The sequence below is a fragment of the Delftia sp. K82 genome (genome assembly GCF_002193035.1).
GTDB classification, from domain to species: Bacteria; Pseudomonadota; Gammaproteobacteria; order Burkholderiales; family Burkholderiaceae_C; genus Comamonas; species Comamonas acidovorans.
Map to the genome: position 1 here is coordinate 56,078 of NZ_MYFL01000005.1, position 55,319 is coordinate 111,396.

The 55,319-nt window shown below is 65.3% G+C and carries 58 protein-coding genes (2 of these 58 running past the window's edge); 45 read left to right on the forward strand and 13 right to left on the reverse strand.

Going from position 1 to position 55,319, the window contains the following annotated elements:
- From arsC to merR, 6 genes are all read right to left on the reverse strand, one after another.
- Positions 1 to 84 carry the 5' portion of an arsenate reductase (glutaredoxin) gene (gene arsC / locus KDK82_RS27050; protein ID WP_012202423.1) on the reverse strand. Its footprint begins 339 nt before the window's first position, so the window shows 84 of its 423 coding nt (coding positions 1–84); it begins with the start codon at positions 82 to 84; its stop codon lies off the left edge, out of view.
- A 14-nt stretch (positions 85 to 98) separates the two neighbouring features.
- On the reverse strand, positions 99 to 1,184 hold the full coding sequence (gene arsB, locus KDK82_RS27055; protein ID WP_012202422.1) for an ACR3 family arsenite efflux transporter: 1,086 nt from the start codon (positions 1,182 to 1,184) through the stop codon (positions 99 to 101).
- 10 nt (positions 1,185 to 1,194) lie between these two features.
- A complete protein-coding gene (locus tag KDK82_RS27060) occupies positions 1,195 to 1,692 on the reverse strand; it encodes an arsenate reductase ArsC (RefSeq protein WP_012202421.1) in 498 nt (165 codons plus the stop codon).
- Positions 1,693 to 1,704: 12 nt separating this feature from the next.
- The gene (locus tag KDK82_RS27065) at positions 1,705 to 2,175 is read right to left on the reverse strand and encodes an ArsI/CadI family heavy metal resistance metalloenzyme (RefSeq protein WP_012202420.1); all 471 of its coding nucleotides are present in this window, start codon (positions 2,173 to 2,175) and stop codon (positions 1,705 to 1,707) included.
- 12 nt (positions 2,176 to 2,187) lie between these two features.
- Complete coding sequence (locus KDK82_RS27070; RefSeq protein WP_016451582.1) at positions 2,188 to 2,517, reverse strand: helix-turn-helix transcriptional regulator; 330 nt, start codon at positions 2,515 to 2,517, stop codon at positions 2,188 to 2,190.
- A gap of 175 nt (positions 2,518 to 2,692) precedes the next feature.
- Positions 2,693 to 3,100, reverse strand: coding sequence for an Hg(II)-responsive transcriptional regulator (gene merR / locus KDK82_RS27075; RefSeq protein ID WP_012202418.1), 408 nt, complete (start codon positions 3,098 to 3,100; stop codon positions 2,693 to 2,695).
- Positions 3,101 to 3,171: 71 nt separating this feature from the next.
- Between merR and merT the strand changes: the two genes are divergently transcribed.
- Genes merT through merA form a run of 3 tightly spaced genes read left to right on the forward strand, consistent with a single transcriptional unit; the run spans position 3,172 to position 5,513 of the window.
- Entirely contained in the window at positions 3,172 to 3,522 is a 351-nt protein-coding gene (merT, locus tag KDK82_RS27080) for a mercuric ion transporter MerT (RefSeq protein WP_046239654.1), read from the forward strand.
- Between the two features lie 12 nt (positions 3,523 to 3,534).
- Positions 3,535 to 3,813 carry a mercury resistance system periplasmic binding protein MerP gene (merP, locus tag KDK82_RS27085; RefSeq protein ID WP_012202416.1) on the forward strand — a complete coding sequence of 93 codons (279 nt, stop codon included), beginning with the start codon at positions 3,535 to 3,537 and terminating at the stop codon, positions 3,811 to 3,813.
- 11 nt (positions 3,814 to 3,824) lie between these two features.
- Entirely contained in the window at positions 3,825 to 5,513 is a 1,689-nt protein-coding gene (merA, locus tag KDK82_RS27090; protein ID WP_047219395.1) for a mercury(II) reductase, read from the forward strand.
- 63 nt (positions 5,514 to 5,576) lie between these two features.
- Here the strand turns inward: merA and KDK82_RS27095 are convergent, their stop codons facing one another.
- From KDK82_RS27095 to KDK82_RS27110, 4 genes are all read right to left on the reverse strand, one after another.
- Positions 5,577 to 7,526, reverse strand: a complete 1,950-nt coding sequence (locus KDK82_RS27095; protein WP_012202414.1) for a cytochrome c/FTR1 family iron permease — start codon at positions 7,524 to 7,526, stop codon at positions 5,577 to 5,579.
- 231 nt (positions 7,527 to 7,757) lie between these two features.
- Positions 7,758 to 8,561, reverse strand: coding sequence for an undecaprenyl-diphosphate phosphatase (locus KDK82_RS27100; RefSeq protein WP_012202413.1), 804 nt, complete (start codon positions 8,559 to 8,561; stop codon positions 7,758 to 7,760).
- A gap of 87 nt (positions 8,562 to 8,648) precedes the next feature.
- Positions 8,649 to 9,155 (reverse strand): signal peptidase II, encoded by a 507-nt coding sequence (gene lspA, locus KDK82_RS27105; RefSeq protein WP_016451581.1) that lies wholly within the window; start codon positions 9,153 to 9,155, stop codon positions 8,649 to 8,651.
- Complete coding sequence (locus KDK82_RS27110; protein WP_174484806.1) at positions 9,145 to 12,018, reverse strand: heavy metal translocating P-type ATPase; 2,874 nt, start codon at positions 12,016 to 12,018, stop codon at positions 9,145 to 9,147. The genes lspA and KDK82_RS27110 overlap by 11 nt, the downstream gene beginning before the upstream one ends.
- Positions 12,019 to 12,283: 265 nt before the next feature.
- Here KDK82_RS27110 and cadR point away from each other — a divergent pair, with 265 nt between their 5' ends.
- The 17 genes from cadR (at position 12,284) to KDK82_RS27210 (ending at position 29,511) form a co-directional block, all read left to right on the forward strand.
- The gene (gene cadR / locus KDK82_RS27120; RefSeq protein WP_016451579.1) at positions 12,284 to 12,691 is read left to right on the forward strand and encodes a Cd(II)/Pb(II)-responsive transcriptional regulator; all 408 of its coding nucleotides are present in this window, start codon (positions 12,284 to 12,286) and stop codon (positions 12,689 to 12,691) included.
- A 163-nt stretch (positions 12,692 to 12,854) separates the two neighbouring features.
- On the forward strand, positions 12,855 to 13,376 hold the full coding sequence (locus KDK82_RS27125) for a MerR family transcriptional regulator (protein ID WP_012202409.1): 522 nt from the start codon (positions 12,855 to 12,857) through the stop codon (positions 13,374 to 13,376).
- Positions 13,373 to 13,846: a hypothetical protein gene (locus KDK82_RS27130; protein WP_012202408.1), complete on the forward strand. Its 474-nt coding sequence runs from the start codon at positions 13,373 to 13,375 to the stop codon at positions 13,844 to 13,846. Before KDK82_RS27125 ends, KDK82_RS27130 begins: the two co-directional genes overlap by 4 nt.
- A gap of 134 nt (positions 13,847 to 13,980) precedes the next feature.
- The gene (locus KDK82_RS27135) at positions 13,981 to 15,294 is read left to right on the forward strand and encodes a TolC family protein (protein WP_016451578.1); all 1,314 of its coding nucleotides are present in this window, start codon (positions 13,981 to 13,983) and stop codon (positions 15,292 to 15,294) included.
- Positions 15,295 to 15,314: 20 nt separating this feature from the next.
- Positions 15,315 to 16,952 (forward strand): efflux RND transporter periplasmic adaptor subunit, encoded by a 1,638-nt coding sequence (locus tag KDK82_RS27140; RefSeq protein ID WP_016451577.1) that lies wholly within the window; start codon positions 15,315 to 15,317, stop codon positions 16,950 to 16,952.
- Positions 16,949 to 20,119 (forward strand): efflux RND transporter permease subunit, encoded by a 3,171-nt coding sequence (locus KDK82_RS27145; protein ID WP_016451576.1) that lies wholly within the window; start codon positions 16,949 to 16,951, stop codon positions 20,117 to 20,119. The genes KDK82_RS27140 and KDK82_RS27145 overlap by 4 nt, the downstream gene beginning before the upstream one ends.
- A 417-nt stretch (positions 20,120 to 20,536) precedes the next feature.
- Positions 20,537 to 20,842 (forward strand): hypothetical protein, encoded by a 306-nt coding sequence (locus KDK82_RS27150; RefSeq protein WP_016451575.1) that lies wholly within the window; start codon positions 20,537 to 20,539, stop codon positions 20,840 to 20,842.
- A 108-nt stretch (positions 20,843 to 20,950) separates the two neighbouring features.
- Positions 20,951 to 21,388: a copper-binding protein gene (locus KDK82_RS27155; RefSeq protein ID WP_016451574.1), complete on the forward strand. Its 438-nt coding sequence runs from the start codon at positions 20,951 to 20,953 to the stop codon at positions 21,386 to 21,388.
- A gap of 465 nt (positions 21,389 to 21,853) precedes the next feature.
- Positions 21,854 to 22,204: a DUF2958 domain-containing protein gene (locus KDK82_RS27160; protein ID WP_012202402.1), complete on the forward strand. Its 351-nt coding sequence runs from the start codon at positions 21,854 to 21,856 to the stop codon at positions 22,202 to 22,204.
- Positions 22,205 to 22,269: 65 nt separating this feature from the next.
- Positions 22,270 to 22,548: a hypothetical protein gene (locus KDK82_RS27165; RefSeq protein WP_012202401.1), complete on the forward strand. Its 279-nt coding sequence runs from the start codon at positions 22,270 to 22,272 to the stop codon at positions 22,546 to 22,548.
- A 710-nt stretch (positions 22,549 to 23,258) separates the two neighbouring features.
- Positions 23,259 to 24,083 (forward strand): DUF932 domain-containing protein, encoded by an 825-nt coding sequence (locus tag KDK82_RS27175; protein WP_012202400.1) that lies wholly within the window; start codon positions 23,259 to 23,261, stop codon positions 24,081 to 24,083.
- Positions 24,084 to 24,147: 64 nt separating this feature from the next.
- Positions 24,148 to 26,211, forward strand: a complete 2,064-nt coding sequence (locus KDK82_RS27180; protein ID WP_016451573.1) for a ParB/RepB/Spo0J family partition protein — start codon at positions 24,148 to 24,150, stop codon at positions 26,209 to 26,211.
- Between the two features lie 63 nt (positions 26,212 to 26,274).
- Entirely contained in the window at positions 26,275 to 26,484 is a 210-nt protein-coding gene (locus KDK82_RS27185) for a hypothetical protein (protein WP_012202398.1), read from the forward strand.
- Between the two features lie 260 nt (positions 26,485 to 26,744).
- Positions 26,745 to 27,017 (forward strand): metal/formaldehyde-sensitive transcriptional repressor, encoded by a 273-nt coding sequence (locus KDK82_RS27190; RefSeq protein WP_012202397.1) that lies wholly within the window; start codon positions 26,745 to 26,747, stop codon positions 27,015 to 27,017.
- Positions 27,018 to 27,063: 46 nt separating this feature from the next.
- A complete protein-coding gene (gene dmeF, locus KDK82_RS27195) occupies positions 27,064 to 28,017 on the forward strand; it encodes a CDF family Co(II)/Ni(II) efflux transporter DmeF (protein ID WP_012202396.1) in 954 nt (317 codons plus the stop codon).
- Positions 28,014 to 28,406, forward strand: a complete 393-nt coding sequence (locus tag KDK82_RS27200; RefSeq protein WP_012202395.1) for a YkvA family protein — start codon at positions 28,014 to 28,016, stop codon at positions 28,404 to 28,406. The genes dmeF and KDK82_RS27200 overlap by 4 nt, the downstream gene beginning before the upstream one ends.
- Positions 28,407 to 29,196: 790 nt before the next feature.
- Positions 29,197 to 29,511 (forward strand): DUF736 domain-containing protein, encoded by a 315-nt coding sequence (locus KDK82_RS27210; RefSeq protein WP_016451571.1) that lies wholly within the window; start codon positions 29,197 to 29,199, stop codon positions 29,509 to 29,511.
- 364 nt (positions 29,512 to 29,875) lie between these two features.
- Here the strand turns inward: KDK82_RS27210 and KDK82_RS27215 are convergent, their stop codons facing one another.
- Complete coding sequence (locus KDK82_RS27215) at positions 29,876 to 30,169, reverse strand: helix-turn-helix domain-containing protein (protein ID WP_012202393.1); 294 nt, start codon at positions 30,167 to 30,169, stop codon at positions 29,876 to 29,878.
- Positions 30,170 to 30,385: 216 nt separating this feature from the next.
- On the opposite strand from KDK82_RS27215, the gene KDK82_RS27220 reads away from it, so the two are divergent.
- The 9 genes from KDK82_RS27220 (at position 30,386) to KDK82_RS27270 (ending at position 37,844) form a co-directional block, all read left to right on the forward strand.
- Positions 30,386 to 30,733 carry a DUF2958 domain-containing protein gene (locus tag KDK82_RS27220; RefSeq protein ID WP_012202392.1) on the forward strand — a complete coding sequence of 116 codons (348 nt, stop codon included), beginning with the start codon at positions 30,386 to 30,388 and terminating at the stop codon, positions 30,731 to 30,733.
- A 343-nt stretch (positions 30,734 to 31,076) separates the two neighbouring features.
- On the forward strand, positions 31,077 to 31,850 hold the full coding sequence (locus KDK82_RS27225) for a DUF2285 domain-containing protein (protein WP_016451570.1): 774 nt from the start codon (positions 31,077 to 31,079) through the stop codon (positions 31,848 to 31,850).
- A gap of 83 nt (positions 31,851 to 31,933) precedes the next feature.
- Entirely contained in the window at positions 31,934 to 32,224 is a 291-nt protein-coding gene (locus KDK82_RS27230; RefSeq protein ID WP_016451569.1) for an AlpA family transcriptional regulator, read from the forward strand.
- A 26-nt stretch (positions 32,225 to 32,250) separates the two neighbouring features.
- The gene (locus KDK82_RS27235; RefSeq protein WP_012202390.1) at positions 32,251 to 33,108 is read left to right on the forward strand and encodes a replication initiator protein A; all 858 of its coding nucleotides are present in this window, start codon (positions 32,251 to 32,253) and stop codon (positions 33,106 to 33,108) included.
- A gap of 253 nt (positions 33,109 to 33,361) precedes the next feature.
- Positions 33,362 to 34,000 (forward strand): ParA family partition ATPase, encoded by a 639-nt coding sequence (parA, locus tag KDK82_RS27245; RefSeq protein ID WP_012202389.1) that lies wholly within the window; start codon positions 33,362 to 33,364, stop codon positions 33,998 to 34,000.
- Positions 33,997 to 34,272, forward strand: coding sequence for a hypothetical protein (locus KDK82_RS27250; protein ID WP_012202388.1), 276 nt, complete (start codon positions 33,997 to 33,999; stop codon positions 34,270 to 34,272). Before parA ends, KDK82_RS27250 begins: the two co-directional genes overlap by 4 nt.
- Entirely contained in the window at positions 34,269 to 34,826 is a 558-nt protein-coding gene (locus KDK82_RS27255; RefSeq protein WP_012202387.1) for a DUF2840 domain-containing protein, read from the forward strand. The genes KDK82_RS27250 and KDK82_RS27255 overlap by 4 nt, the downstream gene beginning before the upstream one ends.
- A complete protein-coding gene (locus KDK82_RS27260) occupies positions 34,823 to 35,410 on the forward strand; it encodes a S26 family signal peptidase (RefSeq protein WP_012202386.1) in 588 nt (195 codons plus the stop codon). Before KDK82_RS27255 ends, KDK82_RS27260 begins: the two co-directional genes overlap by 4 nt.
- A 448-nt stretch (positions 35,411 to 35,858) precedes the next feature.
- The gene (locus KDK82_RS27270; RefSeq protein ID WP_009517021.1) at positions 35,859 to 37,844 is read left to right on the forward strand and encodes a relaxase/mobilization nuclease and DUF3363 domain-containing protein; all 1,986 of its coding nucleotides are present in this window, start codon (positions 35,859 to 35,861) and stop codon (positions 37,842 to 37,844) included.
- A gap of 75 nt (positions 37,845 to 37,919) precedes the next feature.
- Here the strand turns inward: KDK82_RS27270 and KDK82_RS27275 are convergent, their stop codons facing one another.
- Together KDK82_RS27275 and KDK82_RS27280 are read right to left on the reverse strand one after the other, a co-directional pair.
- On the reverse strand, positions 37,920 to 39,380 hold the full coding sequence (locus KDK82_RS27275) for a heavy metal sensor histidine kinase (protein ID WP_074931800.1): 1,461 nt from the start codon (positions 39,378 to 39,380) through the stop codon (positions 37,920 to 37,922).
- On the reverse strand, positions 39,367 to 40,050 hold the full coding sequence (locus KDK82_RS27280) for a heavy metal response regulator transcription factor (RefSeq protein ID WP_009517023.1): 684 nt from the start codon (positions 40,048 to 40,050) through the stop codon (positions 39,367 to 39,369). Before KDK82_RS27280 ends, KDK82_RS27275 begins: the two co-directional genes overlap by 14 nt.
- A gap of 261 nt (positions 40,051 to 40,311) precedes the next feature.
- Here KDK82_RS27280 and KDK82_RS27285 point away from each other — a divergent pair, with 261 nt between their 5' ends.
- From KDK82_RS27285 to trbE, 16 genes are all read left to right on the forward strand, one after another.
- The gene (locus KDK82_RS27285) at positions 40,312 to 42,198 is read left to right on the forward strand and encodes a copper resistance system multicopper oxidase (protein ID WP_009517024.1); all 1,887 of its coding nucleotides are present in this window, start codon (positions 40,312 to 40,314) and stop codon (positions 42,196 to 42,198) included.
- Between the two features lie 23 nt (positions 42,199 to 42,221).
- Positions 42,222 to 43,313 (forward strand): copper resistance protein B, encoded by a 1,092-nt coding sequence (locus KDK82_RS27290; protein WP_174484801.1) that lies wholly within the window; start codon positions 42,222 to 42,224, stop codon positions 43,311 to 43,313.
- 34 nt (positions 43,314 to 43,347) lie between these two features.
- Positions 43,348 to 43,836, forward strand: a complete 489-nt coding sequence (locus KDK82_RS27295; protein ID WP_009517026.1) for a DUF411 domain-containing protein — start codon at positions 43,348 to 43,350, stop codon at positions 43,834 to 43,836.
- A 23-nt stretch (positions 43,837 to 43,859) separates the two neighbouring features.
- Positions 43,860 to 44,159 carry a DUF2933 domain-containing protein gene (locus KDK82_RS27300; RefSeq protein WP_009517028.1) on the forward strand — a complete coding sequence of 100 codons (300 nt, stop codon included), beginning with the start codon at positions 43,860 to 43,862 and terminating at the stop codon, positions 44,157 to 44,159.
- A 132-nt stretch (positions 44,160 to 44,291) separates the two neighbouring features.
- Positions 44,292 to 46,751, forward strand: coding sequence for a heavy metal translocating P-type ATPase (locus KDK82_RS27305; protein WP_074931806.1), 2,460 nt, complete (start codon positions 44,292 to 44,294; stop codon positions 46,749 to 46,751).
- 131 nt (positions 46,752 to 46,882) lie between these two features.
- Entirely contained in the window at positions 46,883 to 47,269 is a 387-nt protein-coding gene (gene copC / locus KDK82_RS27310; RefSeq protein ID WP_009517030.1) for a copper homeostasis periplasmic binding protein CopC, read from the forward strand.
- 4 nt (positions 47,270 to 47,273) lie between these two features.
- Positions 47,274 to 48,212 carry a copper homeostasis membrane protein CopD gene (gene copD / locus KDK82_RS27315; protein WP_009517031.1) on the forward strand — a complete coding sequence of 313 codons (939 nt, stop codon included), beginning with the start codon at positions 47,274 to 47,276 and terminating at the stop codon, positions 48,210 to 48,212.
- Positions 48,213 to 48,341: 129 nt separating this feature from the next.
- Positions 48,342 to 48,626: a CopK family periplasmic copper-binding protein gene (locus KDK82_RS27320; RefSeq protein ID WP_039878134.1), complete on the forward strand. Its 285-nt coding sequence runs from the start codon at positions 48,342 to 48,344 to the stop codon at positions 48,624 to 48,626.
- A gap of 147 nt (positions 48,627 to 48,773) precedes the next feature.
- Positions 48,774 to 49,700 carry a LysR family transcriptional regulator gene (locus KDK82_RS27325; protein WP_009517033.1) on the forward strand — a complete coding sequence of 309 codons (927 nt, stop codon included), beginning with the start codon at positions 48,774 to 48,776 and terminating at the stop codon, positions 49,698 to 49,700.
- A 13-nt stretch (positions 49,701 to 49,713) separates the two neighbouring features.
- Positions 49,714 to 49,941 (forward strand): EexN family lipoprotein, encoded by a 228-nt coding sequence (locus KDK82_RS27330; protein ID WP_016451559.1) that lies wholly within the window; start codon positions 49,714 to 49,716, stop codon positions 49,939 to 49,941.
- A gap of 217 nt (positions 49,942 to 50,158) precedes the next feature.
- Complete coding sequence (locus KDK82_RS27335; protein ID WP_009517035.1) at positions 50,159 to 52,171, forward strand: conjugal transfer protein TraG; 2,013 nt, start codon at positions 50,159 to 50,161, stop codon at positions 52,169 to 52,171.
- Positions 52,168 to 52,632 (forward strand): ribbon-helix-helix protein, CopG family, encoded by a 465-nt coding sequence (locus tag KDK82_RS27340; RefSeq protein ID WP_009517036.1) that lies wholly within the window; start codon positions 52,168 to 52,170, stop codon positions 52,630 to 52,632. Before KDK82_RS27335 ends, KDK82_RS27340 begins: the two co-directional genes overlap by 4 nt.
- A complete protein-coding gene (gene trbB, locus KDK82_RS27345; protein ID WP_009517037.1) occupies positions 52,629 to 53,693 on the forward strand; it encodes a P-type conjugative transfer ATPase TrbB in 1,065 nt (354 codons plus the stop codon). The genes KDK82_RS27340 and trbB overlap by 4 nt, the downstream gene beginning before the upstream one ends.
- Entirely contained in the window at positions 53,690 to 54,082 is a 393-nt protein-coding gene (locus KDK82_RS27350; protein ID WP_009517038.1) for a TrbC/VirB2 family protein, read from the forward strand. Before trbB ends, KDK82_RS27350 begins: the two co-directional genes overlap by 4 nt.
- The gene (locus KDK82_RS27355) at positions 54,079 to 54,351 is read left to right on the forward strand and encodes a VirB3 family type IV secretion system protein (protein ID WP_009517039.1); all 273 of its coding nucleotides are present in this window, start codon (positions 54,079 to 54,081) and stop codon (positions 54,349 to 54,351) included. The genes KDK82_RS27350 and KDK82_RS27355 overlap by 4 nt, the downstream gene beginning before the upstream one ends.
- Before the next feature lie 13 nt (positions 54,352 to 54,364).
- Positions 54,365 to 55,319, forward strand: the beginning of a protein-coding gene (gene trbE, locus KDK82_RS27360; protein WP_009517040.1) for a conjugal transfer protein TrbE. The gene runs 1,499 nt beyond the window's last position; the window shows 955 of its 2,454 coding nt (coding positions 1–955); it begins with the start codon at positions 54,365 to 54,367; the stop codon falls past the right edge of the window.

Below are 55,319 nucleotides of genomic sequence, written 5' to 3' on the forward strand. Positions count from 1 at the left end.
TTCCTCGCCGCTGTTGCGGATCAGGGCCAGCACGTTGCGCGACGTGCCGCAGACGGGGTTGTGATATATCGTGATACTGCTCATGGGAAATGCCTTGCTTATCTGCGGGCAGGGTTCGGGCCGCACTCATACCAGCCCTTGCTTTGGTTGACGATCCGAACGACCAGCAGCATCACCGGCACCTCGATCAGCACGCCGACCACGGTGGCCAGCGCCGCGCCGGACTGGAAGCCGAACAGGCTGATGGCGGCCGCTACAGCCAGCTCGAAGAAGTTGGAGGCGCCGATCAACGCCGAGGGGCAAGCGATGCTGTGCTGCTCGCCGGCCTTGCGGCTGAGCCAATAGGCCAGGCCGGAGTTGAAGAACACCTGAATCAGGATCGGCACCGCCAGCATGGCGATGACCAGCGGCTGGCGGATGATGGCCTCGCCCTGGAAGGCGAACAGCAGCACCAGCGTGAGCAGCAGCGCCGCGATCGACAGCGGGCCGATGCGCTCCAGCGCCCGGTCGAAGGCGGCTTGGCCCTTGTTCAGCAGAGCACGGCGCCAGAGCTGGGCCAGGATGACCGGAATCACGATGTACAGGCCGACCGATACCAGCAGCGTGGCCCACGGCACCGTGATGGACGACAGGCCCAGCAGCAGGCCGACAATGGGCGCGAAGGCAAACACCATGATGGTGTCGTTCAGCGCCACCTGCGACAGCGTGAATACCGGATCGCCCCCGGTCAGCCGGCTCCAGACGAACACCATCGCCGTGCAGGGCGCGGCGGCCAGCAGGATGAGGCCGGCAACGTAGCTGTCGAGCTGGTCGGCCGGCAGCCACTGAGCGAAGACCTGGCGGACGAAGATCCAGGCCAGCAGCGCCATCGAGAACGGTTTGACCGCCCAGTTGACGAACAGCGTCACGCCGATGCCGCGCCAGTGCTGCTTGACCTGGCCCAGCGCACCGAAGTCCACCTTCAGCAGCATCGGCACGATCATGATCCAGATCAGCAGACCGACCGGCAGATTAACCTGGGCGATCTCCATGCGGCCAATGGCCTGAAATACGTTGGGTGCGAACTGGCCCAGCGCGATGCCGGCGACGATGCACAGCAGCACCCACACGCTCAGGTAGCGCTCGAAGACGCTCATGGTGGAGGTGGCCGGCACGCGGCCGGCCGTTTGGGTTCCAACACTCATCGCGCAGACCTCACTTCGTACCAATGCTGCGCAGCTCGTGCTGCAGCGACATGGCATCGAGCCGCTGCAATGGCAGCGACAGGAACAGCTCAATGCGCCGGCGCAAGGTCAGCGCCGCATCCGTGAACGCCTTGCGCTTCTGCTCGTCGGTGCCTTCAACGGCTGCAGGATCAGGCACACCCCAATGCGCTGACATCGGGCGCCCAGGCCATACGGGGCAGACCTCGCCGGCGGCGTTGTCGCACACCGTGAAGATGAAATCCAGCTCCGGTGCACCGGGCGCCGCGAACTCGTCCCAGTTCTTGCTGCGGTAGCCGACGATCGGCATATGCAGCCGTTCCAGCGTGGCAAGCGCCAGCGGGTGGACTTCGCCCTTGGGGTGGCTGCCCGCCGAGTAGGCGCGAAAGCGCCCCTGGCCCAATTCATTGAGGATGCCTTCGGCCAGGATGGAGCGGGCCGAGTTACCCGTGCAGATGAACAGGGCGTTGTAGGTCTTGTTGGTGGTCATGGATGTCTCACATCAGCAGCAGGACGAAGCCGGCTTCACCGCAACGCCCACCGGCTTGCCGCGCGCCGGGGCGCAGCAGGCTGCGGCAGAACCCGTTGCAGGCGCCGCTTCGTTGAAGACCGGGATGCTGCCCAGCGTATGAAAGTGTTCCCAGGCCACGCCCTGCGGATCGGTGATCCAGTGCTTCTCGCTGCGCGCGTAGCAGCAGGTGGTGGTGCCTTCGTCGAGCAGCGCCATGTCGGCCGCCTCGGCGCGTGCCTTCAGCACGGCCAATTCCTCCGCATCGTCGGTCTGGATGCCCAGATGGTCGATGCCTGGTTTGTTGCCCCGTGTGGAGATAGCGAAGTTGACCGGCGGGTCTTCGAGCATCCACTTGGCGTAGTCGCCCTCGACACGCGCGGGCTGCGCGGCGAACAGTTGGGAATAGAAGCCGATGCTGCGGTTCAGGTCATCGACGTGCAGGTGAACGTGAAAGCGCTTCATGGGGAGATCCTTTCAGCAGGAAGTACAGGCAGAGGAGGAATCACTGACCTCGCATGTGCTGCCTTGGCAGCAGTGCTCGGTCAGGTAGCCGAGCAGTCCGTTCATCTGGGTGAAGTCGGCGCGGTAGATCAGGTTGCGGCCCTGCTGCTCGATGGTGACCAGGCCGGCATGGGCCAGCTCCTTCAGGTGGAAGGACAGGGAATTGCGGGCCACGTCGAGCTGGTCGGCGAGGGCGCTGGGTGTCAGCCCTTCGGGGCCGGCGACCACCAGGGCGCGGAAAACCCGCAGGCGCTGGGTGTGGGCCAGGGCGCCGAGGGCGGAAACGGCTTGGGTCTCTTTCATATTTCGATAATACAACATTTATTGAATTAATGTGCAAAAGGGCACTATCGCGCCGAATTGTGGCCATCCGGTCTTGATCCCATCGCGCCTCCGGCTCAATACCTTAAATCTGGTTCGCGCGCCGCGCTTGCCTGTCCGCCCCTTCGCCGCGAGGTGAACGGCCGAACTTCTCCGCTCAACAGCAGTGCAATGCCGCGATCAGCGGGCAGGACACATTGCCATGGTGCGCGTCGCATTCACCCACCAATTTCGACAATGCCGCCTCAATCCGTGTGAGGTCCACCAGGCGGGCGCGCACATCGGCCAGCCGCAGCGAGGCCAGCTCCGCCGCCTCATTGCAATGGGTGCCGTCCTCAAGTTTCAGAAGCTGGCCGATTTCATCCAGGCTGAACCCCAGGCGCTGGGCTGACTTCACGAACTTCACCCGCGCCACATCTGCCGGCCCGTAGCGGCGGATGCGGCCGTAGGCCCGCTCCGGCTGGGGCAACAAGCCCTTGAGCTGATAGAACCGGATCGTCTCCACATTGACTGTGGCCGCCTTGGCAAAGGCGCCGATGGTCAGATTGTCCGAGGCGCTTTCCATGACGCTTGACTCCGTAGTTGACTACGGAAGTAACCTTACAGCATCAAGCGAAGTCCCGGAAGGAAAACCATATGTCGGAACCCAAGAGCGGGCGTGGCGCCCTGGCCGCTGGCGGCCTCGCCGCCATTCTTGCGTTGGCCTGTTGCCTCGGCCCCCTCATCTTGGTCTTGCTCGGTTTCTCGGGCGCCTGGATCGCCAACCTGGCCGTGTTGGAACCCTACCGGCCGATTTTCATCGGCGCGGCCCTGATGGCGCTGTTTTTCGCCTGGCGCAGCATCTTCCGGCCGGTTCACGCCTGCAAGCCGGATGAGGTCTGCGCCGTGCCCCGCGTGCGGACGGCCTACAAGATCATTTTCTGGATCGTGGTCGCGCTGGTCTTGATTGCCCTCGCTTTTCCGTACGTCCTGCCGTTGTTCTATTGAGAGGAATCCACCGTGAAGAAACTTGCCACCGCTATTGCCCTGGCCGTTACCCTGGGCGCTCCGGCGTGGGCCGCCACCAAGACCGTCACACTGTCGGTGCCCGATATGACCTGCGCGTCGTGTCCGATCACGGTCAAGATGGCCCTGTTCAAGGTGGCCGGGGTCCAGAAGACCGAGGTCAGCTATGAAAAGCGGGAAGCCGTCGTGACCTTCGACGATGCCAAGACCAACGCCGGGGCCTTGGCCAAGGCCACCGCAAACGCGGGCTACCCCGCCACCGTCAAGCAGTGAGGTTGCCCGCCATGGCCGAAGCGATCGCCTTGCACATCGACGGCATGACCTGCGCGTCGTGCGCCGAGCACGTCAGAGAGGCGCTGGAGAAGGTGCCCGGGGTGCGCTCGGCCTCGGTGTCCTATCCGCGGCGACGGGCCGAGGTCGAGGCGGATGCGGACATGAACCATGGTCCGCTGGTCGCGGCGATGGCCGCGCTCGGTTACCGCGCACGGGTGTCCGACACGCCGAACAAGGCTGCGGGCTTGTTGGGCAAGGCGCTGGGCTGGCTGGGCAGCGAACCGAGTCACGGTGGTGGCGAGCGGGCGCTGCATGTGGCCGTGATCGGCAGTGGCGGCGCGGCGATGGCGGCGGCACTCAAGGCGGTCGAGCGAGGCGCGCGCGTGACGCTAATCGAGCGGAGCACCATCGGCGGCACCTGCGTCAATGTCGGCTGCGTGCCGTCCAAAATCATGATCCGCGCCGCGCACATTGCGCATCTGCGCCGGGAAAGCCCGTTCGATGCCGGCCTGCCGCCCACGCCGCCGTCCATTCTGCGCGAGCGGCTGCTGGCCCAGCAACAAGGCCGCGTCGATGCGCTGCGCCATGCCAAGTACGAAGGCATCCTGCAGAGCACCCCGGCTATCACCGTGCTGCATGGCGAGGCCCGTTTCATGAATGAAAACTGCCTGACCGTGCAACTGGCGGAAGGCGGTGAGCGCACGGTGGCCTTCGACCGCTGTCTCATCGCCACTGGTGCGAGCCCCGCGCTCCCGCCGATTCCTGGCTTGAAGGGCACTCCCTACTGGACCTCCACCGAGGCGCTGGCGAGCGATGCCATTCCCTCGCGGCTGGCCGTGATCGGTTCGTCGGTGGTGGCAGTCGAATTGGCGCAAGCCTTTGCCCGGCTGGGCAGCCAGGTCACGATCCTCGCGCGCAGCACACTGCTCTTTCGCGAAGACCCCGCCGTCGCCGAAGCCGTCACGGCCGCGTTCCGTGCCGAGGGCATCGAGGTGCTGGAGCATGTCCAGGCCAGTCGAGTCGCCCATGCAGAGGAAGAGTTCATCTTGACGACGGATCGCGGCGAGCTGCGCGCCGACAAGCTGCTCATTGCCACGGGGCGCGCGCCGAACACCCGCACGCTGAACCTCGAAGCGGCGGGCATCGAGGTCAATCCCCAGGGGGCCATCCTCGTCAGCCACACCATGCGTACCAGCGCGCCGCACATCTACGCGGCCGGCGACTGCACCGACCAGCCGCAATTCGTCTACGTCGCGGCGGCGGCCGGCACGCGCGCCGCCATCAACATGACCGGCGGCGACGCGACGCTGGACCTGACGGCGATGCCGGCCGTGGTGTTCACCGATCCGCAGGTGGCGACGGTGGGCTACAGCGAGGCGCAAGCGCGCCACGACGGCGTCGAGACCGACAGCCGCACGCTCACGCTCGACAACGTGCCGAGGGCGCTGGCCAACTTCGACACGCGCGGCTTCATCAAGCTGGTTGCCGAGGCCGGCACCGGACGGCTGATCGGCGTGCAGGCGGTCGCGCAGGAAGCGGGCGAACTGATCCAGACGGCGGCGCTGGCGATCCGCAACCGGATGACCGTGCAGGAGCTGGCCGATCAGCTATTCCCCTACCTGACGATGGTCGAGGGCCTGAAGCTCGCGGCGCAGACCTTCAGCAAGGACGTGAAGCAGCTGTCCTGCTGTGCCGGATAGCGTCATCTCTTGCTGAGCGCGATTTTTTCCAGGAGTCACGCTCGGCAGTGACGCCGGCTTGTTTCACGCGGGCCGGGGATTTCGCGCCTTCACGGCGTTCATGGCAAAGCCTGCCAGAGCAACGGCAAGCACCACGGCTTGCGCAATGGCGGTTTCCGCTGACGGATAGATGCCAAGCACTTCGATGCGCGGCCAATGGATCGGGCTGGCGCTCAACCGGCCGGCCTCCTGGAGGCCGGCAACCCCCTTGCCGGCGAGCACGACCGCGAGCACCGCTACCAGGATCGAGCTGAGACTGAAGAATTTGCCGATCGGCATGCGGGCGCTGGTGCGCAGCATGAACCATGCGAGGACGGCCAGAACGGCCACTCCGCCCACCAATCCACCGAGCAGGGCTCCATTGTTGCCGTCGCCGGCCAGGGCCGAATAGAAAAGCACCGTCTCGAAAACTTCGCGGTAGACCGCAATGAACGACAAGGCGAACAATGCCCATGCCGAACGCCGCGTCATGGCTGCGGAGAGTTTTTCCTTCAGGTAGGCCTGCCACTTGCCCGCCGTGCTTTTCTGGTGCATCCAGAGCCCGACGCTCAGCAGCACAACGGCCGCAAACAGGGATGAAACCCCCTCGGTCACCTCACGGCTTGCGCCGCTGATGCTCACGAAGTAGGTGGCCACCGCCCAGGTCAGGCCACCGCAAGCCAGTGCGGCCATCCAGCCGCCATGCACATAGCCCAGCACATCGCGCCGTTCTGCCTTCTTCAGGAAGGCCAGCATGCCCACGACGATCAACAGCGCTTCAACCCCTTCGCGCAGCAGGATGGTGAGGGAGGCGATGAACGTGGTCAGCGGGTCTGCCTTGTCCGCGCCGAGTTCGGCGTCCACCTGGGCAAAGAGATAGTCCAGCTTCTGCGCCGTGGCATCGGCTTGTTCCAGTTTCCCGCCGGCGAGCGCGCCGCGATAGGCCAGCATGGCGTTTTCGACTTCCGTGAGAAGTGTCTGGTTGCGTGCGCGCAATGCCGGCTCCAGAGGCTCAAATCCATCCAGGTAGGCCGACAGGCCCAGGCGCGTTGCGCTGGCCCGGTCGCCCGCGCGCGCCGCGGCAAGGCTCTCCTGAAGGCGTGTGCGGGCCAAGGCCAGTCCGCCCGAGCCGCTCGCGGCAGCGGTGACTTCCGGGTGGCGGCGAACATAGGCGGTGAGGTCGCGGGCTGCGTCCGGGGGCATCCGCTCGGACAAGGCGGCTTCGGTCAAGGTGGCGGCAGCAGCCAGGTCGGGAAAGACAGCCTTGGCGCTGGCGTCTCGCCCCCAGGACTGTTCGCCGCGTGCGCGCATGGCATCGTCATGCGACAGTGTGCCGGCGAAAAATGCCAATGCCCACCGATCCTCGTCGGAGAGCGTGGCGAAGCTGGGCATCGACGTGCTGGTCACGCCTTGAGAAATGACCTGGTACAGCGCGAGCACGCTGCGCGAACGGGCACGATCACGATCGGTGAAGGCGATCGGCGGCGGTTCGAGCTTGGCGCCGAGCGGGCCGTCGCCTGCACCGGTTGCCCCGTGGCATGCCGCGCAGTTGGCTTCAAACAGCACCTTGGCGCGTGCGAGATCCGGCGGCTGGGTCGGCGAGAGCGGAAACGGATAGGCTTTGACCAGCGCTGCGGCCAGCGAATGGGCGCTGTCGGCCACGGCCTTGGCGTCCGCCTTTGCGGCGATGAGGTCTCCGAGCGCTTTGGCCTGCCGCTGCAACTCGGGCAGCGCCGCAGTGCTCGGCAGTGCGGCAAGCTGCTGTGCGGCGGTTGCCGCGAACTCCTTCATCTCCTCGTACTCGCTGGCACTTTGAATCTGGCCGTTGCTCACCGCGCCGCCGTAGTCAACCGCGAGGTAGTCCAGCAATTGCCAGGTCTGCTTGGCCTGGTCGCTGGCGGCAGGGGCGGCAGCCCAGGCGGGAGAAGCCGACCAGAGTGCGAACAACGCGGCTATTGCCAGGAATCGCCTGGCGCAAAGAGAAAGCATTTTCATGATGTATAAATGTTATTGATTCTCATTTTATCGATGACTCGGACCACTGGGCGTTGCACGATGCAGTGCGAGCGAAGGTTCTAAAACGAAGATTTGCCTGTTGCCGGCGAAAAATGATGGGGCTAACTACGCCGCGCACCTTTCGCTGCACGTATGGCCCTGCGCCACGGCCTGTTGTGCAGAAGGCCTTCAACAGCGTCCACATGGGTCGTCGTCATCGCCAGTGAAAGGTTACGTGGCGACCGCTACCAAGATTAGCGTTCCCAGTGCAATGCGATACCACGCAAAAACTCCAAATCCATGTCCGGTCAAATAACGCATCAGAAGGCGTATCGCAAGCAGCGCAAATGCGAAAGAAGCAATGAAACCCATTGCAAAAACGCCGATGTCGTCGCTCGACAATGCGCCCCAGTGCTTGAAGAGGTTGTATACCGAGGCGGCCCCCAAGATTGGAATGCCGAGGAAAAACGAAAACTCCGTCGCAGCCTGCCGCGAAGCCCCGAACCATAGCCCGCCGATAATCGTCGCGCCTGAGCGCGAAGTACCCGGCCAGAGCGCAAGGCACTGCACGAAACCAATCTTCAGTGCGTCGATTCGGCTGATCTGTTCGGCACGCTCAGCCTTCACTTGCACGGGGCGTCGCTCAGCCCACAGGATCGCGATGCCACCGACAACGAGTGCGACGGCCACCGGCCCCGGACTGAAAAGCAGCCTCTGCACATGAGATCCAATCAGCAGTCCGAGCACTGCCGCGGGCATAAATGCAATGGCAAGGTTCACTAAAAACCGGCGGGAGCCTTGGTCGGCATGCGCTGAGACAACAACGCTTGCCAGACGAGCCCTATATTCCCAGATGACCGCGAGCATCGCGCCGAACTGGATGAACACTTCAAAGACGTCGCGCTTCTCTTTCGCAAGGAATGAGAGCGCATTGCCCGCTAGGATCAAATGCCCCGTCGAGGAGACTGGCAAGAATTCCGTGATGCCTTCGACGACGCCCATCATTAGCGTCTTGAGAACGAGTTCAGCGTGCATTTGCAGGCGGCAGTGGTAGCGCCGAGTGGGACATCGGTTTCTCCGAAGCCGTGCTCACGGCTCCGCATGTGTCAATGAAAATCTGGATCATCGTGCTGGCGAATGGGAATCTGCGCCGTTTCGGCCGCGGCCGCGAAACGCGGCGATCAGCAGAAGCCCCGCTCCCAGGGTGATGCCAACGTCGGCTGCATTGAACGCAGGCCAGTGCCAATCGCCCCAATGAAAATCGAGCCAGTCCACCACGGCCCCATGCCGCACTCGATCAAGAACATTGCCGAGCGCGCCGCCGAGAATTGCTGCATAGCCCACGGCCTCAGGTGTTGCAGTCTTCTCGCGGGCAATGAGCCAGGTGAGAAAGGCAGAAGCAGCGACGCCAATAACAATAAAAAAGCCGCGTTGCCACCCACCCGCCTGCGCCAAGAAGCTGAAGGCCGCGCCTGGATTCAGCCAATGCCCGATGTTGAACCATGGCGTGATTTCATGGGAGCCATACAAGGGAATCCACGCGACGATGGCCGCCTTGGTCGCTACGTCGGCGGCAAGCACCGTCACGGCCAACAGGTACATCCGCAAGACAGCCCTATCAATGGCCATGTGGCTTGATGTCCTCAGACGACCGCAGCAAGCGCATCCCATTGAAAACGACCGCCAGACTGGCACCCATGTCGGCCAGAATCGCCAGCCACAGACTTGCATGTCCAGTAAAGGCCAAGGCCATGAACACCGCCTTTGTTCCAAGCGCAAAGACGATGTTGGCCGTCAGGATGCCGGCTACGCGCTGTGACAGCCGGATGAACTCTGGAAGCTTGCGCAGGTTGTCCTGCATCAATGCGACGTCGGCCGTTTCGATTGCCGTGTCGGTGCCAGCTGCGCCCATTGCGAAGCCTATGCTCGACTTGGCCAATGCCGGTGCGTCGTTGACGCCGTCGCCCACCATGCCGACTGGCCCGCGTGAGAGCAGTTCTTCGATTGCCTGCAGCTTGTCCTGCGGCAGCAACTCGCCCTTGGCGCTGGTGATGCCGACCTGGGCAGCCACGGCTTGCGCGGTTTTCGCGTTATCGCCAGTCAACATGACTGGTTCGATTCCCAGCGACTTGAGTTCGGCGATCGCTTGCCGGCTGGTGTCGCGCACTGTGTCGGCCACGGCCAGCAGGGCGAGTACTTGCTGGTCCGTGGCGAGGAGCACAACGGTCTTGGCCTGGTACTCCAACGCATCGAGCTGAGTCTCGACCTCAAGTGTTGAAAGTCCCAGCTCTTTGATCAGCCGGTGGTTGCCGACGTAATAGACATCTCCATCGACGTTGCCTTTGACGCCGCGTCCAGGGATCGCCTCGAACTTGTCCACCTGGGCATGCGGTTGGTTGTAGCCCGCCACGATGGCGGTGGCCACAGGATGCTCCGACAGAGCATCGATGCTCGCTGCAATGCGCAGAACTTCTTCCTTCGGCAGGCCGCGCAGCGATATGACATCGGTCAGTGCGGGGCGCCCATGGGTCAGGGTCCCGGTCTTGTCCAGGGCCACCGATTTCAGGTGCCGCCCTTGTTCGAGGTAAAGACCGCCCTTGACCAGGATGCCTCGGCGTGCGGCAGCTGCCAGGCCGCTGACCACGGTAACCGGCGTGGAGATCACCAATGCGCAGGGGCAGGCAATGACCAGCATCACCAGCGCCTTGTAGACCCATTCGAACCAGGGCTGCCCGAAAGCGAGCGGAGGAATGACCGCCACGGCAAGGGCAAGCGCAAACACCGCGGGTGTATAGATGCCGGCGAACTTGTCCACGAAGCGTTGCGTGGGCGCGCGTTGTCCCTGCGCTTCCTGGACCGATCGTGCAATGCGGTCGAGGGTGGTTTCGCCCTTGCGCGAGGTAACGCGGAACTCCAGCGTGCCGCGCTCGTTGATGGTGCCGGCGAAGACCGTGGCACCGGCGGTCTTCTCCACCGGCATGCTTTCGCCGGTGATCGGCGCCTGGTTCACCGACGACTGTCCCGCGACGACTTCGCCATCCAGTGCGATGCGTTCGCCCGGACGCACCCGCACAACACTTCCGAGTGGCACGGTATCCGCCTTGACCTCGCGCCATTGACCGTCGGGCTGGCGCACCAATGCGTTCTCTGGCGCCAGGTCCATCAGCTTGCGGATGGCATTGCGGGCCCGATCCAGGCTCAAGGCCTCGATCATCTCGGCGATGCCGAAGAGCCAGATGACCACCGCCGCCTCGGGCCACTGGCCGATCAGCGCCGCGCCGATGACGGCGACCGTCATCAACAGGTTCATGTTCAGCGAACGCGTCTTCAGCGCGATCCAGCCCTTCTTGAGGGTCTCGACCCCACCCAGGCCGATGGCCGCGAGGCAAGCAAGAATGATGGGCCAGGAGGCCTCGGGAGCACCCGCGAAGACCATGGCCTCCGCGCCGAGCGCCAGCACGCCGGAGACCGCCATCCGAATCCATTGCCCGCGCGAGATGCCGGTGCCGAACTCACGGGGAGCGGATGGCGCCGGGTCGGAGGCGCTTTGGAGCACTGGAGCCATGCCGAGCCGCTCGATCGCGCTGGTCACCGGAGCCAGATCGACAAGCTCGTGGCTCACGGTCAGCGTGCGGCCCATCAGGTTGAAATCCAGGGCCTTCACCCCAGGCATGCCTTCGAGCGCCTTGCGCAGCAGGCCCTCCTCGGTCGGGCAGTCCATTTTTTCGATCAGGTACACGGCCTGGCCCTGCGGCCCGGTGTCGTCAGCGTGCTCAATGCTGGCCTTCATGCCTACATCGTTCAGGGCCTTGAGGATCGGCGCGGGGTCGGGCAGACGGTGCTGGACATCGAGCCGTCGCCCCATCAGGTCGAAATCCAGCCGTTCGATGCCATCGACCGCACCAAGGCGCTTGCGGATCGTTGCCTCTTCGGTAGGGCAATCCATGTTCGGAATAAGGAAGCGTGTACCGTTCCCTGTCGCCGGTGCCGGGGTTTGCGACGCCGCCGTGCTGGGGATGAGGGCTTCGACAGCGATTGGCATGCTGCCCGCCGTCTTTTCCACCGGCTTCATTCCCAGGCCTTCGATGGTCCTGGCAATCGGGGCTGTATCGGTCAGCGAATGGGTCACCGTCAGCGTGTGGGCCTTCAGATCGAAGTCCACCGCCTGCACGCCCGCCAGTGGCTCCAGCATCGAGCGCAACTGGCGCTCTTCGCTGGGACAGTCCATCTCCTTGATGAAGTAGATGACCTGCTGCGGCGCGGGTTCCACGACCGCCCGCATGCCGATGTCGTGCAGCGCGCGCAGGATGGCGTTCTGTCCAGCTGGTTCGTGTGTGACCTCAAGGCGGCGACGGGTCAAGTCGAAAGCCATATCCCGGACGCCATCGACCTGCGCCAAGCGCTTGCGAATCTGAGCCTCCTCGCTGGGGCAATCCATGTTGGCTATCCCGAAGTGGGTCACGAGTGGCTCAACGGTCGCCGCTGCGCTCATGGCGCTCGCTGAACAGCACGCCGTGGTGCAGGAGGTTTCGGTGTCTGCTTTCATGGATCGATCCGTTCTTCTTCAAGAGTCAGGTGGTGAGACGGGCCAGCTTTGCCAGTCTCCGCGCAGGAGAGCCAAAGCGCAGACGCCGACAGCGTTGCGACAGGTGCCGTTCCCCTTGTGCTTTCATTTACAAGGGCTATTTCACACCTTGGAGTAGCTCCAAGGTCAAGCGGCTACGATGCATGTCCTGACAACATGTGAGTGTTCTGCGATGAAAATTGGCGAGTTGAGCCACGCCACCGGCGTGGACACCGACACGATCCGGTTCTACGAGAGGACGGGGGTGTTGCCGCCGCCAGCTCGGCAGACCAATGGATACCGGGTATACGGGACGGAACACATCGATGGACTGTCCTTTGTCCGCCACTGCCGGGCCTTGGACATTCCTCTGGCCGATGTCAGGCGGCTCCTGAACTTCACATCCCGTCCGGATGAGGATTGCGCGGACATCAACCGGCTGGTCGACGAGCAGATTGCGAGGGTGCGTGCCCGCCTGACCAGCTTGAAAGCACTGGAAAGGCAACTGACGACGCTGCGCGCCCGCTGCTCCGCAGGACATCAAGCGAAAGAGTGCGGCATCCTTGGCGAGCTGGTCTCTGCAGCGCAGCGGGAAGCGTAGTCAAACAGATCTATCGATGGCGCAGGGCAAGACGCCTGTGCGCAAGCACTGGCAGCAGGCGAAGGCTGTGTTGACATGCGCCGGCAAGACCGCCTAAACTACGTACCAAACAACAGACATAGAGTCTTTTCGTCGTTCGATCGCCTGAGCCATTCTTTTCCCCATGCCGACCCATGCATTCACCATACGCAAACTCGCCGACGCGGCAGGCGTTGGCGTGGAGGCGGTGCGCTATTACCAGCGCGGTGGATTGCTGGCTGCGCCGGATCGCGTGGACGGCGGCTTCCGGCAGTATTCGGAGGACGATGTCCGTCGTCTGCGCTTCATCAAGCGGGCTCAGGCATTGGGGTACTCGCTGGAGGACATCGCCGAACTGATGTCCTTGAGTACCAAGCGTGATCGGCTGCGCGTGCGGGAAATCACCCGCGAACGCATCGCGGAGATCCGGGAGCGCGTGGCCGACCTGCAGTCGATGGCCTCGGCGCTGGAAAATCTGGCCGATTGCTGCGCCAAAGCGCCAGAAGGTTCGGCCTGTTCGATCATCGCCGCGCTGACCGGGGAGCAGGACTTAGATCCGGCCATCGCCGATCCGAGCCTCGTTGCGCAGGCAAGCGTTGCCGGCCGACGCAGATCCGTGCGGCCGGGCGCTGAAGCCTATCACCGCACTGATGGGGTGGCCGCATGACGATGACGCGCATGTTCAGGCGATTCGTCTGCCGGCTGATGCTCGGTGTGCTGGTCTTCGGCCAGTTGGCCATCGCTGCCTACGCCTGCCCCGCACTGTCGGGCATGCCGCAGTCGCTTCCGACGATGGCCCTGAATGCGTCGGCCGCGGCGATGCCCGGTGATGAGGCCGGTGCTGCGATGGCCGTGTCGCCCGACATGGTCGCAACGTCAGACATGGCCGCCATGGCGAGCTGCGACCAAATCGACGACAACGCCGCCAACTTGTGCGTAGAGCACTGCCGTTTCGGCCAGCAAAGCGCCGACCATGCGTCGGCCCCGACCGTACCCGCGGCGCTGCTGACGACCCTCTACACCCTTCCGGTGCAACCCGAGCCTCTCGGGCATGGCTGGCCTTCGGCCGACGTGATATTCCGGCGCGTCGCGGCGTCTCCGCCGCACGCCATCCTGCACTGCTGTTTTCGCATTTGATCTCCTGACGCTGGTGCGGCCGGCCTGAGCCGGCTGAACCAGACCGATCGGTCGCGCTTGCGCGTGTCCGCGAGTTTCCGCTCGCCCCCGCCAAGCTCCATTCGACCTGATGGCATTCGTCAACTGGAGATCCCATGTTCATCGACTCTTTTTCTTTCCGCACGCCGGGCGGCGCTGTGCCATGGCGCAGGCTTGCTGCCGGCATCGTTGCGGCATTCGCCATGGGCGCCGGTGCAGCCCATGCCGCCGACGGCCTGACGCTGGATCAGGCGCTGCGCCTGGCACAAACCCGTTCTCGCGCGCTCGTGGCCCAGGATGCGACGGCATCGGCCGCACGGGACATGGCGGTCGCCGCCGGACAGCGGCCAGACCCCACCCTCAAGCTCGGCATCAACAACCTGCCCGTCAACGGCGCGGATCGGTTCAGCCCGACGCGCGACTTCATGACCATGCGCTCCATCGGCGTGATGCAGGAGTTCACACGCGAAGACAAACTCAAGGCCCGTGCCGGGCGCTACGAGCGCGAGGCCGAAGTCGCCGAGGCCGGGCGCAGCCTGGCGCTCGCCAACCTGCAGCGCGACACCGCCTTGGCCTGGCTGGACCGTCTCTTCCAGGAGCGTGTGCGCGACATGCTGGTGACCCAGCGCGACGAAGCGCGCCTGCAGATCGACGCCGCTGATGCCGCCTACCGGGGCGGGCGCGGCACGCAAGCCGATGTGTTCGCCGCCCGTTCGGCGGTCGCCCAGATCGACGACCGCATCGAGCAGGCCGAGCGCCAGGTCGCCACGGCCCGCACGCAACTGGCGCGCTGGATTGGCTCCGTCGCAAGCGATCCCCTGGGCTCGGTTCCGGCATTGGATACGGTTCGCCTGAGCCCGCAGGATTTGGAAGCCCAGTTGGCCCACCACCCTGAAATCGCCGTGATGCAAAAGCAGGAAGAGGTCGCGCAGGCCGAAGCCGACATCGCGCAAGCCAACAAGAAGACCGATGTGAGCGTCGAGCTGATGTACAGCCAGCGCGGCCCGGCCTACTCGAACATGGTCTCGCTCAATGTTTCGATCCCGCTGCAGTGGGACCAGAAAAACCGCCAGGACCGCGAGCTGGCCGCCAAGCTCGCCAGTGTCGAGCAAAAGCGCGCCGAGCGCGAGGAAGCCACGCGCGCCCATGTGGCCGAGGCACTGGCGATGCTGCAGGAATGGCGCAGCGACCGAGAGCGCCTGGCGCGCTACGACAGCTCGCTGCTGCCACTGGCCACCGAGCGCACGCGCGCCTCGATCGCCGCCTACCGCGGCAACGCGGGCACCTTGACCGCGGTGCTAGAGGCACGCCGCGCCGAGATTGACACGCGCGTCGAACGCTTGCGCCTGGAAATGGGCGCGGCGCGCCTGTGGGCACAACTGAACTACCTGGTGCCGGCTGGTCACGACACGGCCGCACCCCGCCCCTGAGCACAACCGAGAGACCTCCCATGAAAACCAAAAACCTCGTGATGGCCCTCGTCGCCGCCGGCGTGCTGGGCGCCGCCGGCTACGGCCTCTACACCCTCGGCATGCGCCACGGAGCCGACATGCCGGCCACGCCTTCGAATCCCAGTGGCATGGCATCGCCGCAAGCGGCGACTCCCGCTGTTGCTGCGCCTGCCAATGAGTCGGGCGAGGACGCCACGCGGCGGCATATCGCGGCCGGCCTCAAGGCCGGCGACGTCGATCCCGCCAATGGCAAGAAGATCCTGTACTACAACGATCCCATGGTACCGGCGAACAAGTTCGACAAGCCGGGCAAGTCACCCTTCATGGACATGATGATGTCGCCGGTCTATGCCGACGGGGATGCAGATAAGGGAAACGTCACTGTCAGCTCGCGCATCCAGCAGAACCTCGGCGTTCGCACCGCCGAAGTGACCGAAGGCACGCTGTCGCCGCAGGTGTCGGCGGTGGGCAGCATCGCCTTCAACGAGCGTGACCAGGCGATCGTGCAAGCGCGTGCCACCGGGTACGTCGAGCACCTGTACGTGCGTGCCACGCTGGACCCGGTCGCCAAGGGGCAACCGCTGGTCAGCCTCTATGTCCCGGACTGGGTTGCTGCGCAGGAAGAGTTCCTGTCAGTACGGCGCATGAAAGGCACGGACCTGGGTGGGCTGGTCGACGGTGCGCGCCAGCGCATGCGCCAGGTCGGCATGGACGATGCCCAGATCGCGCTGGTCGAGCGCAGCGGCAAGACCCAGCCACGCATCACGCTGAGCGCGCCCATCGGCGGCGTGGTGGTCGAATTGCTGGCGCGTGAAGGCATGACGGTGATGCCGGGCGCGACGCTGTTCCGCATCAACGGCTTGTCCACCGTGTGGGCCAACGCCGAGGTGCCCGAGAGCCAGGCCGCGCTGCTGCGCCCGGGCGCCAAGGTGCAGGCCCGTAGCCCGGCCGCGCCCGGCAGCAGCTTCGATGGCAAGGTGCAGGCGATCCTGCCCGAGGTGAATCCGAGCACGCGCACACTGAAGGCTCGCCTGGAGCTCGCCAATCCTGGCAGCCGGCTGGTACCGGGGATGTTCGTCACGATGAACTTCGTGGACATGCGGCCCGACAAGACGCTGCTCGTGCCCACCGAGGCGGTGATCCAGACCGGCAAACGCACGGTGGTGATCGTGGCCGAAGACAACGGGCGCTTCCGTCCGGTCGATGTCGAGGCGGGCCTGGAGAACAGTGGCCAGACCGAGATCAAGCGCGGCCTGTCGGCGGGGCAGCGCGTCGTCGTGTCCTCGCAGTTCCTGATCGACTCGGAGGCCAGCCTCAAGGGTGTCGAGGCCCGCTTGAACAGCGAGCCGGCCGTGGTTGCCCCAGCTTCGCCTTCGGCCCCGGTGGCCGCCAGCGCGCCACGGCATGTCGGTGAGGCCAAGGTCGTCAGCGTCGGCAAGGACGCGTTGACCCTGTCGCACGGCGCCATTCCCACAATGAAGTGGGGCCCGATGACGATGGACTTCAAACTGCCGCCCGACGGCGCGGCGCGCAACGTGCAGGTCGGTGATCGCGTGCGCTTCGAGTTCTTCATGGGCGCGGACGACCTGCCGCAGCTCACGCACGTCACGCCGATGGCGGCCGGAGGCAAGCCATGATCGCCAAGCTGATCCGCTGGTCCATCGCCAACCGCTTCCTCGTGCTGCTGGCCACCTTGGCACTCAGCGCCTGGGGCATCTATGCGGTACAGCGAACGCCGCTGGACGCGCTGCCCGACCTGTCGGACGTGCAGGTCATCATCCGCACCACCTATCCGGGCCAGGCGCCGCGCATCGTCGAGAACCAGGTCACGTACCCGTTGACGACGACGATGCTCTCGGTGCCGGGCGCAAAGGCGGTGCGCGGCTACTCGTTCTTTGGCGACTCCTTCGTCTACGTGCTGTTCGAGGACGGGACCGACCAATATTGGGCGCGCTCCCGCGTCCTCGAATACCTCAACCAGGTGCAGTCGAGGTTGCCGGCCCAGGCTAAGGCCTCGCTCGGTCCGGACGCTTCCGGCGTGGGCTGGATCTACGAGTACGCACTGGTCGACCGCAGCGGCAAGATGGACATCTCGCAACTGCGCGCCCTGCAGGACTGGTTCCTCAAGTACGAGCTCAAGACCGTGCCCGACGTGGCCGAGGTTGCCTCGGTAGGCGGCATGGTGCGCCAGTACCAGATCGTGCTTGATCCGGACAAGCTCGCGGCCTACGGCATCCCGCACACCAAGGTCGTGGAGGCGATCCAGCGCGCGAACCAGGAGACCGGCGGCTCGGTGCTCGAACTCGGCGAGGCCGAATACATGGTGCGCGCCTCGGGCTACCTGGGGAGTCTTGAGGATTTTAGGAAGGTGCCGCTGATGACGACAGCCGCCGGCGTATCAGTGCGCCTGGGCGACGTGGCCCGGGTGCAGATCGGTCCGGAGATGCGCCGCGGTATCGGCGAACTCAATGGCGAGGGCGAAGCCGTCGGCGGCGTGATCGTCATGCGCTCAGGCAAGAACGCGCTGCAGACCATTGCCGCGGTCAAGGACAAGCTCAAGGGCCTGGCGTCCAGCTTGCCGCGGGGCGTGGAGATCGTGCCGGTGTACGACCGCTCCGGGCTGATCGAACGCGCGGTCGACAACCTCACGCACAAGCTGATCGAGGAGTTCATCGTCGTCGCGGTGGTCTGCTTCATCTTCCTGTTCCACCTGCGCTCGGCGCTGGTCGCGATCATCTCTCTGCCCCTGGGCATCCTGGCGGCGTTCATCGTGATGCACTACCAGGGCGTCAACGCCAACATCATGTCGCTGGGGGGTATCGCGATCGCCATCGGTGCGATGGTCGACGCGGCGGTGGTGATGATCGAGAACGCCCACAAGCATCTGGAGCACTGGAGCCATGAGCACCCCGGCGAGGTGCTCGAAGGGCCGGCCCGGTGGCGGGTCATCGGTGACTCGGCGGCGGAGGTGGGGCCGGCGTTGTTTTTCTCGCTGCTGATCATCACGCTGTCCTTCGTGCCTGTGTTCACGCTGGAAGCGCAGGAGGGACGCCTGTTCTCGCCGCTGGCGTTCACCAAGACCTACGCCATGGCGGCTGCGGCCGGCCTGTCGGTGACCTTGATTCCGGTGCTCATGGGCTACCTGATCCGTGGCCGCATCCCCGATGAGAAAAACAATCCACTCAATCGCCTGTTGATCGCGGTCTACCGGCCGCTGCTCGACAGGGTGCTGCGCGCCCCAAAGCTCACGCTCGTGGTGGCGGTCGTGGTGCTGGCCACCAGCCTGTGGCCGCTGCAGCACATCGGCGGCGAGTTCATGCCGCGGCTGGACGAAGGTGACCTGCTGTACATGCCTTCGGCGCTGCCGGGACTGTCGGCAGGAAAGGCGGGAGAGCTGCTGCAGCAGACCGACCGCCTGATCAAGACGGTGCCGGAGGTCGCGAGCGTCTACGGCAAGGCCGGCCGCGCGGAGAGCGCCACCGACCCCGCTCCGCTGGAGATGTTCGAGACGACGATCCAGTTCAAGCCGCGCGACCAGTGGCGCGCCGGCATGACGACCGACAAGCTGGTCGAGGAACTTGACCGCATCGTCAAGGTGCCGGGCCTGTCCAACATCTGGGTGCCGCCGATCCGCAACCGCATTGACATGCTGGCCACGGGCATCAAGAGCCCTGTGGGGGTTAAGGTCGCGGGCACCGACCTAGCAACCATCGATCGCATCACCGCAGAGATCGAACGCACGCTCAAGGACGTGCCCGGCGTCAGCAGCGCTTTGGCCGAGCGGCTCACGGGTGGGCGCTATGTGGATGTGAACATCCGGCGCGACGATGCGGCCCGCTACGGCCTGAACATCGCCGACGTGCAGTCGGTGGTCTCGTCCGCCGTGGGCGGCGAGAACATCGGCGAGACGGTGGAAGGCCTGCAGCGCTTCCCGATCAACCTGCGCTACCCGCGCGAGATGCGCGATTCGCTGGAAAAACTGCGCTCCCTGCCCGTCGTGACCGAGCGCGGCCAGCGCCTGGTGCTGTCCGACGTGGCCGACATCCGCATTGCCGACGGGCCGCCGATGCTGCGCAGCGAGAACGCGCGCCTGTCGGGCTGGGTGTACGTCGACATCCGGGACCGCGACCTGCGCTCCGCGGTGCAGGACATGCAGCAGGCCGTGGCCAAGCAGGTAAAGCTGCCGCCGGGCTACTCAATCTCCTGGTCGGGACAGTTCGAGTTCCTGGAGCGGGCCACCGCCAAGCTCAAGGTAGTGGTGCCCTTCACGCTGCTCATCATCTTCGTGTTGCTGTACCTGACCTTCGGCGCGTTCGGTGAAGCGCTTCTGATCATGGCTGCGCTCCCATTCGCGCTGGTGGGCGGCATCTGGCTGCTGTACCTGCTGGGCTACAACCTGTCGATCGCGGGTGCGGTGGGCTTCATCGCACTGGCTGGCGTGTCCGCCGAATTCGGCGTGATCATGCTGCTGTACCTCAAGAACGCCTGGCAGGAGCGAGTCGGCCGCGGCACGACCAGCGAGGCCGATCTGCTGAATGCCATTCGCGAGGGCGCCGTGCTGCGCGTGCGGCCCAAAGCGATGACGGTGGCCGTCATCCTGGCCGGCCTGCTGCCGATCATGTGGGGCACGGGCACCGGCTCCGAGGTGATGCAGCGCATCGCCGCGCCGATGGTGGGAGGGATGGTCACGGCCCCGTTGCTGTCGATGTTCGTCATTCCCGCGGCCTACCTGTTGATGCGGCGGCCGCGCGAGCGCAAGGCATCGCGGCGGATGTTCTGGAGGCGTCGTCATGCGGCCACTTGAACGCTCCGGTGGCGGCCGCGCATGGGGTGCGGCGGTGCTTTGCCTGTCGCTGCTGCTGGGCACAGCGACACGCGCTGCCGTTTCCGCCCAGGAGATTCAGCACGCCGGCCCGGTGATGACGGCAATGGTGGCCTCGCGCCCGTTGCCCAGCAGCGCCGACGATTGCCAGGTATGCCCGGCTTGTGCCATCGCACCGGCACCAGCGGCTCACGCATTCACCGGCGAAGGCGAAGCGCGAGAGCAGGCTCCGGTGGCCTGGCTCGCGCTTGCGACGGTGGCGCCGGCGCCGACCTGGTTCTTTGATGCGGGAGGCGGTCGACTGCGATGGCCTGTACGCCTAGCGTTCTGCCGGTGGCTGGATTGATCCGATGAGGCTCCTCTCGGACTTTTTGGATCAACCAACCTTGGAAAACCATCATGAAAAAATCACTGCTCCCCCTCATCGCCGCCCTGGCGCTGGGCGCTTCTCTGCCTGCACTGGCCGGCCCCGACTTCCAGGCCATCGAGAAGGCACGCGCAGCCAAACAGGCGGCAGCAGCATCGCAAACGGCCAGTACCACCCGAGTCGACGGCACCACAGGTCAGCGGGTGAACTGCCCGACCGACCCGCTGGTGCTGCCGCTGGATCACGGCCCGCGTGCCCAAACGACGCCTGGAGAAAACCGGATGCGCAAGGCGCGTTACGAGGCCCAGGTCAAGGCATGCACGAACCCCGGGTCGTGAGCACCAGCCCATGACTCTCCAACGCTGGCCATTCCCAGTGGCCGCGTTCCATCCGGGGCCTGCCAGAAGGCCGGCCCCATTTTTAAAGCTCAGAAAAGGAAATCCATCATGAAACTCGTCTCAACCGCAACGCTGATCGCCGCCTTGGCGTTTTCTGCTGCCACCTTCGCCCAATCCGGCGACATGGGCAGCATGAAGATGGAGGGTAAGGGCATGCAGGAGTGCATGGACATGAAGGGGATGAAGGGCATGGACATGAAGGACATGGATGCCAAGAAGTGCCAGGACATGATGAAAGGCATGGACGCCAAAGGCACCGCCAAGTCCGCGGCCCATGAGGCCGATGCCGTGGTGAAGGAATTTGACGCGGTCCAGGGCAAGGTCACCCTTGCGCATGGCCCCGTCAAGAGCCTGGGGTGGCCCGCGATGACCATGGCGTTTGGCGTCAAGGACAAGGCCCTGTACGACAAACTCGCCGTGGGCGCGAAAGTCCACGTCGGGTTCAAGAAAGAGGGTGACGGCTACGTCGTGACCTCGGTCAAATAACGCGCCGCAGACGATGTGAGCCTGCGACTACGGTGAACGCGCACGCGTTTCGTAGTCGCATCCTTCCTGCAAATTGATCAAGGTGATCAGCATCGTCACCCAAGGCGTTTTTCTGTTTCACCGCAGATGCAGGGCGATCCCGGCCACTGGAGCATGGCCGGCCACGCTGTCGTGCTGCGCATTGAACCCCTGCGGGTTTCGCCCCATGCGGGCTCTCATCGCTGACACCTCCGGCCCAACTTGCTGACCAGGGCCTGCGCGCTGCGCTTGCCAAGACCGGGTGTAGCTGGATGGTGGGGTGTGGCGGCTTGCTGTCTCCCCATGGTGCCACGGCGTTCGCGCCGTAAAGGGCGGCGCGCCATGGGCGCTTGCGGCCTGCGGCCGTCGTGCCCCTTGACGGCTTGCGCTGCGCCGTGACCCGCAGGGGCTGGGCAATTCCGCCCGGCATCCTTTCAGGAGTTCAGCATGAACTACGCATTCATCACCGACGAGCAGCGTGCGCTGCTGCTGGCCAACGGCCGCGCATCCTTGGAGAACCCGGACTTCGATCCGGCGCCCGTAGTCAAGCTGTTCACGCCCGATGCGGGCGCGACCTGGCTGCTGACCGAGATTGATCCCGACGACCACGACCACGTCTTTGGTCTTTGCGACCTGGGCCTGGGGATGCCGGAAATCGGCTGGGTCAGCCTGGGCGAGCTGGCAGCGGTGCGCGGGCGGCTGGGGTTGCCGATCGAGCGTGACCTGTCTTTCCGCGCCGAGAAGCGGTTGAGCGCCTATGCGCGCGATGCGCGCTTGGCCGGGCGGATCGCTGTCTGACCTGGCCTTGGGAGCGCCGCAAGGCGCTCCTTGTGCTTTCTCGACCATCGAAGGAGATCAATGCCATGAGCAGCCATCACGACTACATCATCGAAATCACGGCGCAGCACGATGCGCTCAAGCCGTTCGCGCCGGAGAACGGCCAGCCCTTGCGCTTCAAGATCGGCGACGCGGTGATCTACACCAACGAGTACGGCGCACAGTTCCGGCGCCGCGTCACCGGGTTCTACCAGCCCACCGGGCTGTCGGGTCTGTACGCGCGCGGTGCGCGATACCTGCTGGACTCGTCATCGCCGTGGATGCCGGTTGCGGAATCCAGCCTGCGTCCTGACGACTCGGCATGATGCCTACGCGCCCCTGACGGGGCGCTGCGCGCTTCGCTTGCCTCCAGGGGAAAGCCCTGCGGGCTATCCCCGCCGCGCGATGCTTGGCACCCCTCAAAGACCGCCGAACCGGCTGCGCCGGATCGGCCAGACAACATCAGCCGCAGATCGACGATGCCTCGCGTTTGCTCATCCTGATCCAGTTGTTCATTCCACTTTGAAGGCTGGGCGTCCCCGGCCACCTGGGAGATAGCCGGTCGCGCTGTCGTGCGCGTGGCGCATCGAGCCGCCTGCGGCGTCTCGCCCCTTCGGGCTTCCATCGTTCCCTCGCTCCGCTCGGCTGACGCCTCCGGCCCGGCTTCCAGCTTCGGGCCTGCGCGCTTCGCTTGCCGTGCGGTCGGTGTGTAGGGACGGCCGTTGCCATGTCCAGCCGTCTTCCCTGACTTCATCACCTTCACCGCGACTGTAGCCCGCGGCTGTGTGCCGTCAAGGCGCGCAGGGCCGTGTCCTCGGCTGCGCCTGCGGGCCGCACCAACCCTGCGCTTGTCTCCTTGACGGCCCCCGTCCGCGCGCTCCTGACCGTCGCGGGCGATGAACTCAGGAAGGACGGTGGCAACAGGGCCAACCGGGTTCCTCGTGCCGACCGCACCGAACAGCCGAAAGGCTGGGCTCCGAATCTAGGAATCCGGTGTGCGGTTTTCTTCAACAGCCTTTTTGTTCAGGAGAACGACATGCTTGCAACCCGTTTCGCTTCCCACTCCCCGGCGCTGCGCAGCGGCTACCCGCTGTCCGATGACCAGATTCGCAGGGTGGCCCCGTCCATCTTCGCGGATGCACCGCATGAGAGCCGTTCCGAGCGGTACGCCTATATCCCCACCGCCGCCGTGCTGACCGAACTGCGCAAAGAGGGGTTTCAACCCTTCATGGTGACGCAGACCCGCGTGCGCGATGAAGGCAAGCGCGAGCACACGAAACACATGCTGCGCCTGCGCCATGCCAGCCAGATCAACGGCGCGGAAGCTAACGAAATCGTGCTGCTGAACTCCCATGACGGCACGAGCAGCTACCAGATGCTGGCCGGAATGTTCCGCTTCGTGTGCAGCAATGGGCTGGTGTGCGGTGACACCGTGGCCGATGTGCGCGTACCCCACAAAGGCAACGTGGCCGGGCACGTCATCGAAGGCGCTTATGAGGTGTTGAGCGGCTTCGAGCGGGTGAAGGAATCGCGCGACCTGATGCGCGGCATCACCTTGGACGATGGCGAATCGGAGGTGTTCGCCCGTGCTGCGCTGGCGTTGAAGTACGACGACCCGGACAAGCCAGCGCCTGTCACCGAATCGCAAATTCTGATGCCGCGCCGCTTCGACGACCGCCGCCCGGACTTGTGGAGCGTGTTCAACCGCACTCAAGAAAACCTCACCAAAGGCGGCCTGTCCGGGCGCAGCACCAACGGACGCAGGCAGCAGACCCGCCCCGTGCAGGGCATTGATTCCGACATTCGGCTGAACCGTGCCCTGTGGCTGCTGGCCGATGGTATGCGCCAGCTTAAGGCTTGAACCGTTCCCCCGCCGGAGGGGCGGTTCCCCTCCATTTCCTTGTTTCACTTATTGGAGATTCACCATGAACGCCGTTACCACTACCGAAGCCCGCGCCGTCCACACCGCAGCCAGCAGCGCAGCGAACGTGCTGCAAGCCGCCGACCCGAGCAAGCACATGATTCTGGTTCCGCTGTCGCGGCTGGTGCTGCGCCCCACGGGCCGCAATGTGCGCAAGACCCCGCGCATGTCCATCCCCGAACTGGCCGCGAGCATCCAGCGCGTTGGCCTGCTGCAAAACCTGATCGTGATTCCCGCCGCTGATGGCGAGCATTACGAGGTGGTGGCCGGTGGCCGACGCCTTGCAGCCCTCAAGCTGCTGGCGAAGAAACACCGCATCGCCAAGGATTGGGAGGTGCCTTGCCTGCAGGTGGCCGATGGCACGGCCCGCACGGCCAGCCTCACCGAAAACGTGCAGCGCGAAGCCATGCACCCCGCAGATCAGTTTGAAGCGTTTGCGGCATTGGTGGCCGAGGGCCGGCCCATCGAGGACATTGCGGCGGATTTCTCCGTCACGCCGCTGGTGGTGCAGCGCCGCTTGAAGCTGGCGAATGTCTCGCCCCGCCTGATGGCCGACTATCGCGCCGATGCCGTGACGCTGGATCAGTTGATGGCGCTGTCCATCACCGACGACCACGCCGCGCAGGAGGCCGCGTTCTATGATGCGCCACAGTGGCAGCGCAACCCGTCCAACTTGCGCGAGCGGCTGACCGAGCGCGAGATTGGGGCATCGCATCCGCTGGTGCGCTTTGTCGGGTTGGACACCTACGAGCAGGCAGGCGGAGGCATCCGCCGCGACCTGTTCGCGGAAGGCGATGCGGGCGTGTACCTCAACGATGCCGCTCTGCTGGAAACGCTGGTGCGCCAGAAGCTGGCGAGCATTGCCGACACAATCCGCACCGAGGGCTGGGCATGGGTGGATGCCACGCCGGGCGTGACCCATGCCGACCTGCACGCCTTTCAGCGTGCGCCGAGGGAGCGCCGCGCACCGGGCAAGCGCGACGCACAGCGCATCGAGAAGTTGCAGGCCAAGATGCAGGAAGTGGCCGAAGCCATTGATGCCGCGATGGACGCCGACGACGAGGACAAGGCCGAAGCCTTGCAGGAAGAAGGCGAGCGCCTGGGCGAGCAGTTGCAGGCATTGGAGGATGGCTTGCTGGACTATGCCGCGAGCGTGAAGGCCGCAGCCGGTGCCATCGTCACCATCGACCGCAACGGCGAAGCCGTCATTCATCGCGGGTTGCTGCGCGAAGCCGAGGCCAAGGCGCTGCGCACGCTGGAGAAGCTGCGCCAAGGTTTTAGCGGCGCGGAAATCGAAGGCGACGACGACGGCGAAGATGCCGACGAAGCACCCAAGGCCGCAGCCATGTCCGACCGGCTGGCCCAACGCTTGAGCGCCCACCGCACCGCCGCGCTGCAAACCGAAGTCGCCCGGCATCCGCAGGTGGCGCTGGCGGCGCTGGTGCATGGCATGGTGCAAACCATCTTGCAGGGCAGTCACTACGGCCACGATCTGCCGCTGGGGGTTCGCCTCACGGTGCAGGACAGGCTGGAAGGCATGGCCCCGGACTGGCCGGAATCGCCTGCTGCTGTGGCTCTGCACGAGGCGCAGCAGGCATGGGGCGAGAAGCTGCCCGAGGACAGCGCCGAACTGTTCGCTGCGCTGCTGGCGATGGAGCAAGGCGAACTGGTCAAGCTGCTGGCCGTGTGCGTGGCTTCGACGGTGGACGTGGTGACGCCGCGTGCCACGGTGCAGCAGCCGGGCGCGGAACTAGCGCAGGCCGTGGGGCTGGACATGGCCGCGTGGTGGCAGCCGACTGCCGAGGGGTATTTCCGGCATGTTCCAAAGGCCGTGATTCTGCGAGCCGTGGGCGAGTACGCGCCCGAGCACGTCACCCGGTTGGCAAAGCTGAAGAAAGCCGACATTGCCAGCGAAGCCGAACGACTGGCCGATGGTACGGGCTGGATGCCCGCCATCTTCAAGGCCATAGGCTCGCAGGGAGCTGCGCAGGAGGAAGGCCCGGAACAGGACGCCCCGGAGGATGCCGAGGTAATGGCGGATGAACCCGCCGAGGCGCTGGCTGCTTGACCCGCGCCAATGGCAATCGCCCCGGCCTTGACCGGGGCGCTTCGCTGGAAGGAGAACCGCCCCATGACCCGCACCACGACCAGCCGCCCGCGCATGGCGGCGATCTACGCGCCCGGCACGGTGCGCGCCCGCCGCTGGCGCGGCGATGGCGACGTGTGCGGCTACCTCCCGCCCTCGGGCTGGACGACGCGCGCCGACCTCGCCGACATTCACCCCATCACGGGACGCGCCTTGCCGCGCGCCGTGTGGTGGCTCATCAAAACGAAGGAATAACCGCGATCAGCACCGCGCCCAGGCCGTTCCGTCCTGGGCGCGGTAAAAGCCCAATCCGGGCGCGGCGGTGGCCGCGCCCGGTGTTGAAGGCCCAACAGCTCCATCAGAACGCCGCCGCCTTCGCTGGCACTCAGGCGGCGGCGTTGAAATTGCCGGGCGTCACGCCCGGCAACGCGCTGTCGGGTTTTCCGGCTGCGCCTCATGCCGTCTTTGCTGTTGTTATAATATAGCCCCCTAGACTATATTAATTGTCGGCTGTCATGTCCCATACCTCTCGCCAGAAAGACAAGCTGGTCGCCCGTGTTCGCCGCATCAAAGGGCAGTTGGAAGGCATCGAGCGCGCTTTGGAATCAGACGCGGCGTGCGTGGAAGTGCTACGCCAGATCGCGTCAGTGCGCGGCGCGGTCAATGGCCTGACCGCCGAGGTGATGGAAGACCATTTGCGCGAGCACGTCCTGGAAGTTGAAACGGACAAGGAGCGCCGCCAGGGCGGCGAGGAAATGGTCGAGGTCATCCGAGCCTACATGAAATAAACCCGCCGCCCGCCGGCGACCTTTTCCAGATGACAGGGACTCCCCGATGACAATGACCTATACCCCCTCGGCCTCAGGCCACGACCATTTCTTTCTCGGCAGCGACCACCAGCGCAATGAGCGCAAGGTGTGGCTGGTGATCGCTCTCACGGCCAGCATGATGCTGGTGGAAATCGTGGCCGGTTCGATCTACGGCTCCATGGCGCTGGTGGCCGATGGATGGCATATGTCCACCCATGCGGGCGCGATGCTGATTACCGCGCTGGCCTACCGCTTTGCGCGCCAGCATGTGGGCAATCCGCGCTTTACCTTCGGCACGGGCAAGCTCGGCGATCTGGCCGGCTTCGCCAGCGCGATCGTCCTGGCCTTGATTGCCCTGCTGATCGCTTGGGAAAGTCTGGTACGGCTCACCCAACCCATCCATATCGACTTTAACCAGGCGATCGCCGTGGCTGTCGTGGGCCTGGGCGTCAACCTGGTCTGCGCTTGGCTGCTGAAGGACGACCATGCGCATCACGGTCACAATCATGGACATCACCACCACGATCACGACCATCATGTGCCAGGCAAGAGCCGCGACAACAATCTGCGCGCCGCGTACATCCATGTGTTGGCCGATGCGCTGACATCCGTATTCGCCATCGTCGCGCTGCTGCTCGGCCGCAGCTACGGCTGGCTGTGGGCTGATCCGGTCATGGGTGTGGTGGGCGCGCTGGTGATTGCCCGCTGGTCATGGGGGCTGATCCGGGACTCCGGCAGCGTGTTGCTCGATGCGGCAGTCGAGGGCGAGGAAGTGCGGCAGGAGATTCGGGAGGCCGTGGAGCCGACGGGAAGCGAGGTTACAGATCTGCATGTCTGGCAGGTGGGGCCAGGGCATTTCGCGGCCATCGTCTCACTGGTGGCTCGGGAGCCCCAGGAGCCCGCGCACTACAAGGCACTGCTCGCGCATATTCACGAACTGTCGCATGTCACGATCGAAGTGCAGCGCGGGGCCGCATGAGCATCGGCGTCACCTTGAAGGCTTGGGCCAGGCGGATCAAGCGTGATGGCGTGACGCTGTGGTTTGCCGGCAAGCATCCCGGCACGCCTTGGTATGCCAAGGCGCTGGGGCTGTTCGTGGTGGCCTATGCGCTCAGTCCCATTGACCTGATTCCAGACTTCATTCCGGTGCTGGGTTATGTGGACGATGTGATCTTGTTGCCCGTGCTGATCTGGTTGACTGTGAAGCTGCTGCCATCCGATGTGCTGGCGCAATGCCGTATTCAGGCCGATGAATGGATGCTGGCGGAAGGCGCCAAGCCGCGGAGCCGGTTCGGGGCAGTGATGATCGTGGCGCTGTGGCTGGTGATGGGGGTGGCATTGTGGTTCTGGCTCATGCCGCATCTTTAGTTTTTCCTGAGGGCATATTGAATGGCATGGGCGTGTCGGCGCGAAGCGCCGCCGGGCTTTCGAGCTGCGTCCCGTGCTTCGTGCCGAATTACGGCCATTCGGCTTCAATCCCTCACGCCTTCGCGCCTGCGCTTGCCTCCTGAGGATCGGCGCAAGGCTCATCCCTGCCGCGCGGTGCTTGACGCCCGTCGAATACCGCCGAACCGGCAACGCCGGATCGGCCAAGCCGGCGCCCCCGCCGCGATGGGCGGGGAACTGGCGAATACGCTGGAGCTTGCTGCGGCAGGTTGTACGGATGCGTGCCGTCCCCGACGCTGACGGTTCCTGCCCATCACGTTACGAAGGACGGTTCACGGGCATCCCGCCCGGCATCGCTATGGAGCTTCCATGCCACGCCTCAAGACTGGCGCCGCAAGGTGTGACCGGGGCGTTCTCGCCCGTCATTGGGGTGTTGACCTGGCCCGCGTCTGGGAGCGAGCCAGTGCAGCGTTCGTGCGGGGATGCCGAGTCAGCCCTGTCTCCTTTCGAAGCGGTTCGGCCCAAGGCGTCCTTGTCTTGTTGTGAATCCTGGCGGTGGCACGGCTGCGCCTCGGGCTTTATGGCTGCAACCGTCCGGCGAAAACAATTTCCCCCTGCGCTGCGCGCATTCCTCGCGGGACAAATTCTTTTCGCCTCCCGGTTCTCCACTGCGTTGCGACCGCAAGCGGTGCAGCCAGCCCGTCTCCCGCCGGTCGGATCACAACAAGGACGCGATGGGCGCGAACCTTGTTCAATCGTAAGGAGATTCATCATGGCAACCATCGGCACCTTCACCGCGGACAAAGACGGCTTCACCGGCACGCTGCGCACCCTGACCCTCAACGTCAAGGCCAAGCTGGTTCCCAACGACAAGGGGGACAACGAACACGCCCCCGACTTCCGCGTGCAGGCGGCGGGCTTCGACATCGGCGCGGCGTGGAAGAAAGTCAGCAAGGCCGAACGGCCCTACGTGTCCGTGACCCTCGACGATCCTTCGTTCCCAGCAACGGTCTATGCCCGGCTGATCGAGGAAGAGGACGGCACGCACACGCTGATCTGGTCGCGCAGCAAGCCCCAGGCGGCCTGATGGCCGCCAGCGCCCCGCCCACGCGGCGGGGCGCCGTGCCGCTTTCGCAGAGCTGCATGGAAGCCTGGTCATTGCAGGAGCGTGGCCCATGTTGGGCCGCTTCTGTTGAGGCATGGGGCGAGTCTGCGGCTGCAAGAACGGCCGGGCGTGTCGGTGCCTTGCACCGCCGGGCTTAGCTGGCTGCGCCCCGTGCCGTCTTTGTCGTCACGGCCATTCGGCGCCAATCCCTCACGCCTTCGCGCCTGCGGCGCTGCGCGCGTCGCTTGCTCCAGGGGATCGGCGCAAGGCCCATCCCCGCCGCGCTGCACTTGGCGCCCCTTGAACACCGCCGAACCGGCTTGCGCCGGATCGGCCGGGCCAGCGCCTACGGCGGGGCCGCCGCTGCGAGCTGGCTTTCAGCCTCGCTCATTAGCACTGCCGTGCTGCATTCGAGCGCGCCAGCGATCTTGAAAATGATCGCCAGCGTGGGCATGTGCTCGCCGCGCTCGATCTTCCCCATGTGGGAACGCTCGATGCCGGCCTGGTGTGCCAGCGATTCCTGCGCGATGCCGCGCTCCATCCGCAGAGCACGCACCGCCGCGCCGAAGGCGTGGGCCAGCTCGGCGTCATGGGTGGTGGAGCCGGCCGGTCGGCCGCGCTGGACGGTTCGCTTCTGCATAGACAGAAGCGTCAATTCGCAGCACAATTAAAACCACGTTATCTTTAACTCATTCATTCCGAATCAATCCTTTTTCGTGCTTCTACGTCTTTACAGAAATACGCATTTGCGGTTTTTCACGGAAGCACAAAACCGAATCCGTGCATTTCCTCAAATCCGCCGATACGGCTTTACGCTTTCACGCTTCGGTGGATTTGTTCCAAGAAAGGGCTGCCCATGAACCGACTCATCACCGAGGACGAGCGCAGGCAGTTGCTGGCCCACGGCCAGAATCGCGCCGCTGGCGGCTCCATCGACCCGTTGCCCGTGGTGCGGTTGTTCACGCCGGACGCGCATCTCACTTGGCTGCTGGCCGCGCTCGATCCGGCCGATGGCGATACGGCCTTTGGCCTGATCGACCTGGGGCTGGGAATGCCCGAGCTGGGCACCGTGAAGCTGTCCGATCTGGAATCCATCGTCGGGCCACGCAAGCAGCCCGTGATGCGGGATCGGTATTTTCAGGCGGCACGCCCGCTGTCGGAATATCTGCGGCTGGCCCAGGAGAATGGTTCCATCCTCGATTGAACCGTTCGCACTGCGGCCAAGCGGGGCGTATTGGGACTATTTCAGTCTTATTCCAGACCTGTCCGGTCTGAATCCGCACTCTTGCATTCAACCCGTGCTGGTGTGACCCAATCAGTCACGATCTTTTATGCGGGTACGGGCACGGTGTTTTGTGCCGCATGACGTTGTCGGGTCGGGCGGTCGTCGCATTCGGACGGGATTCGCAATACACCGGAGCCAATCAGTCTTGACACCGCATGTTACATGCTTGAATTGATGCAGATGATGGTTTTGATCTGGATGCGATAGCTTCGTTTTGATCGGCCCGTGGCGACGTTCCTGCTGTTCGACAGGAGCTTTCGTCATGGTCAGCCCTCACCATTTCCCGCACTGGTATCCCACCGCCGCCTACCTCTACGTTCTGCGGCTCGATGCACTCGCACTGGCCTGGGAGTACCTGCGGCGCCATCCCGACTACCGGCTCGACTGGCTGCACCGTCATCGCCGGCCGCAGGCGGCACAGCACGCGGCGCATCGCTGGGGCTTACGCCTGCTGGAAGACCCAGCCTTGGATGCGCGCGACGCGCATCCGGCCTGGCTCCCCGGCCATGCCGGCGTGGTGCAGCTCTACCCCGATGCCGACCCACCGCAGAATGCCACCGCCTTCGCGTTCTGGCGCATCCCTGGTCACAAGCAATTGATCCACGATGGCAAGCGGCTGGTGCTGATCGCGCGCAGCCCTGGCCATTGCCTGCGCTTCGCGCTGGCACCCGGCCTGGAGGACGGCATGGCTGTCGCCTATGCCCATCACGGCGGTGCTGCCGCACCTGCACGCGGCCATGCGCCCGGTGCGGCGCTGGCCAATGCTCGGCCCCGGCCATCGCATTCGGCCTTGCTGGAACTGCACACCTTGCAGGCGCTCGACGCAACCCTGGCGGGTGCGTCCTTGCGCGATGTGGCCGAAGGCTTGTTCGGCGTGGATGCCGCAGCCGGTTGGTACAGCGACGGCGGCCTGCGCTCCAAGGTGCGCCGCCTGACGCGGCGCGGCGATGCGCTGATGCGCGGCGGCTATCGCCGCCTAGCACAGCTTGCGCCGCTTGAGAAGGGTCGTTTTGAAGGCCACGCAAAACGACCCTGAGCAAGAGAGCTTCATTTTCTGAGACTGCCTCCATCCGGTTGCGCTGTGTGGCCGGAGCCCTGCAACCGATGGAGGTTCTCACCATGCGTCCTGCTCCCTTGCGGCCTGCCGCCGCTCCCGCAACCACCTCGGCCGCTGTCGCGCAACCGCAGCGTTATCTCACCAACGACGAAGCCGCCGACTACCTGCGACTGTCACCGCGCACGCTGGAAAAGCAGCGCGTGCTGGGCGGCGGCCCCAAGTTCCGCAAATTCGGCCGCCGCGTCATGTACGCCGTGGCCGATCTCGATGCCTGGGCTTCCGAGCGCAGCTTCGAGAGCACATCCGATCCCGAGTACGCCGAGCAGCATTCGGCGGACAGCCGTGCGCGCTGACCGCTGGCGCGCGGGTGGCTTTCGCCATGTCCAGCCCTGCGCTGCCGTCCCGGCAGCGGCTCGTGCCAGAGCGCGAACAGCTCGACCTGTTCCGTGCCCTGCCGGGCGACATGGCGCCGCGCGACAGCCAGGATTTGATGGCCTTTCCGTTCTTCTCGCTGGCGAAGTCGCGGCGCGTGGCGCCGATCGACTTCCGCGCCAGCGGCATCACGATCCGCGTGGAGGGAACGCAGGAGCATGGCATCGCCACGATTTGGGATGCAGATGTGCTCATTTGGGCGGCTTCGCAGATTGTGGAGGCGCGCGACGCGGGCTTGCGTCCATCGCGGCTCATGCAGGCCACGCCCTACGAGATCCAGCGATTCATTGGGCGCGGTACGTCGCTGCGCGACTACCAGCGCCTCAAGGCGGCCTTGGATCGCCTGCAATCCACGACGGTGGCCACGTCCATTCGGGAGACCACGGGAAGACGGCTGCACCGCTTCTCGTGGATCAACGAATGGAAGGAACTGGCCGATACCAAGGGCACGCCCTTAGGGCTGGAGCTGATCCTGCCGGACTGGTTTTACGCGGGCGTCATGGATGCCGCGCTGGTGCTGACCATCGACCCAGCGTATTTCCGGCTCACGGGCGGCATCGAGCGATGGCTGTACCGGCTGGTGCGCAAACACGGCGGGCGACAGCCGGGTGGTTGGCAATTCGATTTCCGACACCTGTATCGGAAATCGGGCAGTGCCACGCGCTTCTCAGACTTCGCCTACGACCTGCGCGCACTGGTCGCGCGGCAGTCGCTGCCCGGCTACGTCCTAGGCATCGAGCGGATGCCGGACAACAGCGCCGAGCTGCTGACCTTCCGGCCCGTGCCGTTCGCGGCACGGGGATAAACGGTGCGCAGCTTGTGGACGGGCTCGTGCTATCAGGAGTACGAGGTATCGTGCTATCGGGAGTACGACTCTCGTGCTATCAGGAGTACGGATCGGCCGCAAAGCCAATAACGGCGCGGGTTTCGGCCTCCCCTAACTTCCCTAACTTAAAACATCTAACTGGTAGTAGAAGCGCCGCACCTCGGTGGAAAACCGCCACGCGGCGCGAAGCACAGCGGCAACAACCGGGCTTTCCAACAGGGAGGGCCAGGCCATGATCGTCGCGCTGCTCAACCAGAAAGGCGGCGTCGGCAAAACCACGCTGGCTACCCACATCGCTGGCGAGCTGGCGATGCGCGGCCAACACGTCGTGTTGCTGGACGCCGACCCGCAAGGCTCCGCGCTGGACTGGACGCAGCGCCGCAGCCAGCAAGGTTTGCCAAGGCTGTTCAGCGCCGTGGGCCTCGCACGCGAAACGCTGCACCAGGAAGCGCCAGAACTCGCCAGGCGGGCCGATCACGTCGTCATCGACGGGCCGCCGCGCATCGCCGCCTTGGCGCGCTCCTCGCTGCTGGCGGCCGAGCGCGTGCTGATCCCGGTGCAGCCCAGCCCCTACGACCTGTGGGCCAGCGCCGAGATGGTGGCGCTGATCCGCGAGGCGCAGGTGTTTCGGCCTGCGCTGCGCGCGGCCTTCGTCATCAACCGGCGCGTGAGCACCACGGTGATCGGACGCGAAGCACGCGGCGCGCTGGCCGAGCAGCCGCTTCCTGCGCTGCGCGCGGAAGTGCATCAACGCATCGTGTTCGCCGACAGCGTGGCTGCTGGCCGGCTGGCACGCGAGACGGCGCCGGACAGCGTCGCCGCGCGCGAAATCACCGCACTGGTGGACGAACTGCTGCGGTGGCCGACATGAGCAGCCCCGCCAGCAAGCGCACGACAAAGCGCGTCGGCATCGGCGCGCGTCCGCCCGCGAATCCGCACGCCGAGGCGTGGATTCGCCAGGGCGACGCCGATGCGCTGGGCAAGGGCGACCTCTACACCGCACGCCTGACGCTCGACATCACGCCCGCAATGCGGGCGCGCATCAAGGTGTCGGCGTTCACGCAAGGCGTGACGGTGGCCGAACTGCTGCGCGGCCTGCTGGAGCGCGAGTTTCCAGAACAACGCAGGGAGAACACACCATGACCGCATCCGCTTCGTCTGCCCCCGCGCCTGTTGCCTTCGCGGCCACGGCTGCACCGTCGCCGCCACTCCTAGCACACGCGACGGGGCCAACATCAACGCCGCTAACGCGCGTTTCGCTGGCCTTCCTGGAGCACCGTTTCAAGCTCTACCTGCGCTTCGGCGAACCGGCGCGCACGCTGCGGCTCGACCGCTGGCGCAGTCTCGCCGTATTCATGCCGAATGCCATGTTCTGCCGCATTCGCTGGCAGTCCACCGACTACGGCACTGTTCGCTGGCAGCTCATGGTGATGCAGGCTTGCACGCCGCTGGACGCGGCGCAGCGCATCCCCGGTGTGCAGCCGGGCGCACGCCTGCTGCTGCACACCGAGGGCGAGAACCAGGTGCGCGCCGTGCTGGAGCGCATCGACGCCATCGAGGCGCTGGGGATCGCGCCATCCGCCGCTTCACCCGCGTACTGGCGCACGCTCGCCAACCGGCTCGCTGCGCGCCTGCCGCTGCCCGAATACACCGCCGAGCGGCACGCCGGATGGCTCATCGGGAGGGCGCTGCCATGACCGCCGTTTCGACTGTCGGCACCGCGCCGCGTCCTCGCTCACGCCTGCGCGCTCGCATCGTGCTCGCGTGCCTGTCTGCCTGCGGCCTCGCTGCGCTGGCCTGGGCGTCCTTCGTGCATCCGCTGCCGCGCATCATCTACAACCCGTCCGACAGCGTGGCGGTCGGCTGGTATCGCGTGGAACCGCTCCACCAGCGTACCGACTCGCTGCACCAGCCTTTGTCCGTTGGCAGCATCGTCTTGACCACGTTGCCGGCAGACACCGCCGCGCTGGCCGCGCAGCGCCGCTACCTGCCGGCGCGCGTGCCGCTGCTCAAGCGCGTGGGCGCCGTCGCGCCGCAAACGGTGTGCGTGTTTGATGCGCTGGTCTGGATCGACGGCGTGCCGGTGGCCGCCGTGCTGCCCGCCGACCGGCTGGGCCGTCCGCTGCCTTCCTGGCGGCAGTGCCGCCAGCTTCGGCCTGGCGAACTGTTCCTCTTGAGCGTGACCAACCCGGCGTCGTTCGACAGCCGGTATTTCGGGCCGGTCAGCGCATCCGCCGTGATCGGCGTCGCGCATCCGATCTGGCTGGAATCCCGCCCATGATGGCCGTCGATTCGCTGCACGTTGCCATGCATCTCATCGTGCCATCGGGCGTGTCGTCCTGCTGGTCGTCGCCGTGTCGTCGCGCGTGCAGTGCGGGTGCATTCGCACCGCACTTCGCGCTGTCTCCGGCGCAGCCGTCCAACGTGCAGGCGTCTTGCCTCGAACGCGCCCGGCCTGCGGCCGTATCCGCGTTCGCCGGCGCGCTGGCTGCTGGTGCAGCAGCGCCACCGGGCCGCGATTGCCGGGAGCGGATGCGGGAGGCAAATGCGGAAGGCAAGACAAAAGGGAGCGGCACCTGTCGGCCCGCAAAGCCAGTCTGCACGTGGGGTTGGCGCAGCACGGAGCGGCTTCGCCGCCGTGCCGCGTGGAGCGCGAGGCTCGCGCCAATGCTGGCATGTGCGTGTGCTTCGCACGACAGGACACGCCAGAGCTTGCAGGGAGCGCAGCCATGACCGACCGCCGCGACGACGATTTCCGCATCCGCCCCAGCGCCCCGAAGAACCGGGGCCAGGGCTTCGTTTCCAAGGTGCTCAAGCAGGCAGGCAAGGCCAGCAGCGGCAAGTCGTCGGTGCGTCGTCCTGGCGCTGCCAGCGGCTCCGGGAGGGGCACCGGCCAGCGGCCCGGCTCGCGCCTGGGGCGCGGCCACACGGCGGCGCGCTTCGTCGGAGCGAAGCTCACGCCCGTGTCGCGGCGCGTGACTATCAAGACGCTGCTGGTCAATCAGCAGCGGGCCAGCCCGCAGTCGCTCGCCAAGCACCTGCGCTACATTGAGCGCGACGGTGTGGGCCGCGATGGCGAGCCGGGTCAAGCCTACGGGCCGCAGACCGATGCCGCCGACCTCGACGCCTTCAAGGAACGCTGCGTCGACGACCGGCATCACTTTCGGTTCATCCTCTCGCCCGAGGATGGCGCCGAGCTGGAAGACCTGCGCACCTACACGCGGCACCTGATGGGCCGAATGGAGGCCGACCTGGGCACACGGCTGGAGTGGGTGGCCGTCGATCACTGGAACACCGACAACGCGCATACCCACCTGATCGTGCGCGGGCGCGACGACACCGGCAAAGACCTCATCATCGCCGGCAACTACATCGCCGATGGCTTCCGCCATCGCGCCGCCGAACTGGCGACCGAATGGCTCGGGCCGCGCACCGAGCTGGAGATCCAGCAGACCTTGCGGCGCGAGGTGGAGCAAGAACGGTGGACGAGCCTGGATCGCACGCTCAAGCGCGAGCTGGGCGACGATGGCCTGGTGCATGTCGAATGCCTCAACGAGCCGAGATTGCAACGCCAGCGCCTGCTGCTGATCGGCCGCCTGCAACGCTTGCAGCGCCTGGGCTTGGCCGATGAGATACAGCCGGGCACCTGGGCTGTCCATGCCGACGCCGAAAAGACCCTACGCGCCCTGGGCGAGCGCGGCGACATCATCCGCACCATGCAGCGGGCCATGCGCGGCGAGCCGCGCGAGCTGGCGGTGTTCGAGCCGGGCGACGATGGCCAAACCATCCTCGGCCGCGTGGCCGCGAAGGGGCTTGCCGACGAGCTGCGCGACCGGGGCTATCTGGTCATCGACGGCGTGGACGGCAAGGCCCACTACGTCGCGCTCAACGCCCGCGACGAGCTGGCGAACTACCCGATTGGCGCCGTGGTGGAGGTAAAGGGGGCAGCCGATGTGCGCGCGGCCGACAAGAACATCGCCGCGCTGGCGAGCGATGGCCTGTACCGCACCGATCATCACCTTGCGATTGAGCAAGGCCGGGCCAAGCCCGGCCGCGATCCGCAGGAAGTCGTCGCGGCCCACGTCCGCCGGCTGGAAGCCTTGCGCCGCGCCGGCATCGTGGAGCGCGTGGCCGAGGGACTATGGAAGATGCCGGACGACCTAGCCGAACAGGGCCGCCGCCACGACGCGCAGCGCCTTGGCGGCGTGGCTGTGGAACTGAAATCGCATCTGCCCATCGAGCGGCAGGCTCGCGTGATCGGGGCCACCTGGCTCGACCAGCAATTGATCGGTGGTGGCTCGGGCTTGGGCGACCTGGGCTTTGGTGGCGAGGCCAAGCAGGCGATGCAGCAGCGCGCCGACTTCCTGGCCGAACAGGGAATGGCCGAGCGGCGCGGGCAGCGCGTGATCGTCGCCCGGAACCTGCTGGGCACACTGCGCAATCGGGAGCTAGCGCAGGCCGCGAAGGACATTGCCGCCGACACCGGCCTGGAGCATCACCCGGTGGCCGACGGGCAGCGTGTGGCCGGCATCTACCGGCGCTCCGTCATGCTGGCCAGCGGTCGCTACGCGATGCTCGATGACGGCATGGGATTCAGCCTAGTGCCGTGGAAACCAGTGATCGAGCAACGGCTAGGTCAGCAACTTGCTGCCACTGTACGCGGCGGTGGCGTGTCATGGGAGATCGGACGACAGAAAGGCATGTCCATCACCTGACGAGCACCTGCTTCCGACGAGCCGAAACTGCGCCCATCCACGATCTGCATTCTCCCGCAATGGCGGGAGGCCAACCTAAGCGATGCGAGGCAGCGTTAGATCAAATTTAGTCGCTGTATCGTTGGACGTTGCCTGCACATGTCCACCATGAGCTTCGGCAATTGATTTGACGATCGCCAGTCCGAGGCCGGCCCCCGCGGACTTGCGCTGGCGGGCAGGGTCGGCGCGGTAGAAGCGATCGAAGAGCTTGGGCAGATCGGCGTCCGATATCCGCTCACCCGGGTTCTCGACGCGAATGACCGTTCCCTGGTCGTCCTGTTTGAGCGTGACGATGATCCGAGCCTCGCGCGGCGTGTAGCGAATGGCATTGGAAAGAAGGTTGCCGATGGCCCGCGACAACATCTCGCGATCCGCCAGGACCGGCTCGACCGCGCCCTTGAGGCTGAGCGTGATGTGTCGATCGTCGGCGAGGGCCTCGTAGTAGTCGAACAAGCCCCGGACCAGCGCACTCAGGTCGACCTGGCTCATGCGGATGTTGCGTGGATCGTTCTCGGTCTGCGCGAGAAACAGCATGTCCGCGATCATGCGACTCATGCGATCGAACTCCTCCAGATGGGAGTACAGGATCTCCCGGTACTCTTCGGCGCTACGGGGCTGCCCCAACACCACATGGGTCTGTGTCACGAGGTTGGTCACCGGGGTGCGCAGCTCATGCGCAATGTCGGCAGAGAAGTGCGACAAGCGGGCAAAGCCTTCCTCGATGCGCGCCAGCATGTCGTTGAAGGCGAACACCAACTCTGACAGCTCGATCGGCACGTCGCGTGGGTCGAGTCGCACGTCCAGTTTGGACGAACGGATGGCACGGATTTTCTCGTTGACCTTGCGGATCGGCAGATGCCCCCAGTGGACCGCCAGCCAAGCGGCCAGCAGCGCAATGCACAGGACCATGAAGGTCACCCAACGCAGCATGCGCTGGAACTCCCCGAGGAATTCCAGGTGGAAGCCGATGTCCATGGCAGCGAGGATGCGGTAGCGTGGCGCATCCGAAGTAGGGCCTGCTGCAAATTCGAACGCAACGCCCCGGTAGGACCGCTGACGATCCTGCCACACCGCCAACTCCTCGGCGTCGATCTGCGCCAGAGGCTTGGGGGCCAGGTTCATCTTGGACAGGTCAGGACCCGCCGTGGCGTAGATGGTGTTGCCTGTCTGGTCGTAGACGGCGTAGCTCATCCCGTGGTGCCCCGCCACCGCATTGGCAAGTTGCTGCCCCAGCGCGTCGCGGTCCATGTCGTCGCCCTGACGCAAGGGCTCGGCCAGGGCCGAGATGACCGCGTCCAGTTCATGCGCGTCCTGTTGCGCAAAGTGATGCTCCAACGATCGGACGATGGCCCACTGGAAACAGAGGAACACCAAGGTGATGGCCGCGCCGATCAATGCCGTCACGCGCAGGGCGAGCGAAGCGGGACTGCGCCGCCGGGTCGGCCTGACCTGCTTGGCGTGGCCAATGGCCGACGTCTCAGGTTTAGAGGCCGTCATCGGTGTCGAGCGTGTAGCCCATGCCGCGCACGGTGTGGATCAGCTTGGGGTTGAACGCATCGTCGATCTTCGCGCGCAGCCGGCGGATCGCCACGTCGATCACATTGGTGTCACTGTCATAGTTCATGTCCCACACCTGGGACGCAATCAGCGAGCGCGGCAGCACTTCTCCCTGGCGACGTGCCAGCAGCTCCAATAAGGCGAACTCCTTGACGGTCAGCGCGATACGCTTGCCGGCCCGTGTGGCGCGTCGGCGTGCCAGATCGAGCTCCAGGTCGACAATCTGAATGCGGTCGGGTTGGCTCGGCGCAGTGCCGCGTCGCAGCAGCGTGCGCACGCGCGCCAGTAACTCCGAAAACGCGAACGGCTTAACCAGGTAGTCATCGGCGCCAAGTTCCAAGCCCTTGACCCGATCGTCCACGCTGCCGCGCGCTGTCAGGAACAGCACCGGGACCTGTTTGCCCGCCGCCCGCAGCGAGCGCACGATGCGCCAGCCATCGACGTCCGGCAGCATGACATCCAGAACGATCAAATCGTAGGACTCGCTCATGGCCAGGTGATGGCCCTCCAGGCCGGTGCGGGCCAAGTCCACGATGAAGCCTGCCTCCTGCAGGCCTTGGCGCACATAGTCCGCCGTCTTGGCTTCGTCCTCGACGACCAGCATCTTCATGGCTTTCCTTACAGAATCGTTGCGGTGAGAGGGGCCGCGTGGGACTTTTGCGCCCACTACCGGGCAATGTACCGCTCTGCCCCTTCCCGAAGGATGACACAACCATTACATGAAAGTAATGGACGGGTCATGGGTTGGAAAACGCCCCCTCCTTAGGATGTCCTCCATGCGTCGAACCTTGTGCGTTGGACCCTGAGACCAGCGGGCTGGCCGGGTCCGGGCAAGGACGACTGTCGTTGACCCCCTGGAGGATCCCACCCTATGCCGCGCTCGCCTTTTCTAATCATGCCCCCGGGCTTGTCCCGGCGGCGGTTCGTACAGGGCTTGGCCGCCGGTGGCGTCATGGCTGGCCTGTCGACACCCGCGCTCAAGGCGTTTGCGCAGCAGGGCCCTGGAACGGTCGGGGGGCCTCGCGTTCTGAGCGGCAACGAGTTCGATTTGGTGGTGGCTGAGTCGCCCGTCAATTTCACAGGCAAGCCCGGTATCGCAACCACGATCAACGGCACTATTCCCGCGCCAACGCTGCGCTGGCGCGAAGGAGAAACGGTCACCATCCGCGTGACCAACAAGCTGCGCGAGTCCACCTCCATCCACTGGCACGGCATCATCCTGCCCTACCAGATGGACGGCGTGCCCGGCATCAGCTTCGACGGCATTGCGCCGGGCGAGACCTTCACCTACCAATTCAAAGTCGAGCAAAGCGGTTCGTATTGGTACCACTCGCACTCCGGCATGCAAGAGCTCACCGGCATGTATGGGGCGATCATCATCGATCCGGCCGGGCCCCAGACCATCCACGCCGACCGCGAGCATGTGCTCGTGTTCTCGGACTGGACCGACGAAGACCCGATGCGGATCTTCGCCAAGCTCAAGTCCCAGAGCGATTACCTGAACTTCAACCAGCCCACCGTCATCGACTTCTTCCGCGACGTTTCGCGCGATGGCATGGCTGCTGCGCTCGGCAAGCGCAAGATGTGGAACGAAATGCGGATGAACCCGACCGATCTCGCCGATCTGTCCTCCGCGACCCTGACCTACCTCGCCAACGGCACGACCCCGGCGGGCAACTGGACGGGCCTGTTCCGTCCGGGCGAACGCGTGCGCCTGCGCATGGTCAACGGCGCGGGTAACACCTTCTACGACGTACGCATCCCTGGGCTCAAGCTCACCGTCGTGCACGTCGATGGCGTGGATGTGGAGCCCGTGACGGTCGACGAATTCCGCTTCGGCCCGGGCGAGACCATCGACGTCATCGTTCAGCCACGCGACGACGCCTACACGATCTTCGCGCAGGCCATGGAGCGCACCGGGTATGCGCGTGCCACCTTGGCAGTGCGCGAGGGCCTGCAGGCGCCGGTGCCTGCCTTGGATCCGGTGGAATGGCTCGGCATGGGCGACATGATGGGCGGCATGGACCACGGCGCTTCGGGCCAGGATGCCGGCATGACGGGAATGACCGGCATGACGGGAATGGCTGGCATGGCCGGCATGGCCGGCATGGCCGCGACCCCGATGACTGGCATGAACCACGGCGCGATGGGCGGGATGAACCATGGCGCCATGAACCACGGCGGCATGGCCATGGACCACAGCCAGCATGCCGCGGGCGCGCTGGCTGTGCCAAGCACCACGGCGCGCCACGCGCGCACCGAATACGGCGCGAGCACGGACATGCGGGTCGACATGGCGCGCACCAACCTGGATGACCCCGGCATCGGCCTGCGCAACAACGGGAGGCGTGTCCTGACCCTCGCGGATCTGCACACGCCATCGGGTCCGCTGGACAAACGGGGCCCCGGCCGTGAGGTCGAGTTGCACCTGACGGGCAACATGGAGCGCTATTCCTGGTCTCTGGACGGACTGGAGTTCGGCAAGTCCACGCCGGTCCATTTTCGCTACGGCGAGCGCCTGCGGGTCATCTTGCACAACGACACGATGATGACCCATCCCATGCACCTGCACGGTTTGTGGAGCGAGCTGGAGAGCCCGGATGGCCGCTTCCTCGCCCGCCGGCACACCCTGCCGGTGCAGCCCGCGCAACGCATCAGTTTCCTTGTGACGGCCGACGCGCTCGGACGCTGGGCCTGGCATTGCCATCTGATGTTCCACATGGATGCCGGCATGTTCCGCGAAGTCGTGGTGTCCTGAGCCCAGCACAAGGAAGATCCAGAATGTCCCAAGCACTCCCCCTTCGCGCACTGTCCATCGCGCTCATGGCCCTTGTCGGCGTGGCCACACAAGCCCGGGCGCAGAACGACCACAGCGCCCATGGTCAAGCCGCTCCCCGCGCCACACCCGCGCCAGCAGTCGCACCTGCCGCAACCGCGAATCCTGCCGCCGCTGACCCGCATGCCGGACACGGGGCTCCCGCCAGCGGCGCGCCGTCTTCGCCCTCTGCGCCGGCCACGCCTGCCGCTGCCGCGGCGACCGATCCTCATGCCGGGCATGGTGCGCCCGCCAGTGGCGCCTCCTCCGCGACCGCCGCACCGGCCATGGACCACGGCAACATGCGCATGCAAGGCGGCTCGGCCCCGCCCGATGCGCGCGATCCGCACGCCTACTCCAATGGCCTCAAGCTGGGATCGGGTGACTACGCCGTGCCGGGCGTGCCACGGCTCATGCTGGCCGACGAGCACGCCTTCTTCTCGCTACGGGCCGAAACCCTGGAGCGTCGCTTCACGCGCAATGGCGGCAATGACACGGCCTACGGCCTGCAAGCCTGGTATGGGAACGCCTTCAATCGGGCGGTGCTCAAGGCCGAGGGCGACGTGGCGGGCGGCAAGTTCGAAGAGGCGCGCACCGAACTGCTGTGGGGCCATGCGGTCTCCACCTTCTGGGACACGCAACTGGGCGTCCGCCTGGACACCGGCGAGGGACCAAGCCGCCAGTGGCTGGCCTTCGGCATCCAGGGACTCGCGCCGTACTGGTTCGAGTTGGACGCGACCGCCTACGTGGGCAGCGGCGGCAGGACCGCGCTGCGCCTGGAGGGCAGCTACGAGATGCTGCTGACCCAGCGCTTGGTGCTCGAGCCGCGCGCCGAGCTGCAGTTCTACGGCAAGGACGATCCAGAGCGGCGCATCGGCAAGGGCCTCGCCGAAGCGTCCGCGGGCCTGCGACTGCGCTACGAGTTCAGCCGCCAGTTCGCGCCCTACATCGGCGTGGAGCGCGCGGGCAGCTTCGGCCAGACCGCCGACTACGTGCGCGCCTCGGGCGGCCGCCCCCTGCAAACACGCTGGGTGGCCGGTGTGCGCTTCTGGTTTTAGTTGGTAACACGTCGACGTGAGGAGTGGGCAAAGCATGAACACGACAACACAGCACACGCAGCGTCCGGTCGAAGCGAAGCGCCGAGCCGCCATCGCGGGCGTCCTTGCCTTGCTGCTGGCGGGCCCCGTCCTGGCCCAGGAGCGGCTGACGGCCAAGGTCTGGAAGGACCCGAGCTGCGGCTGCTGCAAGGACTGGATCACGCACATGGAGCAGGCTGGGTTCGAGGTGCAGGTTTTCGATAGCGGCAACAACGCCGCGCGAGCGCGCCTGGGCATCGCGCAGAAGTTCGGCTCCTGTCACACGGCGCAGATCGGGCGATACGCCATCGAGGGCCATGTCCCGGCCGCAGACATCCGTCGTCTACTGCGGGAAGCACCGCGGGCCATCGGCCTGGCCGCACCAGGCATGCCGGTCGGCTCGCCCGGCATGGACGGTCCCGTGTACGGTGACCGCAAGGACGCCTACGACGTGTTGCTGTTGACGGCGGACGGCAAGAGCACGGTCTTCCAGTCGCATCGCTGAACACGGATCCGGGAGAGCTTTTTATGCACCATGCGCACACGCAGACACCCAGCGGCCGCCCCCAATTCTGGCGGTCGCGCTACGGCCTGGCTTTCCTGATCTTGGTGCCAATCGCGGCCGTCGCTGCGTACTTCCTGCTGAAGGGGCACTTGACGCATATCGCAGGCTATCTGCCATTCCTGCTGCTTGCGGCATGTCCGCTGATGCACCTCTTCATGCACCGAGGCCACGGTCACCGCGCCGACGACAACAACACCGAGCCGTCGCGGGAAGGCAAGGAAGCGTCGAACGCGGTCCCGGCTTCCGGCGGCGAGCAGCGATGAACGAAGCGAAGCTGCACGCCCGCGCGTCTTTTCTATGAGGTGTGAGTGCGGCGCTCCACGGTATTTGAGGATGTCGGACGAACCCTTCGCGCTTATCGCGCCGCTTGAACTTAGGCGAGGCCAGCACACAACATGAACTCTTCCCTCCCATCGTCAGGTCATGGACATCCCCCTCACGACGCGCCTAAGGACGCGTCGGGCTCCCGCCCACATGCGCACCACGAGGACCACGAGCACAGTGCCGACCTGCCCAAGAACGACGGCGCAAGTTCATCGGATGCCTCGAAGCCCGAGGCCGGAGAACGGGATCCCGTCTGCGGCATGGCGGTCGCGTCGCAGTCACCGCACCGTTCCAGCCGCGAAGAGCGCACCTACTTCTTCTGCAGCGCCGGCTGCAAGAACAAGTTCGACACGCAGCCGCTGCGCTACGTGCACACGGCAAAGGATCCGATGGCGCAGGCCGCGCCAACGCCCGCCGCAGCGCCGGGCTCGGTCTACACCTGCCCGATGCATCCGGAGATTCGCCAGGACCACCCTGGTACCTGCCCGAGGTGCGGCATGGCGCTGGAGCCGCTGTTGCCCGACCTGGACGATGACAACCCCGAGCTTCGCGACTTCTCTCGCCGGTTCTGGTGGACGCTGCCGTTGACGCTCGTGGTGCTGGCGCTCGCCATGGCGGGCGAGCGGTTGCATCTGATGGACATGGCCACGCAGAGTTGGGTCGAGCTGGTGCTGTCGCTGCCGATCGTGCTGTGGGCGGGTTGGCCCTTCTTCTCGCGCGGCTGGCAGTCGGTGGTGCACCGCAGCCCGAACATGTGGACCCTCATCGGCCTGGGTACGGGAGCCGCCTTCCTCTACAGCGTGGTAGCGACCGTGGCACCACAGGTGTTTCCGGCTTCGTTCTTCTCCATGGGCCGCGTCGGGGTGTACTTCGAGGCCGCGGCCGTCATCATCTCGCTGACCCTGCTGGGCCAGGTGCTGGAACTCAAGGCCCGCTCGCAGACCTCTGCGGCAATCAAGTCGCTGCTGGGACTGGCGCCCAAGACCGCGCGCCGCATCGGCGCTGATGGGCGCGAGGAGGATGTGCCGCTCAGCCATGTGCACGTGGGCGATTTGCTGCGCATCCGCCCCGGCGAGAAGGTGCCCGTCGACGGCGTGGTGCACGAGGGCAGTAGCGCGGTCGACGAGTCCATGCTGACCGGCGAGCCGCTGCCGGTGAGCAAGCGCGCGGGCGACAAGGTGATCGGCGCCACACTCAACACCAGTGGTGCACTGGTCATGCGGTCGGAGCGCATCGGTTCTGACACCGTGCTCTCGCAGATCGTGCAGATGGTTGCCCAAGCTCAGCGCTCCAAGGCGCCCATGCAACGCATGGCCGACCTCGTCGCGGGCTACTTCGTGATGGTCGTGGTCGCCATCGCGTTGACGACGCTCTTCGTCTGGGGGTTCTACGGGCCGCAACCGGCCTGGGTGTATGGGCTGATCAATGCCGTTGCGGTCCTCATCATCGCTTGCCCGTGCGCGCTGGGCTTGGCCACACCGATGTCCATCATGGTGGCCACCGGCCGCGGCGCCACGCAGGGCGTGTTGTTCCGAGATGCCGCGGCGATCGAGAACCTGCGCAAGGTCGATACGCTGGTCATCGACAAGACGGGCACCCTGACGCAAGGTCGTCCCGCCTTCGACCGAGCCGTCGCCGTTGCTGGCTTCACCGACCAGGAGGTGCTTCGCCTGGCGGCCAGCCTGGACCAGGGCAGCGAGCACCCCTTGGCCGACGCCATCGTGCAGGCTGCCCGGGCCCAGGGGTTGCAACTCGCCAAGCCGCAAGGCTTCGAATCGGGGACCGGCATCGGCGTGCGAGGCAAGGTCGAGCAGCGCCAGTTGGCGCTGGGCAACACGGTGCTGATGCAGCAGGCGGGTGTTTCGGTTGATCCACTGGTGCCGCAGGCGGAGGCGCTGCGCAGCGAGGGCGCGAGCGTCATGTACCTGGCGGTCGACGGTCAGCTTGCCGGCCTGCTGGCCGTGTCCGATCCGGTCAAGGACAGCACCCCTGAGGCTTTGGCCGCGCTCAAGGCGGCCGGCCTGCGCGTCATCATGGCCACCGGTGATGGACATACCACCGCCAAGGCGGTGGGTGCCCGCCTGGGCATCGACGAGGTCCATGGCGAGGTCAAGCCGGCCGACAAGCTGCAGTTGATCGAGCGTCTGCAGAAGGAAGGCCGTGTCGTCGCCATGGCGGGTGACGGCATCAACGATGCACCGGCTCTGGCCAAGGCGGACGTGGGCATCGCCATGGGCACGGGCACCGACGTGGCGATGAACAGCGCGCAGGTGACCCTGGTCAAGGGTGACCTTCGGGGCATCGCCGTGGCGCGCACGCTTTCGGTCGACACGGTGCGCAACATGAAGCAAAACCTCGTGTTCGCTTTTCTCTACAACGCGCTCGGCATCCCGGTTGCTGCCGGCGTGCTCTATCCCTTCACGGGCTGGCTGCTGTCCCCCTTGATCGCGGCTCTGGCCATGAGCCTCAGTTCGGCGTCGGTGGTCGGCAACGCCTTGCGCCTGCGTGGTGCCGGGCCCCGAGGGCAATGACCGGTCAAGAACTGAACCAGGAGGTCGCTATCGCGCCACACAACCATCTGATCGGACTGCGCTCCATCGAGCCGCGTGCAGTCCGTGTTCGCTCAATCCCCCAACCTTTCAACACCAAGATAGGAACTTCCATGACCCGCTCTGCACTGATTGCCAAACTCATCACGCCGATCGCCGCCAGCCTGTTCGCGACCGCCGCTTTCGCGCATCCCGCGCTGGTGTCTTCCACGCCCGCCGACAAGTCCGAAGTCGATGCCCCGGCGACCATCGAGCTGAAATTCACCGAGACGCTCGTGCCGCAGTTTTCGGCGGCTAACCTTGTGATGACAGGCATGCCGGGCATGCCCAACCACGGCAACATGAAGATCAACGCCAGCGTGGCTGCTGCCGGCGACGGAAAGACCATGGTGATCACACCTGCGCAGCCGCTGCGCGCCGGCGACTACCGCGTTGAATGGCGTGCCGTTTCCTCAGACACGCATCCGATCACGGGCAATGTGAGCTTCAAGGTCAAGTAAGCCGATGGCCGGGGATTGGTTGACCATCGCATTGCGCCTGGCGCTGTACCTGGACTTGGCGGCGGCTTTTGGCGTCGCCTTGTTCGCTCTGTACGCGCTGGGCCGCGACGAGCGATCCTCGGCGGTTGCACATCGCTTCAGGACCTTGGTCGGTGCTGCCGCGGCTCTCGGAATCGTGCTCTCGGTTTGGGCGCTGACCGTCCTGGCCAAGGCGATGTCGGGTGCCCAGAGCTATGCGGAGCTGACGACGCACGTCTTCGAAATGCTCATCACGGGGACGCACATGGGGATCTCATGGTGCGTGCGCATCATGGCGCTGCTGCTGTGCGTGCTGTTGGCCGTGCTAAGGCTCAATCCGACGCTGCGCTTCGTGGGCTTGGCAGCCTCGAGCGGTACGGCCCTGGCAACGCTCGCCTGGGTGGGGCACGGGGCCATGGATGACGGGCTGCGCGGATACTTTCACCTCGGCAATGACATCGCGCATCTGTGGACTGCCGGAGCCTGGGTCGGCGCCATCGTAGCGTTCCTGCTGCTGGCGACGTTGAGGAGCGACCGAGCACTCGATGCACCACAAAGCATGCTGCGACTGCTGAGTCGCACGTCCAACGGCTTTGCCCGCATCGGCACGCTGATCGTGATCGTGCTTACGGCGAGCGGAATCCTCAACTACCTACTGATCGTTGGGCCCTCGATCGGGCCACTGTTCTCGACGCTCTACGGGCGGTTGCTGTTGCTGAAGTTGGCGCTGGTCGGGGGTATGCTCGCGCTGGCAGCGGCGAATCGATACAGGTTGAGTCCCGGCCTCCAGGCCTCGCTTGAATCAGGCAATACAGGCACGGCTGTCGCCAAGCTGAGGCGAAGTTTGTCTGCGGAAGCAACTCTTGCGGTGCTTGTCATGGCAAGCGTCGCCTGGCTTGGCATTCTGTCTCCGACGCAGGTGTGATCTCTTGATTTCGATTCCATGACGAAGCATGAGCGCGATGTAATGGCGACGTCAGCGCTTTGACGAGACCAGGCTTCTAAATTAGCGGTGCGGCGGAATTCTCTCGTCGTCAATTTTAAGAAGCTAATCATGAAGTCACGCATTCTTGTTGTTGCCCTGCTGAGTGTTCTCGCTGCGCCCGCGTTTGCCGGTGATGCGGCTGCTCATGCCGCCAAAGAAATGATCCCACTGAACAATGGAGGGACGCTGTACTTCTTCAAAGATGGACGCATGGCGCAAGAGGATTGCTTTGGGCGTGCTGTGCACCAGAAGATTGGTTCGTCTGTAGTCACGAAGGATGGGCTGATGGTCACCATCACCAGCAATGAAGTTGCTCCCCTCAGCTCGCTGCTTGAACAGGATCACGGCGGGTAATTCACGCGATCTGCTGATGCCTCCCAATGGCGTCAGAAAGAAGTCCCAGCGCCTGTCCGATTCGGATAGGCGCATGGCCTTCAGTGACTACCCCGGACAGAAGATTCAATGTGTAGGTTCAAATAACACTTATTAGGAGATTAGTTTGTGGAGCTTCGTCATCTACGATGTTTCCTCGCTGTAGCAGAGGAGCTTCACTTTGCCCGCGCTGCCGAGCGGTTGCACATCGACCAATCTCCGTTATCTCGCACCATCAAGGAGTTGGAGGAAGAACTCGGCGCACGCCTGTTTGTCCGCACCACTCGCAGCACACAACTGACCCGCGCTGGACGGCTGTTTCTGGAGCACGTTCAGCGAGTCTTTACAGTGCTGGAGCAGGCCCGCGATAGTGTTAAGTCCGCCGCCAACGGCTTTTGCGGCCAGTTGCGTATTGCCTTGTCCGATGGCGTCACGCCTTCGCGCCTGCCGGCATTGCTGGCGCGCAGCCGCGAAGAAGACCCCGAGGTGGAAATCCGATTGTTCGAGGTGCCCCTGGATCAGCAGATCAAGGGGCTTCATAGCGACCTGTATGACGCGGGCTTCTCGATGGCAGAGGATGCAGGTGATGGCATCATCGTCACTCCTGCATGGGAAGACGAATTGATGGTTGCGGTACCAGCCCGCCATCCGGTGCTTGCCTTCAAACAGATCCCGCTGAAGGAGGTGCTGCGCCATCCGCTGGCGCTGGGCGACCCAGCAGTGTGCGAAGGCCACGCACGCCAGGTCGATCGGTTCCTACGCACATGCGGACAAGAGCCGCTGATCGCGCAGCGCGTGGCGACCTTCGACGTGATGATGACTTTAGTCTCCGCTGGCTTAGCATTGGGCTTGGCGGGCGAGGCGCATATTGCTTCCAGCCGCGAGCCGGGAGTCGTGGCCCGGCGCTTGGCGGGCAAGCCGACTATGCTCATGACCTATCTGCTGCGCCGCGATACGGAGCCGTCAGAAATGCTGGCTCGATTTATCGAACGAGTAGATTTTATTGATGCGGCTGATGAACTCGGCATCCCCGAAGACCTTCCACGCGACCGATAGTAGGAATAAGGCTATGAACAAAGTGATATTGCTGATATTGGTCACTGCACTGCCTGCATGCGGTCCTTCTCAACCTTCGGAAACCGTGGATGCGCTCGTAGCCAATCCCGAACGCATCAAAGAGATTCAACGTCAATGCAAGGAAGACCGCGCGAAGGTTGGCGACGAACTATGTCTGCGTGCTGCCGAAGCCGCCAAACGGCGATTTTTCGGTGATCGGCCCGAGCAGAAATCCAAGTAGGTTATCTCTCGGTCGCATCGCTGCGACGAAGTTCTCGCTGTTACCTCACTACGCCGCAATGCGCTCGCGCTTGCGGCGTTTTTATTGCTTTCGCCTCTAAAGGAAATCTGACTTTTTGGGCCTAAATTGCCGCCACATCGGCCTTTGACCGACCTGCGCGAACGCCTTGATCCTCAGTGCTGCGGCACCTCTGTGTGCCGTGATCGGAGGCGAGGTTATGCAAGGGACGAACGTGCTGTTTGGTCAGATCGCCGTGGTATTCGGCATCGTGATCGCTGGGGTGTGGAGCGCCACACAATGGACAGCAGCAACCCTTGGCTATCAACTACGCCTTGGCTCGCCCTGGTTCGATCTTCTTGGCACGCCGATCTACCACCCGTGGAAACTGTTCGAGTGGTGGTTCTTCTTCGATGCCTACGCGCCCCGCGTGTTCGATACCGGCGGCGCCATCGCGGGCGGCAGCGGCCTGCTGGCGGTGGTGGTCGCCATCGGTATGTCGATCTGGCGCTCGCGCCAATCGCGGCTGGTTACGACCTACGGCTCGGCACGCTGGGCGAACGCGGAGGACATTCGTAGAGCCGGCCTCACACAGCCGGCCGGGGTGTTCCTCGGCCAGCACGATCGCCAGTACCTGCGCCACGAAGGCCCGGAACACGTCCTGACCTTTGCGCCCACGCGCTCGGGCAAAGGCGTCGGTCTGGTGGTGCCGACGCTGCTTTCCTGGCCGGCCTCGGCCGTCATCCACGACATCAAGGGCGAGAACTGGCAGATCACCGCCGGCTGGCGCTCGCGCTTCTCGCATTGCCTGCTGTTCAACCCGACCGATGCGAAGTCAGCGGCCTATAACCCGCTGCTGGAGGTACGGCGCGGCGCGCATGAGGTGCGCGACGTGCAGAACATCGCTGACATCCTCGTTGACCCCGAAGGGGCGCTAGAGAAGCGAAACCATTGGGAAAAAACCTCGCACGCGCTGCTGGTCGGGGCCATCCTGCATGTGCTCTACGCAGGCGAAGACAAGACTCTGCGCGGCGTCGCCAACTTCCTCTCCGACCCGGCCAGTCCGTTCGAGCTGACCTTGCATCGGATGATGACTACGCCGCACCTCGTGAACGAGGAAGGTGGTGGCCCACATCCCGTGGTGGCATCCGCTGCGCGCGAAGTCCTCAACAAGAGCGATAACGAACGCTCGGGCGTGCTGTCCACGGCCATGTCGTTCCTCGGCCTGTACCGCGATCCCACGGTGGCCGAAGTCACCTCGCGTTGCGACTGGCGCATCGCTGACCTGATCGCTGCCGAGCATCCGGTATCGCTGTACCTCGTGGTGCCGCCTTCGGACATTTCGCGGACGAAGCCGCTCATTCGCCTGATCCTCAACCAGATCGGCCGGCGCCTCACCGAGTCGCTCGACGGCTCCGACGGCATTCAGCGCCGCCACAAGCTGCTGCTGATGCTCGATGAGTTCCCGGCGCTGGGGCGGCTCGACTTCTTCGAGACGGCGCTGGCCTTCATGGCGGGCTACGGCATCCGCAGCTTCCTCATCGCGCAGTCGCTCAACCAGATCGACAAAGCCTATGGCCAGAACCATTCGATTCTGGACAACTGCCATGTGCGCGTGACCTTCGCCACGAACGACGAGCGCACGGCCAAGCGCATTTCCGAAACGCTCGGCACCGCTACCGAGCTGCGCGCGCAGCGCAACTACGCGGGCCATCGGCTCGCGCCGTGGCTGGGCCACCTGATGGTGTCGCGGCAGGAGACGGCCCGCCCGCTGCTGACGCCGGGCGAGGTGATGCAGCTTCCGCCTGACGAGGCCGTGGTGATGGTGTCCAGCGTGGCACCGATCAAGGCGAAGAAGCTGCGCTACTACGCGGACGCCAATTTCAAGCGCCGCGTGCTGCTGCCGCCCGCGCTGGCGGAAGGACAGTACGCCGACGCGCCGCCATTGCGGCCCGACGACTGGAGCGGGTTGGCGATTCCCGCCGTGCCCGCTGCGCTGGCCACGGCATCCGCCGATGGCCTGGGTTCCACGGATGACGGCGGCCTGCGCCGCCAGCCCGAGCTTTCCGAAACCGTCGCCTACGACCCCGAGCTGGCCGCGTCCACAGCCGACCTCGCGCTGCTCGATGACGACGACGACCTGCCGCTTCCCCTTCCGCGCCAGCTTGATCCGGCCATGCAGCGCAGCGCCCGGCTGGCTTCCCTCGACCCCAACGACGGAATCGAGCTATGAGCCATTACCGCCTGAACCTCTTTATCCAGCCCGAGCACGCCAAGCGGCTCGACGAACTGGCTGCCAAGAAAGGCGTGTCCAAGTCGTCCATCGTCGCGGCGGCACTCGCATCGTGGCTGTCGCCCGATACCGCCGACCAGCGCGAGGCGGCCCTTGCCAAGCGGCTTGATCGCCTGTCGCGCCAAGCCGATCGCATGGAGCGCGACCAGAACATCGCCATCGAAGCGCTGGCGCTGTTCATCCGCTACTACCTGACCGTGAGCACGCCGGTTGCAGAGGCGCACCAAGACGCGGCACGCGCGCAGGGCAAAGCGCGCTTCGAGCAGTTCACCGAGCAGCTTGGCCGCCACCTGCTGCGGGGCCGCAGCCTAGTGCGCGACGTGGTGGAGGAACTGCATCCCGACCCAATGCGGATGGAAGACGCGGCGGCAGCCACGCAAGCGCAGGAGCGTGCGTCATGAGCGCCGTTCCGCAGCCCATGAGCACCACGTCGCTCGACCGGCGCATCCAAATGCTGCGCACGGCGATGGGGCCGCTGATCGTCGCCGCGCTCGAAGACCCGGACGTGGTGGAGGTGATGCTGAACCCTGATCGCACCCTTTGGGTGGATCGGCTTTCCAGTGGGCGCGCGCCGATGGGCGTGGAGTTGCCGGAGACGGACGGCGAGCGAATCATTCGCTTGGTCGCGGCCCACGTCGGCGCAGAAGTCCATCGCGGGCAACCGCTGCTGTCCGCCGAGTTGCCCGAAACCGGCGAACGCTTCGAGGGCATCTTGCCGCCCGCTGCGCCGGGGCCGGCCTTCGCGCTGCGCAAGCGCGCCATCGGCGTCATTCCTCTGTCGCGCTACATCGAGGACGGAATGGTGACCGCCGAGCAGGCGGGCTTTCTCGTTCGCGCCGTGCGCGAGCGCCAGAACGTCCTGATCGCGGGAGCCACGAGCAGCGGCAAGACCACGCTCGCCAATGCGCTGCTGGCCGAGATTGCCGCTACCGGCGACCGAGTGCTGGTGCTCGAAGACACCATCGAGTTGCAATGCGCGGCCCGCGACCATGTGCCGCTGCGCACGCGCGCCAGCGTCGTGTCCATGACCGAGCTGGTGCGCTCGTCCATGCGCCTGCGGCCTGATCGCGTCGTCGTCGGCGAGGTGCGCGGCGCCGAGGCGCTGGATCTCATCAAGGTGTGGGGCACGGGTCATCCCGGCGGCATCGCCACGATCCACGCCGGCTCCGCGCTGGGCGCGCTGCTGCGCCTGGAGCAACTGATTCTCGAAGTGGCGGTGAATCCGCCCCGTGCGCTGATCGCCGAGGCGGTCAACGTGGTGATCCACATCGCCGGGCGCGGGCGCAAGCGCCGCATCGAGAGCATCGCCCGCGTCGTCGGCTTCGACGGCGTTGGCTACCAATTGGCGGATTGGGGTGCGGACGCGCTGGACACGCCGTTTCCCGAGTTGTCGCCAAACCCCGATGCCGCACCCGCTGCGGCGACCTCCCGATCCCCTGACTCACTTGGAGAACTGCCATGACGCAGATGATCGTTCCTGCTTTCCGTCTTTCCGTAAATCCGCTTTCGCACCTGTCGGGCCTCGCGCGGCTGCGCAGCCTTGCCCGCCCTGCGGGGCACGGGCTGCTGCTGGCCGCGCTGCTGCTGTTCCTGGCAGGCACCGCGCAGGCCGCCGGTTCCTCGATGCCGTGGGAAGGCCCGCTGCAATCCATACTCGAATCCATCCAGGGGCCGGTGGCGCGCATCGTCGCGGTCATCATCATCATCGCCACGGGCCTCGCGCTCGCTTTCGGCGACACGTCGGGCGGATTCCGCAAGCTGATCCAGATCGTCTTCGGCCTGTCCATCGCCTTCGCGGCTTCCAGCTTCTTCCTGTCGTTCTTTTCGTTCTCGGGCGGGGCTGTCGTATGAGCATGCCCGATACCTTCGCGGCCGGGTTCGAGGTGCCGTTGCACCGCTCGCTGACCGAGCCGATCTTGCTGGGCGGTGCGCCGCGAACGGTCGCCATTGCGAACGGCACGCTGGCCGCCGCTGTCGGGCTGGGCCTGCAACTGTGGATTCCTGGCGTGGTGCTCTGGATCGTCGGCCATTCGCTGGCGGTGTGGGGCGCGCGCGTCGATCCGCAGTTCATGGCCGTGTTCGCGCGGCACATCAAGCACCGCCCGCTGCTGGACGTGTGAGGGGGATGCCACGATGCTGAACCTCGCCGAATACCGCCAGCGCCCGGCCTTGCTGGCCGACTGGCTGCCCTGGGCCGGGCTGGTCGCGCCAGGTGTTGTGCTGAACAAAGACGGTTCGTTTCAACGATCGTTCCAGTTTCGCGGCCCTGACTTGGACAGTGCCACACAGGGCGAACTGATTGCCACGTCGGCACGGCAGAACAACGCGCTTCGCCGCACCGGGTCTGGCTGGGCCTTCTATATCGAGGCCGAGCGGGTGCAGGCTTCGAGCTATCCGCAGTCCTCCTTTCCCGAACCACTGTCCTGGATGGTGGATGAGGAGCGACGTGCGGCATTCGAGGAGTCGGACAGCCATTTTGAGAGCATCTACCACTTCACGCTGCAATATCTACCGCCGGAGGAATCTCGCACCCGCGCGGCGGGAATGCTGTATGAGAACCGGCCCACCGAAGGCGTGGACTGGCGCGGCCGGCTCGATGCCTTCGTGGCGGAAACCGATCGCGTCTTCGACCTGCTCGATGGCGTGACGCCGGAGATTGCCTGGCTGGACGACAGCCAGACGCTGACCTACCTGCACGCCACCATCTCGACGCGGCGCTACCGCGTCGGCGTGCCCGAGGTGCCGTTCCACATCGACGCGCTGCTGACCGACTCCGCGCTGGTCGGTGGCCTGGCGCCCATGCTGGGCGACCAGCACCTGCGCGTGGTATCGGTGCGGGGCTTTCCGACCTCGACCTGGCCGGGGATTCTGGACGACCTCAACCGCCTGGGCTTTGCGTATCGCTGGAGCACACGCTTTCTCTGCCTGGACAAATCCGAGGCGGAAAAAGAACTCACCCGCTTGCGCCGCCAGTGGTTTGCAAAAAGGAAGAACGTCATCGCGCTGCTGCGCGAAACGATCTTCCAGCAGGAAAGCCCGCTGGTCGATACCGACGCCAGCAACAAAGCGACCGACGCCGATGCCGCCT

Bases quoted from the DNA above. Each gene is read 5' to 3' on its own strand.
- arsB (WP_012202422.1), bottom strand. From the start codon at position 1,184: ATGAGTGTTGGAACCCAAACGGCCGGCCGCGTGCCGGCCACCTCCACC.
- KDK82_RS27060 (WP_012202421.1), bottom strand. From the start codon at position 1,692: ATGACCACCAACAAGACCTACAACGCCCTGTTCATCTGCACGGGTAAC.
- KDK82_RS27065 (WP_012202420.1), bottom strand. From the start codon at position 2,175: ATGAAGCGCTTTCACGTTCACCTGCACGTCGATGACCTGAACCGCAGC.
- KDK82_RS27070 (WP_016451582.1), bottom strand. From the start codon at position 2,517: ATGAAAGAGACCCAAGCCGTTTCCGCCCTCGGCGCCCTGGCCCACACC.
- merR (WP_012202418.1), bottom strand. From the start codon at position 3,100: ATGGAAAGCGCCTCGGACAATCTGACCATCGGCGCCTTTGCCAAGGCG.
- merT (WP_046239654.1), top strand. From the start codon at position 3,172: ATGTCGGAACCCAAGAGCGGGCGTGGCGCCCTGGCCGCTGGCGGCCTC.
- merA (WP_047219395.1), top strand. From the start codon at position 3,825: ATGGCCGAAGCGATCGCCTTGCACATCGACGGCATGACCTGCGCGTCG.
- KDK82_RS27095 (WP_012202414.1), bottom strand. From the start codon at position 7,526: ATGAAAATGCTTTCTCTTTGCGCCAGGCGATTCCTGGCAATAGCCGCG.
- KDK82_RS27100 (WP_012202413.1), bottom strand. From the start codon at position 8,561: ATGCACGCTGAACTCGTTCTCAAGACGCTAATGATGGGCGTCGTCGAA.
- lspA (WP_016451581.1), bottom strand. From the start codon at position 9,155: ATGGCCATTGATAGGGCTGTCTTGCGGATGTACCTGTTGGCCGTGACG.
- KDK82_RS27110 (WP_174484806.1), bottom strand. From the start codon at position 12,018: ATGAGCGCAGCGGCGACCGTTGAGCCACTCGTGACCCACTTCGGGATA.
- cadR (WP_016451579.1), top strand. From the start codon at position 12,284: ATGAAAATTGGCGAGTTGAGCCACGCCACCGGCGTGGACACCGACACG.
- KDK82_RS27125 (WP_012202409.1), top strand. From the start codon at position 12,855: ATGCCGACCCATGCATTCACCATACGCAAACTCGCCGACGCGGCAGGC.
- KDK82_RS27130 (WP_012202408.1), top strand. From the start codon at position 13,373: ATGACGATGACGCGCATGTTCAGGCGATTCGTCTGCCGGCTGATGCTC.
- KDK82_RS27135 (WP_016451578.1), top strand. From the start codon at position 13,981: ATGTTCATCGACTCTTTTTCTTTCCGCACGCCGGGCGGCGCTGTGCCA.
- KDK82_RS27140 (WP_016451577.1), top strand. From the start codon at position 15,315: ATGAAAACCAAAAACCTCGTGATGGCCCTCGTCGCCGCCGGCGTGCTG.
- KDK82_RS27145 (WP_016451576.1), top strand. From the start codon at position 16,949: ATGATCGCCAAGCTGATCCGCTGGTCCATCGCCAACCGCTTCCTCGTG.
- KDK82_RS27150 (WP_016451575.1), top strand. From the start codon at position 20,537: ATGAAAAAATCACTGCTCCCCCTCATCGCCGCCCTGGCGCTGGGCGCT.
- KDK82_RS27155 (WP_016451574.1), top strand. From the start codon at position 20,951: ATGAAACTCGTCTCAACCGCAACGCTGATCGCCGCCTTGGCGTTTTCT.
- KDK82_RS27160 (WP_012202402.1), top strand. From the start codon at position 21,854: ATGAACTACGCATTCATCACCGACGAGCAGCGTGCGCTGCTGCTGGCC.
- KDK82_RS27165 (WP_012202401.1), top strand. From the start codon at position 22,270: ATGAGCAGCCATCACGACTACATCATCGAAATCACGGCGCAGCACGAT.
- KDK82_RS27175 (WP_012202400.1), top strand. From the start codon at position 23,259: ATGCTTGCAACCCGTTTCGCTTCCCACTCCCCGGCGCTGCGCAGCGGC.
- KDK82_RS27180 (WP_016451573.1), top strand. From the start codon at position 24,148: ATGAACGCCGTTACCACTACCGAAGCCCGCGCCGTCCACACCGCAGCC.
- KDK82_RS27185 (WP_012202398.1), top strand. From the start codon at position 26,275: ATGACCCGCACCACGACCAGCCGCCCGCGCATGGCGGCGATCTACGCG.
- KDK82_RS27190 (WP_012202397.1), top strand. From the start codon at position 26,745: ATGTCCCATACCTCTCGCCAGAAAGACAAGCTGGTCGCCCGTGTTCGC.
- dmeF (WP_012202396.1), top strand. From the start codon at position 27,064: ATGACAATGACCTATACCCCCTCGGCCTCAGGCCACGACCATTTCTTT.
- KDK82_RS27200 (WP_012202395.1), top strand. From the start codon at position 28,014: ATGAGCATCGGCGTCACCTTGAAGGCTTGGGCCAGGCGGATCAAGCGT.
- KDK82_RS27210 (WP_016451571.1), top strand. From the start codon at position 29,197: ATGGCAACCATCGGCACCTTCACCGCGGACAAAGACGGCTTCACCGGC.
- KDK82_RS27215 (WP_012202393.1), bottom strand. From the start codon at position 30,169: ATGCAGAAGCGAACCGTCCAGCGCGGCCGACCGGCCGGCTCCACCACC.
- KDK82_RS27220 (WP_012202392.1), top strand. From the start codon at position 30,386: ATGAACCGACTCATCACCGAGGACGAGCGCAGGCAGTTGCTGGCCCAC.
- KDK82_RS27225 (WP_016451570.1), top strand. From the start codon at position 31,077: ATGGTCAGCCCTCACCATTTCCCGCACTGGTATCCCACCGCCGCCTAC.
- KDK82_RS27230 (WP_016451569.1), top strand. From the start codon at position 31,934: ATGCGTCCTGCTCCCTTGCGGCCTGCCGCCGCTCCCGCAACCACCTCG.
- KDK82_RS27235 (WP_012202390.1), top strand. From the start codon at position 32,251: ATGTCCAGCCCTGCGCTGCCGTCCCGGCAGCGGCTCGTGCCAGAGCGC.
- parA (WP_012202389.1), top strand. From the start codon at position 33,362: ATGATCGTCGCGCTGCTCAACCAGAAAGGCGGCGTCGGCAAAACCACG.
- KDK82_RS27250 (WP_012202388.1), top strand. From the start codon at position 33,997: ATGAGCAGCCCCGCCAGCAAGCGCACGACAAAGCGCGTCGGCATCGGC.
- KDK82_RS27255 (WP_012202387.1), top strand. From the start codon at position 34,269: ATGACCGCATCCGCTTCGTCTGCCCCCGCGCCTGTTGCCTTCGCGGCC.
- KDK82_RS27260 (WP_012202386.1), top strand. From the start codon at position 34,823: ATGACCGCCGTTTCGACTGTCGGCACCGCGCCGCGTCCTCGCTCACGC.
- KDK82_RS27270 (WP_009517021.1), top strand. From the start codon at position 35,859: ATGACCGACCGCCGCGACGACGATTTCCGCATCCGCCCCAGCGCCCCG.
- KDK82_RS27275 (WP_074931800.1), bottom strand. From the start codon at position 39,380: ATGACGGCCTCTAAACCTGAGACGTCGGCCATTGGCCACGCCAAGCAG.
- KDK82_RS27280 (WP_009517023.1), bottom strand. From the start codon at position 40,050: ATGAAGATGCTGGTCGTCGAGGACGAAGCCAAGACGGCGGACTATGTG.
- KDK82_RS27285 (WP_009517024.1), top strand. From the start codon at position 40,312: ATGCCGCGCTCGCCTTTTCTAATCATGCCCCCGGGCTTGTCCCGGCGG.
- KDK82_RS27290 (WP_174484801.1), top strand. From the start codon at position 42,222: ATGTCCCAAGCACTCCCCCTTCGCGCACTGTCCATCGCGCTCATGGCC.
- KDK82_RS27295 (WP_009517026.1), top strand. From the start codon at position 43,348: ATGAACACGACAACACAGCACACGCAGCGTCCGGTCGAAGCGAAGCGC.
- KDK82_RS27300 (WP_009517028.1), top strand. From the start codon at position 43,860: ATGCACCATGCGCACACGCAGACACCCAGCGGCCGCCCCCAATTCTGG.
- KDK82_RS27305 (WP_074931806.1), top strand. From the start codon at position 44,292: ATGAACTCTTCCCTCCCATCGTCAGGTCATGGACATCCCCCTCACGAC.
- copC (WP_009517030.1), top strand. From the start codon at position 46,883: ATGACCCGCTCTGCACTGATTGCCAAACTCATCACGCCGATCGCCGCC.
- copD (WP_009517031.1), top strand. From the start codon at position 47,274: ATGGCCGGGGATTGGTTGACCATCGCATTGCGCCTGGCGCTGTACCTG.
- KDK82_RS27320 (WP_039878134.1), top strand. From the start codon at position 48,342: ATGAAGTCACGCATTCTTGTTGTTGCCCTGCTGAGTGTTCTCGCTGCG.
- KDK82_RS27330 (WP_016451559.1), top strand. From the start codon at position 49,714: ATGAACAAAGTGATATTGCTGATATTGGTCACTGCACTGCCTGCATGC.
- KDK82_RS27335 (WP_009517035.1), top strand. From the start codon at position 50,159: ATGCAAGGGACGAACGTGCTGTTTGGTCAGATCGCCGTGGTATTCGGC.
- KDK82_RS27340 (WP_009517036.1), top strand. From the start codon at position 52,168: ATGAGCCATTACCGCCTGAACCTCTTTATCCAGCCCGAGCACGCCAAG.
- trbB (WP_009517037.1), top strand. From the start codon at position 52,629: ATGAGCGCCGTTCCGCAGCCCATGAGCACCACGTCGCTCGACCGGCGC.
- KDK82_RS27350 (WP_009517038.1), top strand. From the start codon at position 53,690: ATGACGCAGATGATCGTTCCTGCTTTCCGTCTTTCCGTAAATCCGCTT.
- KDK82_RS27355 (WP_009517039.1), top strand. From the start codon at position 54,079: ATGAGCATGCCCGATACCTTCGCGGCCGGGTTCGAGGTGCCGTTGCAC.